The following is a 55,042-nucleotide window of genomic DNA, read 5'->3' on the forward strand; positions in this document are numbered from 1 at the left end:
GTGGCGTCGGTGGTTTCGTAGTTCTTGGCGTTGTCGCGGATGTTCACGGCGATCGCGCTCAGTGCCTCAGAAAGTCGCTTTTGAGCGTCGTCGTAGCGCAGCATGAGCTCGTCGAAGCTGCGCTGTGCGTTGCCCACCCAGTAGCCGCGGGTGGCTTCGGCGACTTGCTGGACGCGGTCGATTTCGCGGTTGACGTCGGCGTTGGTGTCGTCGGTGCGGTCTGCAGCGGCGCGCATGACCTCGGCTTCGGTTGCGAACTGCTCCATGGTTTCTTTCCCCCTCGTTGTGTGTTGGGACGGACAACCTCTGTGCTGTCCGTATATCTGACTGACGTTTGGCCCTTTCGGTTCCATCGGTCGCAAAACTTTTTTATGGCCCCACGTCAGCCCCCTTATATTCAGCGGTTTCCATGGCCATGCGGCAGGTGGCGCGTTGCACGACGGTGGGTTCGGCGCGCGTGTGGCAGCCCACGAACAGCTGCACCGTCCCGTTGGGCCAGGTTTTCCACAGCGATTGCGAGCCGTCCCCGGCGCGCTCGAGGTAGGTCACGGACACGCCGTCGGTGTCGACGAGTTCGACTTCCGGGTCGGCTTCGATATCAGCGAGCAGTTGTTCGGCCATGGTGCGCGCGGGCAGCTGGTAGAGGTGCTCGACGGCCATCTGCAGTCGGAAGTTTGGGTCGTCGCCTGTGGCGCGCCACATGCCGTCGTCGGCTTCGAGGGTGAAGCCTGCGGGAAGTTGGACGGTGAGGCCGTCGCGCTCAATGCTTATCGACGTCTGCTCCGCCCGCTCCTCATCCTGCACAGGAGACGGAGACTGCGCAGGAGCTTGCGGTTGCGGCTGCTCCGTTTCCTCCTGCGCAGGAGCCTGCGACTGCGCTCCCCCGCTGGTCAGCCCCCAGATCACGCCGGCGCAGGCCAGCGCGACCGCGGCGACGACGCCGACGATGATCCACGTGCCGGAGCGCGACTCCTGCTCGGGCGGCGGTGGCCGGTGGAAGGCTTCGGGCGCGTCGTCGGGCGGGGGCGCGGCGGGTTCGAGGGGTTCGGTGGTCAGGTCGATGTCGTAGTCGGCGAGCGCGTGGGTGAGTTCGCGCAGACGTTGCGGGTCGGCGGCGATGTGCACCGGCGCGCCGTGCGGCTCGGGGCCTAACACGCTGCGGACGGTGCCGGCGATTTCGCGGCTGGTGGGCGCGTCGAAGCGGTGGATGTTGGCCGCACCGGTGATCACGGTGGATGCGTCGGTGGCGGTGATGCGCAGCTCGGTCATTGTGCCTCCGGGAGTTGGACGGTGCCGCGCGCTTCCCCGATGATCCAGGTGGCGCGGCCGGGTTGTTGCGGGCTGGGTCGCACGCCGAAGATGGCGCCTTCGTCGCGGGTGCCGTCCATGAGCAGCACGTCGGGGTGCAGGTCTTTTACGGCGGTGAGGAACGGCCCGAACAACGCGCGCGAGACGCCGCCGAATTTGCGGGCCGCCACGACGTGCAGGCCGATGTCACGCGCGTGCGGCAAGAGTTCCGCGATTGGGCGTAAGGGTTCTTCGCCGACGAGTTCGTAGTCGTCGATGATCAGGTACAGCTCGGGCCCGGTCCACCAGGAACGCTCGCGCAGCTGCTCGGGTGTCACATCGGCCCCGGGCAGGCGCTCGGTGAGCGTGACGGCGAGCGATTTGGCGGCCTGCGTGATCGCGCTGGTGGAGGCAGCGTAGGCGGCGACCATCTCCTCGCTGGCCCGGCCCAGGTGCGCGCGCCTGGGGTCGAGCACCACCATGCGAGCGGCTTCGCGGCCCATGTGCTCCACCGCGGCGATGGTGCTGGCGATGAAGGTGGATTTACCGCAGCCTCCGGCGCCGATGACCAGGGCGTGCCCGGACGAGTACACGGGCTCGAGGGTGGGGCCGCCGATGCCGAGGGGGATCCTTTGGCCGTCGAGAAGCGAGTGCGTATCCACGCGCTCCGGCAGCACCCGCAGCCGCTCCACCGGCGCCTGGTCGGAGGTGGCGAGGTGGGCGATGTCCTCGCCGCTGGTGAAGGCGAGCTGGACGGTTTTGCCGTCCGGGGTCAGGCCGCGGCCGGGTGTGGCGGGCAGTTTTTCCTGGTGTTTGCGGTTGATCACGGAGTCCATCGGTTCGGTCAGCCGCAGCTCGAGGCGGGTGCCGATGAGGTCGCGCACGTTCGGGCGGATCGCGCTCCAGCGCTGGGTGGTCGCCACGAGGTGGATGCCGGCGTCGGGGCCTTCGGAGGCGATGCGGGCGAGCGGTTCGCGCAGGTCCTCGTCGAGGGCGTGCCAGCCGTCGACGACGAGCATCACGGGTCGCGGGTGGTCCAGGAACCCGGTGACCTCGTCGATGACGCGGCGGGTGCGCTCGGTGTCTTTCATGCTGGCCACGCCGGCGACGTGCGGCAGCGCCTCGAGCTCCGGCAGGTCGCCGATGATGTAGACGGCCAATCCTGCGCGCATTTGCGTGGCGACGATGCTGCGCACCGCCATCGTCTTGCCCGTCTGCGGCCCGCCCGCGATGGCGACGTGCCCGCCGGCAGCGTTCAGGTCCAGGTGGAAGGGTGTTTGGCGTTGCTTGTAGGGCTCGTCGATAAGCCCGAGCGCCCCGTCCGTGTGCGCCAGCTGCGCCAGCGGGATGCGATCTGGCAGCGGCGGCAGCCACACCTGGTGGGCGCGCATGCCGCGGGCGTCGGCAACGTCGCGGGCCTTGGCCACCACCGCGTCCAAAAGCGTGGTGGAGCGGTCCTCCTCGACGTAGGCGGTGGGCGCGAGCTCGATCTCGTCGCCGGTGAACAGCCGCACGTGCTGCTCGCCGGGGTGCTCCACCACGGTGCGGGTCAACGGGCCGGAGACGTACGCCGCCCGGAAGCGGGTCAGGTCCATGCCGGCTTTGAGGTAGCCGGAGCCGGGCTCGCCGGGCAGCTCGTAGGCGTCCGGCACGCCGAGGACTTGGCGGGACTCGCCGGCGGAAAACGTCTTGAGGCCGATGCGGTAGGACAGGTGCGAATCCAGCCCGCGCAGCTTGCCCTCCTCCAGCCGCTGCGAGGCAAGCAGCAGGTGCACGCCGAGTGAGCGGCCGAGCCTGCCCACCGCCACGAACAGGTCCGCGAAGTGCGGGTGCTGGGTGAGCAGCTCGGTGAACTCGTCGACCACGATCACCAGCGACGGCAACGTGTTGCCCGCCTTGGTGTAGTCCGTGATGTTGGCGAAATTGCCGGCGGCCCGCAGCAGTTCCTGGCGGCGGTGCATCTCGCCGGAAATTGCGTCGAACATGCGCTCCACCAGCACCGCCTCGTCCTCCAGGTTGGTGATCACCGCGGCGGTGTGCGGCAGCGACTCGCAGCCCAAAAACGTCGCGCCGCCTTTGAAGTCCACCAGCACGAAGTTCAGCTCGTCGGGCGAGTGCGTCGCTGCCAGCGCCACCACCAGGGTCCGCAAAAGCTCCGACTTGCCGGACCCGGTCGACCCGATGCACAGCCCGTGCGGGCCCATCCCGCCGAGCGCCGCCTCTTTCAAGTCCAGGTACACCGGCTGGCCGTCGGGCGTCGCGCCAATCGGCACGGTGAGCTTGTTGCGCACCCCGGGCCACATCGTGTGCGCGTCCAGCGCGTCGACGTCCGGCACGCCCAGCATGGACAGAAAATCCCCGCCGGCCTCCACCGCGCCGTCGGGGCGGCGGTAAAAGCCTAAGTGCCTTGCGACGAACTCCGCCTCCGCGTCCGTGAACCGATCCGGCACGCCAAGCTGCTCAATCCCCTGGGCCGTGGCGGCCTCGAGCACGTCGGTGCAGATCAGGTGGAACGCGTCCGGGTCGACGAAGAAGTCCGGGTCGTCGTGGATGGTCACCACCAGGTCGGCGTCGGTGGGGGCGGGCGAGGCGTGGCCGTCGATAAGCGCAATGCGAAACGCTCCCTCCGAGCGCGCGTGCGGAAGCCACTTCGCCCAAGCGAACGGCGCGTCGATGCGGACTTTTTCCGGGCCGTAGAAAAACGCCAGCTGGCACACGATGGAGCGCGCCACGTCGGCCGCCGTAGGACCTGCGAGCGTGATCGCGGGAAACGCGTCGAGCTGCACCATGATCGGCATGCCCGGCACGGTGCTCACCGCCGCGACGGTGCGGCGCAGGCTCACCGCGCACACCGGGTCCAAGTCCTCGGGGCTGCCCGGATCGTCCACGTCCACCGGGGTGCACAGCGCGCCCGCGCCGGTGCCCAGGCGCACCGTGGGGGCACCTGTGCGCTCCCAGACGCGCTCGACCGGCACCGCGGCCACCAGCTCGCCCGGCGCGGGGTGCAGTGCGGTGGCGTGCGTGCGCTGGGTCGCGGCGTTCGCGCGGGCCTTTTCCGCCAGCGCGTCGAGGTGGCGCAGGTAGACGCGCCGGGTCTCGTCGATGTCGCCCTGTTTCTCCTGCGGGTTGAACATACCCACCAGCCCGAAGAGCATCATCAACGGGAAGATCAGCATCATGGGGCTCACGGCGCGGCCGGAGGTGGCCATGAGCACCATCACCGCGCCGACTGCCACCACCATCACCACCGGCAGCAGGATCTTTATCACCGGCGGCGACTGCGGCTTTTGCGCCGCGGGCACGGGTTCAGCGCGCAAGTTTCCGGTCGGCGGCGGCGCGGCATCGATCGCCGCATCGTTGGTGCCGGTTGTTGGTGCGAGCACTTGGTCGTAGTCGAGGCCAAGCATCGTGGATTTCCCCCCTCGTGTTTTCTCACAGTTCCCCCGAACTGTGGACGCGCTGTGGATTGTAAGCCATACTGTTTCCCGTCGCGCGGCGAATGGGGGCCGCGCCTGATATTTCGGGGGTTTTGAAGTTGGTTGCAACGTCTGCGCACCACATTGTGCGCGTCACTGTCCGCATTTCGGTTGTCGCGTTCCACCGCGACATCGACGTCACTCTGCCGACATCGTCGACGCTTTCGGAGGTGCTGCCGGAGCTCGCCCGACTGGTGGAACTGCCTGAGGTGCACCGCCCGTGGCAAGCCACCACCGCGGGCGGGGCGGTGCTGGATATGCACACGCCGCTCTACGCGCTCAAGCTTCACGACGGCGCCACCGTCGCCCTCCGCCCCCAAGAGCCCACGCCCCCGCCGGTCGTGCGCGACGCGGCCGACGCCTTGGCCGGGGCGGCCGAGTCGGCGCGGCAAGTGCGCGGGCTGGACGCGGCGGCGACGTTCGCCGGTCTTGCGGCGGTGCTGCTTCTGGCGCGGGTGTTCGCCCCGTGGCCGGTCGCGCTGGGTGCGGTGGCGCTGTTGGCGCTGGCGGTGGCGTCGATAGGCAGGTCACGCGCGGCGTTCGCGGCCGTGCCGCTGCTGGCGGGGCTCGCCGCGGGCGCGTGGGTTGCGGGAGGTGGCGACGGCGACGTCGGTGCTGATGCTGCCTCGCTCGGCCTCGGAGCGTTGGCGGGCTTGCTCGCGGCGGCGGTGGCCGTCGGGATCGGCGTGGCGCTGGGTCTGGCCGGGGCGGGACAGGTGGCGTTTACCGCCGCGGTCTGCGTGCTCGGCGGCGCCGGGGCGGCCGGCGTGTGGCTGCCCGGCCCGCTCGCCCCACCGGCGCTGACGGTGCTCACCGGGGTACTCGGGGTGATGGCCACGCCCGGCACGGCCACGCGCGCGGCGGGGCTGACGGTGCCGCGGGTGCCCACCGCCGGCGAGGAGTTTGACCGCTCCGACGACTACCAGCACGACGTGGACGCCCGCAGCGCCGCCGCGTCCACCATCGCCTCCGCCATCTCGGCGGCGATCGCCGCGTGCTTCGTGCCGGCGCTTTTCTGGCTGGGCCGGGCCGGCGGGGCGTGGGTGTTCGTGTTCTGCCTGTGCGTGGCCGCGGCACTCGTGGTCTACGCCTCGCGCCAGCACTGGCCGGTGCCGCGGGCGTGCCTGACCGCGGTGGCGCTTTCCGCCGTGGTCGCCGCCGCGGCCGCCGCGGCAAAGACCGGGCACCCGGCGTGCATCGCCGTCGCCGCGCTCGCCGCCCTCGCTGCCGTGGCGACGGTCGCGTGGGCGCCGCGGGTGCCGGATGTGGAGCCGACCACCATCGTGTGGTTCGAGCGCGCCGAGATCGCCGCCACCATCGCCGTGATCCCGCTGGCGGTGCACTTAACCGGGCTGTTCGACATGATCCGGGGGCTCTAACATGCGCAAGTTCGTCGCCTCTGCCCTGCTCGCGCTCAGCCTCACGCCTGCGCCTGCCCAAGCCCAGGATGTGGCCTGCGCGGTGCCGGCGATCGTCGCAAAGCCTGCTGCCCCACCCGCAACCGAAGCGCTGCGGAAATTCGCCACCGGCGCCGGGGTGCGCGTGGCGGTGATCGACACCGGCGTCGCCCCGCACCCCGAGATCACCCACCTGCGCGCGGGCCGCGACTTCGTGGCCGCGGACGCGCTGCACGACTGCGACAACCACGGCACCGCCGTCGCCGGGATCATCGCCGGGCGCACCCTCGGCATCGCCCCGGACGCGGAAATCATCTCGGTGCGGCAGACCTCGGCGCACTACCGCGACGTCGACGCCGGCAACCTGCAAACGCTCACCAACGCGATCCACAACGCCCTCGACGAAGGCGCGAGCGTGCTCAACATCTCCGTCGTGTCCTGCCTGGAGCCCGGGTTCGCCTCGCGCATCGACACCTCCGGCATCGCCGCCGCCCTCCACCGCGCGGAGGCGCAAGGCGCGGTAGTCGTCGCCGCCGCGGGCAACGCCGGGCCGGACTGCGAACCCGGCTTCGAGGTCTTTCCCGCCCGCTTCCCCACCGTGCTGGCGGTCGCCGCGCGCGCCGACAACCACGCCATCGCCGACTACTCCCTGCCCGCCGGGTTGTCCGCGCCGGGGCATGTGCCGGCCGCCCTCGCCCCGGGCGGGTGGGCGGAAGGCACGCTGGTCAAAGACGGCGTGCACCCGTACGCGGGCACGAGCTTCGCCACCCCGGTGGTCAGCGGCACGGTGGCGCTGTTGCAGTCGCGCTACCCCGGCATCGCCCCGGAGCATGTGCGCTCGCTTCTCGACGCCTCCGCCCAACCCGGCGGCGGCGCCATCGACCCGCTGGCAGCGCTGACCCAACTGACGCCGCACGAGCTGGCGGACCGCCCGACCGCCCAAGTGAGACCCGTGGACCCGCGGCCCAACCCGGCCGTGGGCAGGCTCGGCGCGCTCGCCGGCGCGGCGCTCGCGCTGGCCGCGCTGGTGGTCGCGCTGCGCGCCGCGCGGCGAGGCTAGTACGTCGCCGTCATCGCCGCGTCGCGCGAAAGCTCCGCGCCCTCCGGCAAAAGCGCGACGATCTCCCACGGCACGTCCTCCACGTGCGCCGCACCCACGGTCGCCAGCGTCTCGGCGTCGGGGGCGCGGTGGCGCAGCCCGTTGGCGGAAACGACGTGGAACCCGTGGCCCGAGTCCACCCCGACGGAGCCGCCGTCCAACCCCGCGAAGTGCGTGGCCACGGACGTGCCGGACAGCTCGATGCCCTCCGGCACCTCGTCTACGGTGGCCCCGCCGCGGTTTTGATCCACGCACGCCAGGTGCGGCTCGAACCACCGCGGCCGCTGCCCCGGCAGGCGCAGTTCCTCCTCCGCGTCCGGGTACGACGCCAGGCTTTCACGACTCGCGACGGCGGCCTTTGCTCCGGCGTCCAAAAGCATGGTGCGCTGGGTGCCGGTGATCGGCTGGATGCGCCCGTCGGCGAGCGCCCAGGCTTGGTCGTCCGCGTCGATGATCTGCGGCAGCGGATCCGGCAACGCCGCCGGCGGCAGCTCCCGCAACGCGGAGATGACCTGCGTCGGCGGTGTCCACCGGGCCGTGTCCGGAGTAATCCCCAGCGCCCGGCGGATCACGCGGCCCTGCGGGGTGTGCGCCTCCGGCAGCAGGCGCCGCCCCTCAGCAGTAACCACCCACTCGCGGGTGGTGTCGGCGGCGAGGACGGCGGCGTCGATAGGCAACGGCTCCGGAGCCTTGCCCGCAACCACCGTAATCGCGTCCGCGCCGCACACCGACCAGCTAGCCGATGGCGCGTCCTCGGGCGCGAACATACCCGGTGCGGCGACGATGCCCACCGGCACACCGCGCGGCAACTCGGCGAGCTTCTCGTCGCCGATGCGTGCCGGATCAGCCGCCTGCCCCGCAATCAGGCGCGCCGACGCCAAGTTCGTCACCGGGTGCGCCGCCTCCCCCACGCGCACATACAGCGTGCCGTCCGCGGCGCGCACAATCGGCGCATCCCCCGGGTCCGCGTTCGGCCGCATCCACGCGAACAGCCCCATCACACCCGCAATCATCGCCACCGCCGCGGTGCCGAAAATGGTCGCGCGGCGCCTCGAGGCCAACGGATCGTGGATCATGCGGATATCCCCAAAGACCAGGCCGTGCTCCATACGACGGCGCATGAACTTGTGCCCCGACACCTGGGCACGCGTGGTTGGCAGAAGCTTCGCCATGACAATTCCCCTCCCCCGAGAAAAACACCTGGCGAAAAGCTTACTGCCTCGCGCCCACCTCCGCGAGCGCAAACAGCTCGTCCGAGCCGTGCTCCTTACCGTCTGCGATCATCTCCTCCAGCTCCGCCTCGCTGAACTGGCTGTTCACCGCGAAGATCGCCGTTTTCCCCTTGCGGTAGACGGGTGTCACACCCTCGGAGACCCAGAAGTCGCGCAGCATCTCGTACGGCGGGTACTGGTAGTTCCAGAACGCGCCGGGGCTGAGCAGGAAGAACTTCACGTTGAGGTTCTCCACGGTCTCGTCGACGAGGTTGTGTTCGCCCTCGCCGATGAAGTCGGCGTTCCAGTACATGATGTCGCCGTTGGTGCCGCGTCCGCCGTTGGGCCACAGGTAGTGGCGGTTCAGGGTGGGCACGCCGTTGTAGGCGTACATCCAGGAGTAGCCGTCGGCGGGGTCGCCCGCGGTCAGGCCCTCCCAGGCGGCGGGTTGGGTGGCCAGCCAGTCGAAGGCTTCGAGGTCCTCGGCGTCGACCATGCGGTCGGCGACGCGGGCGGCGGCGTAGGTTTTTTCGGCGCCGTGGTCGGTGTGCTCGCGGATCATCGGGACCGCGGCGGAGGCGACGATGCAGGCGACGACGATGCTCGCTACTGCAGAGGCTCGCTCGCCTTTCGCGTACCGCTTAGCGACGGGCGCTGCCGTGACCACGCGAATCCCCGCCGCCACGGCAATAGCGGCCGAGGCTGTGACAGCCATGACCACCGGCATGATCAGGCGGTGGCCGGTGCTGTAGTGCAGGTTGCCTACGTAGTCGAGCAGGTTGCCCAGCGGGTTGCCGAACGGCGCCAGGGCGTTGGCGGTAATGGCCAAAGACACCGCGTAGAAGAGCACCGGCCAGATCTGGCGGCGCCACAGCAGGCACACCACCGCGCCGGCGGCGGCGAGCCAGAGCAGCACGGTGGGGTCGTACGCCGGGAAGAACTGCAGCACGTGGCGCGTTTCCATCCGCAGCGCGGTGCCCCACGCGCCGCCGACGCCCAATGTTTCCTCGGGGCGCCAGGAGGCCACCTCGCCCGCCTGGGCGGAGCCGGCGAGCACCTGGGGAACGAACATGGCAACGCCGGCGACGGCGGGCATGGCGATCCACAGCGTGTCCGCCAGTCGCGTGCGTTCCGGGGAGATCAGGGTGGAGGTCAGCCAGTAGAACCCGACGGCGAGCACGACGATGGTGACTGCGGACGGGTGCACGCACAGCACCGCCACGAACGCGAGTGCGGCGGGCAGGGCGCTGGCGCGCCGGCGCGGCACGGTGATAAGCAGCCAGGTCACGGTGCCGGTGAGCGCCACGGCGAAGAGGTAGGGCCACATGCCCACGTAATCTGGGATCCAGAACAGCTGCGGGGCGGCATAGCCCATGATCGCGGCGAGCGCGGCGGCGATCTGCGCGGTGACACCCGTGGAGCGTAAGAACGCGAACACCAGGCACGCCAGCGTCGCCGGCAGCGCCAGCGCCGGCAGCACGGCGGAGGCGATGTTCAGCGCCGGGATCGGGTCCAGGCCCGCCGTTTCGCCGAACAGGGCGATGCCTGCGTGGTAGGCGGACGGGTAGAACAGCTTCAGCTGGGTTTCCACGTTTTGCAGCTCGCCCATGCGGGTGGCGGAGGCGATGCCCTCGTCCATGATGAAGCGCACCAGGTTGGCGTGCCACTGCACGTCCCACCCCTGGACGATGTTGTAGACGCCGTTGGGCATCCGTTCCAGCCAGTGCAGCCTCTCCGAGGCCGCCATGAACGCGCCCACGCCGACGCCTACGGCGGGCAGCGCCCAGTACGGGTCGGCGATACTTCCCTTGCGCACGTCGCCGGGAAACAGCGCCCGGCGCCAGCTCACGGCCCCGCCGCGGCGCGCGCGGCGCACGAACATGTACCGCCACGCTGCGGCCGCCATGAGTGCCACGACCATGCTCACGCCGAACGTCCACAGGTTGTAGGGCGCGCTGGTCAGCCCCCAGAACCAGGAGGTCACGCCGAACAGGCCGAAGGTCACCGGCAGCGCGGCCGCGCCTGCCGCCGGGGCTTTCATGCCGGCGACCCAGGAGAACACGAATCCGGGGAGGGTGAAGAACACCACGGCAAACCACGCGGCAGCGACTGTTGTCATGGCACCTCCCGGTTCTGATGTAACCCAAGCATGCTACATCTCGCGCATAGCTCTCGTCGCTTCGGCTCGCGCCGCCAAGTCGCTATCTGTCGGGTAGTCCACCCCCACCAGTGTGAGGCCGCGGGCGGGGGCGAGGGGGACGTCGGGCGCGCGGGCGTCGAGAAGCAAAAGCTCCTCCGGCCACTCGGGCGCGCGGCGGCCTTCGCCGACGGTGAGGCAGGTGGCCACGAGCGCGCGGACCATGTTCCAACAGAACGCGTCGGCGGTGATGCGCGCCTCGAAAAGCTGCGGTTCGACTTCGCGCCAGGTGAAGGAGTGCACGTCGCGGATGGTGGTGGCGTGCTCCTTCGGGCGGCAAAACGCCGCGAAGTTGTTCAGGCCCACCAGCGCGTCGGCGCAGGCCTGCACCGCGTCGAGGTCCACGGGTTTCGGCCACACGGCGGTGTCCCGCGCGCGGGTGGGTACCGCACCCGCGGGGTGGGTGGTCACCCGGTAGCAGTAGGTGCGGGTCAGGGCGGAAAAGCGCGCGTCGAAGCCCGCGGGGGCTTGAGTGACGTCGAACACGCGGACGTCCTCAGGGAGCAATTTTGCTAATCGACGCACCAGCCGCCCCGGATCCCCCTCAATCGAGCGCTGGTTGAGCGAGTCTTTAGGAATGTCGGCGTGCGCGACCTGGCCGGAGGCGTGCACGCCCGCGTCGGTGCGCCCGGCGACGGTCAGCGCCACGTCGGTGCGCAGCACGAGCGACAGCGCGTCCTCGATGGTCTGCTGGACGGTGCGCAGGTCCCCTTTTTGGCGGGCCCAGCCGTGGAAGTCGGTGCCGTCGTAGGCGATGTCCAGGCGCAGGCGCAGCGTGTCGTCCAGCGTGTCGTCCATGGTGAGGCATTCTATCGCCGGTGGTGCGCGGCAGCGAGCAGGCCGTTCGGGTCGAATTCCCCGATAGCCGGGTCATGGCAACCGGCGCCACGCACAGCGCTGAGGTCTGGTTACACCAGCGGGCAGGCGGGAGCAACGCAGGGCGCCTACAGCGCGGGCAGCACGCGCCAGACGACAAAGCGCCCGTCCACGCTGCAGTGCAGGTGGGCGGGCGCTTGTGCGGGGCGTAGCTGTGGGCTACTTCTCCTCTGCGGTCTCCTCAGCCGGAACCTCGGTGGACTCTGCGGCCTCAGCCGGAGCCTCCTCAGCCTTGGCCTCCTCGGCCTGGCGGGAAGCGGCGGCGCGTGCTGCGCGGGTTGCCTCGGAAGACACGGTCTCCTCGAGGACCAGAGAGATCTGGGTCATCGCAGCGTTGTCGCCGGCGCGGTTCTCCAGCTTGATGGAGCGGGTGTAGCCGCCATCGCGGTTGGCGAACTTCGGTGCGAGCTCGTTGAACAGGTAGGTCACAACCTCCTTGTTCGGCAGCTCGGCGAGCACGGCGCGGCGGTCAGCCACGGTGCCCTTCTTCGCCTTGGTGATCAGCTTCTCGGCGTACGGACGCAGCATACGTGCCTTCGCGTCCGTCGTCTTGATTGCGCCGTGCTCGAACAGGGCCAGGGCCAGGTTGGACAGAATGTGCTTCTGGTGGCCGGCCGAGCCTCCGAGACGGGCGCCCTTCTTCGGGGTAGGCATTTTCGTACTCCTCGTGTGCGGTTAATTGAGCGCGTGCTCTGTGGTGTTACTCGGTCTCGTCCGCGCTGGTGTCGACGTAGTCGCCAGTCTCGGCGTCGTAGCCTTCGATCTGGGTCGGGTCGAAATCTTCCGGAGCGTCCTTGAGGGTCAGGCCCAGGCTGGCAAGCTTGATCTTGACCTCGTTGATGGACTTCTGGCCGAAGTTGCGGATATCCAGCAGGTCAGACTCGGTGCACTCTGCGAGCTCACCGACGGTGTGGATGTCCTGGCGCTTCAGGCAGTTGTAGGAGCGCACGGAGAAGTTCAGCTCCTCGATCGGCGTGGAGTACGCGGCGATGTACTCGGTCTCCTGCGCCGACGGGCCGATCTCGATGCCCTCGGCCGCGGTGTTCAGCTCGCGCGCCAGGCCGAAGAGCTCCACGAGGGTGGAACCGGCCGACGCGAGGGCGTCACGTGCGGTCATGGAGTTCTTGGTCTCCACGTCGATGATCAGCTTGTCAAAGTCGGTGCGCTGCTCAACACGGGTCGCCTCAACCTTGTAGGCGACGCGGGTGACCGGCGAGTAGATCTGGTCGACCGGGATGCGGCCGGCCTCACCGCCGGAGTTGGGCATGGCCGGGACGTAGCCGCGGCCGCGCTCGACAACAAGCTCCATCTCGAGGCGAGCCTGCTCATTCAGCGACGCGATGTGCAGATCCGGGTTGTGGATCTCCACGCCAGCCGGCGGCTCGATGTCGCCTGCGGTGACGTCGCCGGGGCCCTCAACAGCAAGCTGCATGACAACCGGCTCGTCGGAGTCGGAAGACAGGACGATGTCCTTGATGTTGAGGATGATCTCAGAGACGTTCTCCTTGACGCCGGTGATCGTGGTGAACTCGTGGAGCACACCGTCGATCTTGATGGAGGTCACGGCTGCGCCCGGGATGGACGACAGCAGCGTGCGGCGCAAAGAGTTGCCCAGGGTGTAACCGAAACCAGGCTCGAGCGGCTCGATGATGAACTTCGAGCGGTTGGTGTCAATGTACTCCTCGGTCAGTTCAGGACGCTGAGAGATGAGCATGAACTTCTCCTTTGTCGGCTCCCGCTATTTGAAGCCGGTAGGAACGGATATGTGGAAGATTCCGGGCACCGTGCGAACGCGTCGACAGTGCGCGGGGTGAAGCAAACGAAAGTTTACTTCGAGTAGAGCTCGACGATGAGCTGCTCCTGCAGCGGCACGTCGATCTGAGCGCGCTCGGGCAGCTGGTGCACGAGAATGCGCAGGGTGTCCGGAACGACCTGCAGCCACGCCGGAACGACGGCCTCGAGCAGGTTGTCCTGAGCCTCTTCGAACCACAGCATGCTGCGGGACTTGTCGCGGACGTCGATGATGTCGTACTGCGTCACCGCAAACGACGGCACGTTGATGTGCTTGCCGTTGACGGTGAAGTGGCCGTGGGAGACCAGCTGACGTGCCTGACGGCGGGTCTTAGCCAGACCAGCGCGGTAGATCACGTTGTCCAGACGGGACTCCAGCAGGATCAGCAGGTTGTCGCCGGTCTTGCCCTGACGACGGTTCGCCTCTTCGTAGTAGCGGCGGAACTGCTTCTCCATCACGCCGTAGGTGAAGCGAGCCTTCTGCTTCTCCTGCAGCTGGAGCAGGTACTCGGACTCCTTGATGCGGGCGCGGCCTGCCTGCCCCGGGGGGTACGGGCGACGCTCGAAGGACATGTCGCCGCCGACGAGGTCGACGCGGAGGCGACGGGACTTACGGGTAGCAGGGCCGGTGTAACGAGCCATGTTTCTTTACCTCTTTTCCTTTCAGCCTTAAACGCGACGACGCTTCGGCGGACGGCAGCCGTTGAACGGCTGCGGCGTCACGTCGGAGATCGAGGACACCTCCAGGCCGGCAGCCTGGAGCGAACGGATTGCGGTCTCGCGGCCGGAGCCCGGACCCTTGACAAAGACGTCGACCTTCTTCATGCCGTGGTCCATCGCCTTGCGGGCGGCGTTCTCGGCAGCCATCTGCGCGGCGAACGGCGTGGACTTGCGGGAGCCCTTGAAGCCGACGTGGCCGGAGGATGCCCAGGAGATCACGTTGCCCTGCGGGTCCGTGATGGACACGATGGTGTTGTTGAAGGTGGACTTGATGTACGCGTGGCCAGCGGCCACGTTCTTCTTGACGGTGCGGCGTCCGCGACGCGCACCGGAACGAGTCTGAGGAGCCATAGGTTACTTCTTCTTTCCTGCGATGGTCTTCTTCGGGCCCTTGCGGGTGCGCGCGTTGGTCTTGGTGCGCTGGCCGCGGACGGGCAGGCCACGACGGTGGCGCATGCCCTGGTAGGAGCCGATTTCAATCTTGCGGCGGATATCTGCCTGCACCTCGCGGCGCAGATCGCCCTCTACGGTGTAGGAGGACTCGATCGCGTCGCGCAGAGCGGCGAGCTGATCGTCGGACAGATTGTCCGTACGCAGGTCCGGAGAAATGCCGGTCTTCTCGAGCAGTTCCTTGGCTCGGGTTGCACCGATGCCATAGATGTAGGTGAGTGCGATCTCCATGCGCTTGTTGCGCGGGAGATCCACACCAGCTAGACGTGCCATGAGGTACGTGCCTTTCGGGTTGTTACGGTGGTTTTCTCCCCACCCGTCCACGCCAAACAACGCTTTGTCCGGGCCGTGCCGGAGAGTGGGTTGTGGTTACACGCGGCTCCAGCCACCGTGGCCAGAGGTGCACGATCCGCCACTGGGACGGATCTGGGTGAGAAGGCTGAAATGCTTACTTGTAGCGGTAAGTGATACGCCCGCGGTCCAGGTCGTAGGGGGACAGTTCCACCACGACACGGTCCTCTGGGAGGATGCGGATGTAGTGCTGGCGCATCTTGCCACTGATGTGGGCGAGAACCTCGTGCCCGTTGTCCAGTTCGACCCGGAACATCGCGTTCTTCAGGGGCTCGACAATGCGGCCCTCAACCTCGATTGCGCCTTCTTTCGCCATACACTCCACTTCCTACGCCGCCTGAAAGTGCAGGCAGCAGACGTATTTACCGGTTACATGCGGGGCCTGCGCAAGGTTGCACAAACACCGCTGGACTACATTAGCCATTTACCTGCGAAAACGCAAAAAGCCCCAGCGCTAGCCGGGGCTCATCGCGGGCACGTGTTAGAACACGTAGACCTTGTCGCCGATCTGCAGGTCGTTGAAGTACCGCTGCGCGTCCGCGCGGTAGAGGTGGATGCAGCCCGCAGACGGCACGTACGGATCATCCTGGTGGAACGCGATGCCGTTGTTGGTGAAGTACACGGAGTACGGCATCGGAGCGTTGTTGAACTCGTAGGAGATCTCGTCCTTAACCTTCCGGTTGACGTAGTGAGTGCCCTTCGGGGTGTCCTGACCCGGGCGGCCGGAGCTGATCTGCACCGGGCCGTAGTAGATCTCGCCGTTGTTCTGCAGCCAGGACTTCTGATTGGTCAGGTCCACGCAGGCCTTCGCGTCCGCCGGGCACGGGGAGGTACGCGGCGCAGGTGCCGGGGCCGGTGCCGGAGCTGGCGCCGGCTCGGGCTTCGGTGCGGGGGCCGGTGCCGGCTTCGGGGTCTTCTCAGCGATCAGGCCTGGGAAGAACGTCTCGAGGATCTCATCGATGCGCTGCTTCGCCTTCGCCGGCAACTGCGGGTCGATGGCGGCCAGCGCGTCAGCCTGCTGGCGCAGGCCGTTGCGGATGTTCCACGCGGCGTCGCGCGCGGACTTATCCAGATTGCTGAAGGAGGTGGTCGCCTGGTTGGACAGCGAGTCCAAGCTGGACATGGCAACCGGGTTCTGCGCGGGCGCGGCCTGGGCGGAAACCGGTGCTGCCAGGGAGGCGACGACACCGAGGCCGGCAGCGAACGTGGTTGCGCGTCGCTTCAGCGGCGACTGCTTTGCGTGGCGGGGACGGTAAGACATGGCGGAAGTATAACCTCCCTGTCATCAAACGCACCACAACGCGCCAGAAAACTACACGCGCGGCGTAAGAATTCTCGGGCCGCCTGCGGTCGCCGCGACGGTGTGCTCCCAGTGGGCGGCGGGTGCGCGGTCTACGGACACCACGGTCCATTCGTCATCCAGCACCTCGGTGTCCACTTCCCCGCCGAGGATCAGCATCGGCTCGATGGCCAGCACGGATCCGTCCTGGATGACGGGACCGCGGTTCGGCTTGCCCTCGTTGGCCAGGTACGGCTCTTCGTGCATGGTGTGGCCGATGCCGTGGCCTCCGTAACCGTCGACGATGCCCAGCTCCACCCCGAAACGCTCCTCGGCAGCAAAGGTGGCCAGCTCGAGCGCGTGGGAGACGTCGGTGAGCTTGTTGCCCGGCACCATCGCCTTGAGGCCTTCCGCCAGTACCCACTCGGTCGCGCGGTTGAGGGCGTCCACCTCCGGCGCCAACTCGCCGATGCCGAACGACCAGGCACTGTCGCCCACCCAGCCGTCGAGGGTGGCACCGCAGTCGATGGAGACCAGGTCGCCTTCTTCGAGCACAATGCTTTTCGACGGAATCCCGTGCACGACCACCTCATTCACCGACGCGCAGATAGAGCCGGTGAAGCCCTGGTAGCCCAAAAACGTCGGGATGGCGCCGTGGTCGCGGATGACCGTCTCGGCGACCTTATCCAGGTCGAGCGTGGTGGTTCCTGGCTTGGCGGCTGCGCGGACCTCCTGCAGGGCGGTGCCGACGATGCGCCCGGCGGCCTCCATGGCGTCGAGTTCCTCCGGCGTCTTGGCCGCGATCTTGCGTTTCCTGAAAACCATTGCGTGGTGGTCCTTTGGTTCGTCGATAAGCGAAATGCGAAAGGCCGGTGCAAACACACCGGCCTTCACGCTACGTGGGCTACTTACCCAGCGCCTCCATGGCGCGCTGGTTGATCTCGTCGACGTCGCCCACGGCGTCGATGGAGATGATCTGGTCACCGTAGTGCTGGATCAGCGGGGCGGTCTCGTCGCGGTAGACGCCGAGACGGGTGCGGATGGTTTCCTCGTTGTCGTCCGCGCGGCCGCGGGCGAGCATGCGCTCGACCACCACGTCCTCGTCGACGACAAAGTTGAGTACGCCGTCGAGCTTCTCGCCCTTCTTGCTCAGCAGCTCGGTGAGGATCTCAGCCTGCTCCACAGTGCGCGGGAAGCCGTCCAGCAGGAAGCCGTCCTTCGCGTCGTCCTGGTTCAGGCGGTCTTCCACCATGCGCGCGGTGACGTCGGTGGGCACGAGCTTGCCGGCGTCGATGTAGCTTTTCGCCTCAACGCCGAGCGGGGTGCCCTCGCCGATGTTGGCGCGGAACAGATCGCCCGTGGAGATGTGCGGCACACCGAGCTTCTCGGAGAGAATCGCGGCTTGGGTGCCCTTGCCGGCACCGGGAGGGCCAAGGAGAACGAGACGCATTATCGCAGAAGTCCTTCGTAGTTGGATTGCAGGAGCTGGGATTCAATTTGCTTGACCGTGGTCAGGGCCACGGAAACCATAATCAGGATGGCGGTGCCGCCGAACGCGCTCATGCCCATACGGCCGGAGCCGGTGATGCCGGCGTCCATAGCCAGGTTCGGCAGAACAGCGATCGCGGCGAGGTAGATGGCGCCGACAAACAGCAAACGGTTCATCACAAACGCCAGGTACTCCGCGGTCGGGCGACCCGGACGGATACCGGGGATGAAACCGCCGTACTTCTTCATGTTCTCCGCCTGGTCCACCGGGTCGTACTGGATGGAGACGTAGAAGTAGGAGAAGAAGATGATCAGCACCACGTAGGTGAGGATGTACTGCCAGGAACCCGGGTTCTGCAGCCACGCCATCACGTGGTTCATCCACCAGTTGTCCGGCGGGGTCTGGTTGCTCATGGTGACGATCTGGGTGATCAGCACCGGCACGTACATCAGCGAGGAAGCGAAGATCACCGGGATCACGCCCGCCTGGTTCACCTTCAGCGGCAGGTAGGTGGAGGAGCCGCCGTACTGGCGGCGGCCCACCATGCGCTTGGCGTACTGCACCGGAATGCGGCGCTGGCCCTGCTCAATGAACACGATGCCGACGACGAGCGCAATCAGCGCCAGGACAACCAGGGTCAGGGTGACCGCGCCGGACTGCTGGAGAATGAACGCGCCCTCGGACGGGATCTGGGTGGCGATGCCCGCGAAGATGAGTAGGGACATGCCGTTGCCGACGCCCTTTTCGGTGATGATCTCGCCGAGCCACATAATGAGCACCGCACCGGAGGTCATGACGATGATCATCATCAGAAGCGTCCAGATGTTGCGGTCCTCGATCAGCACCGGCATGCCCTGGCCGAGCAGCTGTTCGCGGTCCGCCAGCGCGACGATGCCGGCGGACTGCAGCAGCGCCAGCGCCACCGTGAGGTAGCGGGTGTACTGCGTCATCTTCGCCTGGCCGGACTGGCCTTCCTTCTTCAGCTCCTCAAACTTCGGGATCACCACGGTGAGCAGCTGCACGATAATCGAGGCCGTAATGTACGGCATGATGCCGATGGCGAAGATGGAAAGCTGCAGCAGCGCACCACCGGAGAACAATCCGATGATGGAGAACATCGTCGCCTGGTCGCCCTGGGAGATCTCCTCCAGGCGGGAGTTAATCAGCCCGTAATCCACGCCCGGAGTGGGGATCTGGCAGCCGACGCGGTACAGAAACATCAGCGCAAGGGTGATCAGGATCTTCTTGCGTAGATCCGGGTCCTTGAACGCCTGAGCAATAGCGGACACAAAGCCTCCTGGCCCCCGCCGCGCCACGGACGGGAGGTAGTGGACATTCGACTCCTCGCCCAGGTTTCGCGGGCACGCGAAAACCGGCGGGGCGGTCTTTTGACCTAACCACCCTAACAGCACCCGGTGGAAAGTTGATATTTCAGGTTCGGTTCGGGCGCGACTCCCAGTCTCCTCCCAGGCGCTCGGGCTGACGCATCGTGGCGGAATCCGTCAGGCGGGCTCTATCGGCCCAGGTCGGCGCAAACAGCTTCCGTGATGTGTCAGAGGTGGCGGGCGGAGCCGGCTCCCCCACCCAAATTGATTCACCGGCCGGTGAACAGATCCGCCCGTCGATTTCTCCGACCTGGGCAAAATGAACACATTGCCCACCCAGCTAGGTACTTGTTCACTCGGACCGACTGCGCGAGTGAACAAATCCCCAGCGCCCCCAGACACTTCGGGGCGGAATCCGTCAGAGCGCCCCAAAACCCCAGGTCGGCGCGAACGGCCACCGCAATGTGTCAGGATGCCCTCCCCCCCACCAATGGCGAAACCCCCGCCCTGGACGGGAATGTCCGGGGCGGGGGCTCGTCGTAAAGCTAAGTGCTCTTACGCACGCTTGGAGAACTCAACGACGTTGGCGGAACCGCCAGCGGCCTTTATCTTCTCCTCAGCGGACTTGGAGAACTTGTTCGCGGTGACGTTGAGCGCGACGTTGATGTCGCCCTCTGCCAGCACCTTCACCGGCTGCTTCGGGCGAACAAGGCCCTTGGCAACGATGTCGGCGATGGCGATGTCGCCCCCCTGCGGGAAGGCCTCGGCCAGATCCGCGACGTTGACCACCTGGTACTCGACGCGGTTCGGGTTCTTGAAGCCCTTCAGCTTCGGCAGACGCATGTGCAGCGGCATCTGGCCACCCTCGAAAGCAGCGGAAACCTGCTTGCGAGCCTTGGTGCCCTTGGTACCGCGGCCGGCGGTCTTGCCCTTGGAGGCCTCACCGCGACCGACGCGGGTCTTGGCTTTGTTTGCGCCCTCTGCCGGGCGCAGATCATGGAGCTTGATGATGTCAGCCATGTTGTATCTACTCCCCTGCAACTTCTTCAACGGTGACGAGGTGGCGCACCTTGAGGATCTGGCCGCGGGTAGCCGCGTTGTCCTTCTTCACGACGGACTGGCCGATCTTGCGCAGGCCGAGAGCCTCGAGGTTCTTACGGGTGGTCGGCTTCTCGCCAACCTTGCCGTGGTGCAGCGTAATCTTCAGTGCCATGGTGCTTAGGCCTCCTGTCCTGCGCGTGCGCGCAGCATACGAGCCGGTGCAACTTCCTCGACGGACTTGCCGCGCTTGGCAGCCACCTCTTCGGGGCGGACAAGCTGCTTCAGGCCTGCGACGGTTGCCTGGACCACGTTCAGGGCGTTGTCCGAGCCAAGGGACTTGGCCAGGATGTCCTGAATACCAGCGCACTCGAGCACCGGACGGACAGCGCCGCCGGCGATGACACCGGTACCCGGAGCAGCCGGGCGGAGCATGACGATGCCCGCAGCCTCTTCTGCCTGGACCGGGTGAGGAATGGTGCCGCCGATCATCGGGACGCGGAAGAAGTTCTTGCGAGCTTCCTCTGCACCCTTCTGGATTGCGGCGGGAACTTCCTTTGCCTTGCCGTAGCCGACGCCGACCATGCCCTCACCGTCGCCGACGACGACGAGTGCGGTGAAGGACATGTTGCGGCCGCCCTTGACGGTCTTGGCAACGCGGTTGATGGTGATGACGCGCTCGATGTACTTGTCGCGCTCGTCGTTCTGGTTGTTGCGACGGTCGTCGCGGCGGCCGCGGCCACCACGGTTGCTACGATCGTTGCGGTCGTTGCGGTCGTTGTTGTTCTGGTTGTCGGCGGAGCGCCCGCCGTCACGCCGTTCACGTTCGGCCATTACGCGATCCTTCCGTTGATGGTGATGTTTGCGGTGATCATTAGAACTTCAGACCACCTTCACGAGCTGCTTCGGCCAGGGCCGCGACACGGCCGTGGTACTTGTAGCCGCCGCGGTCGAAGACGATTGCCTCGATGCCTGCAGCCTTGGCGCGCTCAGCGACGAGCTGGCCAACCTTGGCAGCCTTTTCCTTCTTGTCGCCCTCTAGGTTGCGCACGTCCGGCTCGATGGACGACGCGGAGACCAGGGTGTGGCCTGCGAGGTCGTCGATGACCTGGACGTGGATGTGACGCGAGGAGCGGTGCACAACGAGACGCGGGGTCTCCGGGGTGCCGCGCAGCGTCTTGCGGATGCGGTTGTGGCGACGTGCGCGTGCCTCGCGGCGGCGGGACGAGATGTCCTTGCCAACCGGGGTGCGCTTGGTGTTCTCTGCAGTATTGCTCATGATTACTTACCCGTCTTTCCGACCTTGCGGCGGACCTGCTCGCCGGCGTAACGGATGCCCTTACCCTTGTACGGGTCATCCTTACGCAGACGGCGGATGTTTGCCGCAATCTGGCCAACCTGCTGCTTATCGGAACCTTCGATGGCCAACTTGGTGTTGCCGTCGACGGAGAACGTGATGCCTTCCGGCGCCTCGATCAGGATCGGGTGCGAGTAGCCGAGGGAGAACTCGAGGTCCTTGCCCTTCTGCTGCACGCGGTAGCCGACGCCGAAGATCTCCATGTTGATCTTGTAGCCCTCGGTCACGCCCACGACCATGTTGTTGATCAGGGAGCGGGTCAGGCCATGCAGCGAACGGTTGTCACGGTGGTCGTCCGGACGAGCCACCAGGATCTGGTTGTCCTCGACGGAAGCGGTGATCGGTGCCGGCATATCCAGGTCCTTGGTGCCCTTCGGGCCCTTGACCTCGACGTGCTGGCCGTCGATCTTCACCTCGACGTTGTTCGGGATTGCGATGGGTGCATTACCTACACGAGACATAAGTCTTTCAACCTCCCTTTACCAGACGTAAGCGAGGACTTCCCCGCCTACACCCTTCTCTTGAGCCTGGCGGTCGGTGAGCAGACCGTGGGACGTGGAGATGATTGCCACGCCCAGGCCACCGAGCACCTGAGGCAGGTCGTTGGACTTCGCGTACACGCGCAGGCCCGGCTTGGACACGCGGCGCAGACCAGCGATGGAAGACTCGCGGGTCGGGCCGTACTTGAGGTTGAGCGTCAGCGACTTGCCGACCTTCTCGTCCTCAACTTTGTAATCTTCGATGTAGCCTTCCTGCTTCAAGATCTCGGCGATGTTCACCTTGATCTTGGACGAAGGCATAGACACGGCGTCGTGCTGCGCATTTGCTGCGTTGCGCACGCGCGACAGCATGTCCGCGATCGGATCAGTCATGGTCATTGTGGTGACCGTTACCTTTCTCGTTGCGGTTCCCATCCACCGGGTGACCTGTAACGCTGAGGCGTTTCGGGTCGCGTTTTCCGCATGGTCTGTCGGGGGCTACTCACGCTGCCCGCACTCAATAGCGCGGGCCGCTCGCCGCCTCCCTTGCACGCGGTCCGCATCATGGCGGGGGGCCTGCAACAAAGTTGGATGTTCAAATGTACTTCGGCTTGCGCACGCCGAAGCGTCGGCGCGCAAGTCCGAGGGGGTAACTTACCGCTTTCCTGCGCCAATGAGCAAATCGCTTATCGACGGGCACGTTCAGCGCCCCACCAACCCGCCAGAGATTCAAGACCCCATAGACTGCCCTGCATGGATACCGCCCTTGCACAGCTCGTCGGATCGCTGGCCGCCACGCGCGAGGCTCGCGAGGAACTTTACGTCTGGTTCCACCAGCATCCCGAGCTGTCGCTGCAAGAGCTGCAGACGGCCTCGAAGATCCGCTCCCGGCTGGACGCGCTGCAGCTGCCGCACACGCAGGTGGGCGAAACGGGCACGGTGTGCGTGCTGGACAACGGGCCCGGCCCGGTGGTGGCCATCCGCGCGGACATCGACGGGCTGCCGGTGCAGGAGCGCTCCGGCAAGCCGTACGCCTCCACCGCCACGCAGGTGGACGCTGTCAGCGGCCGCGAGGAGCACGTCGCCCACGCCTGCGGGCACGACTTTCACATCATGGGCGTGCTCGGAGCGCTGGAAGCTTTCGCCGCCAACCGCGACTGCTGGCGCGGCACCCTGGTCGCCGTGTTCCAGCCCGCGGAGGAGGCGTACGCCGGATCGCGGGTGATGCTGGCCAACGGCATCCGCGAGGCGATGCCGAAACCCGACGTGTATTTGGGTCAGCACGTGCTGCCGATGCTGCCCGCGGGTGTGGTCGGCACCCGCCCGGGGCCGTTCATGTCCCAGGCGTTTTCCGCCCAGATCACCGTGTGGGGCAAAGGCACCCACGGCTCCATGCCGGAAAAGGGCGTAGACCCGATTCTGCTGGCCTCTAACATTGTCACCCGCCTGCACACGGTGGTTTCCCGCGAGGTGCAGGCGAAAGACACCGCGGTGCTCACCGTCGGCGCGATCCACTCCGGTGTGAAGGCCAACGTCATCCCGGAAACTGCCGAGCTTCTGGTGAACACCCGCGCCTACACCCGGGAGGTCAGCGACACGCTGCGCAGCGCGATCACCCGCATTGTTGAGGGCGAGTGCGCCGCCGCCGGCAGCCCGCGGGAGCCGGAGATCACGTTCTACGACGAGTACCCGCTCACGGACAACGATCCGGCGATTACCTCCCGGGTGCGCGGCGCGTTCGACGCCCACTTCGGCAGCGACGCCACGGACTTGGGCCAGATCCCCGCCTCCGAGGATTTCTCCATCATCCCGGACGTGCTCGGCGTGCCTTACACGTACTGGGGCTTGGGCGGCTTCAAGGACTGGGAAAACGCCCCCAGCAACCACTCCCCGGCCTTCGCGCCCGACCTGCAGCCCACGCTCGACCGCGCGGCCGAGGCCATGATCGTGGCTGCTGCCGCGTGGCTGGTGGACTGAGAACAACAGAAGTTTCTCTTAGCCGTTGGTATCCATGCGCTGCCGAACGAGCTGGCAGCACAACGCGAGCGCTGCCACGGCCGCTGCTGAGCCACTAAGTACGGCCGGTGTCGCATGTGCAGCGACCAATAGCGACCCGGCGGCCGCGCCCAGCGCCGACCCCAGGTAGTTGGCCGAAGCGTTTGCAGCAACAGCCGTCGCGCCATCAGCAGGATTCGCTTGAATCAATACTTGTTGCTGGGGCGCGAGGGAAGCCCAACCGCACAACCCCCAGACAAACAGACTGACTACCACCAACACTGGAACCTGGCCTTGGGTCATGCCGAGCAACGCACAGGTGAGGCCCCCAAGGATCACAGCACTGAGCCGCAGCGGGTCATGTCTGTCCGCGAGCAACCCAATCCCCAGTGCTCCGACCGCGCCGCCCAGCCCCCACACCCAAATCGCTATGCTTTGATGCGCCGCAAGGTCTCCCCCGGACAGCACGACTGTGAGGTAGGTGTAAAGCCCCAGAGAAGCGACGCCGGTCAACAGCGTCACAGTGACCGTGAGGAGATTCTTAGGCCGTGTAATAGACCGCAGCCGGTCGGCGGGACTAGACGCTGGAATCGCTGGCAGGTCCCCTCCTCGAAGTGCAGTACCCGCGAGTGCTGTACCTCCGACGACCACGATCAGCAGTATCGCGGCACGCCAATCCCAATACTGTGCCAGCATCAGACCGATCGGCACGCCGAATACGGTGCCGACCGCTAAGCCAGCAAGGACTAACGCTAGTGCTCGCCCTCGGTGTTCTTGCCCCACGAGTTCCGCGGCGACCGCAGATGATAGCGGCGAATACACACCGGCTGCTGCGCCGGCCACCACGCGAGAGGCTAGGAAGACCCAGATTGTCGGCGACAGCGCCGTGGCTAAGTTCGCCAAAGTGAACACCAGCAACGCGATGATCAGGCTGCGCCGCGATTGCCGCCCTGCCTTCCCCGCCAGCAACGGCCCCACGACGGCATACGAACCTGTAAACGCCGCAACCCCCAGCCCAACCGTGGCTTCTGGCGTTCCAAGGGCGGCTGCGATGGCCGGCAGAAGTCCCGCCACCACGTATGCGTCTAAGCCGAGTGCCACGCTCCCCAGCACGAAAGGCCATAGCCGACGCATCATCCCTGTTCCCCCTCGGTGTTCGCGTTGGCGATCACTGCCGCAAGCACACCGGGAAATAGACGATCTAGATCGTCCCGCCGCAATCGGATCAAGCATGCGCGTCCCTCTCCCCGGGTCCACGTCACCCCCGCCTCTCGCAGCATGCGCGTGTGGTACGTGAGCGTCGACCGGGGCAAATCGTCTGCAAGCTCGAGACTGTCATGGTCCAACCCGTCGGCGAGCCGACGAATCATCTCCAGCCGGGTGGGGTCGCTCAAAGCACCAAGCACCCTGGTCAGGGTGATTTCGTCGGTTGTTGGATGGTGGTATTCGCGTGGTGTCATCGAACCTCCCGAAATCGTGCAACTTTTCTTGCAACAACACCGTACAAGAAAAGTTGCACGATCACGAAGATCCCCGAAACCGCTAGAACGGAAGCGCCGGCCGCGATCGCACCCGCGTCTGCCCGATGTCGGAGTGCTGCCCCGCCTCATGCCCCTGGTCGAACGCATCCGCATCGAAGGAACGCTTGGACGAGAAGCTGCCTAGAAAGAAACCCATCTCTGCGGCGAAGTTGTCGCGGGCTTCGGTGGCCTTCTGGAAGTCGTCGACAAGCACGAGCCCATACTCCCCGTCCGATTCCTCCACGGTCTTTTCGGCCTCAGCGAGGCGCGCGCCGATGCTGGCGGCGAAGCCGGACATGAAGCTGCGGCGGCACACAACTGCCGATTCTCCCCAGTGGGTGGCGCGCACCTTCTGCGCGTCCGCGAGCATGACGGGCAGAAGCAGCGCGTAGAGCATGTCCACCCGTTCCAGGTGGCGCGCGCAGCCGAAGATGACGGCGTCTTTCATGCGCGTGGAGTTGTACACGCGCTGCGAAAAGCCCGTGCAGTGCAGCGCGAATGCGATGGTCAGCAGCAGGTTCGCCTGCATCTCCGTGTAGGAACCGGCGAACTCGTAGGTGCGCTGGCCCATCTCGTCGCCGTCCTCGGTGTCCAGGTCGCGTTGTTCGTAGCCGTACTCCGCCATGAGCTCGAACGCCCTGGCGTAGAACGCGTCGCCCTCCGGCGTGCCCTCACGGTCGCGGGCCTGGTTGAGCAGTTTCTGCAGTCGTTGTTTGATCTTGTCTTCGGTACGCATCGGACGCACCCACCCCTTTCTGTGTTCGGATGTGTGGGTGCAGTTGTAGCGGGGCGTCAAGGCGGATGTTTTCGGGCTTGTGGAATTCGCGTTCGCACCCCTGTGGATAACCCGCGTTTTCGCACGCAGATTCGCCGCAAGTTCGCGAGTTAAGCATCCGGCGATACCATCGGTTCCCGTGAGCAGGACCAAACGCAGCTTCGCAGTCACCAAGATTTCCGCCGACGGCACCCGCGACACCCGCGCGGGCCAGGTCGCGGTTGAAGAGCCGTTGGAGATCCGGGCCGGTGGCGTGAGCGTCGCAACGCTGATGCGCACCCCGGGCCACGACATCGAGCTCGCCCACGGCCTGCTGCTGGCGCGCGGGATGATCACGCGTGTCGAGGACGTGGTCACCGCCCGCTATTGCGAGGGCGCGATCGGCGGCGAAAATACCTACAACCTGCTGGATGTCCAGCTCGCGCGCCCCGCGTCCCCGCAATTTATCGACCCGATCCCCGGCGACGCGTGCGGCATCTCCGCCGAGCAGCGGGTGCGCGAGCTCGCCGCGAATCTCGACGTGCGCGACGAGTTCATGGAGCTCGACCCGTCCGCGATCTTCGCGCTTCCCGGGGTGTTGTCGCAGCACCGCACGCGCGACCTGCCCACCGCCGTCGCGGGCGATGCGGGGCGCCAGGACCTCGATCCTTTGAATGCCGTGCACAAGCTTGCGGGGCACATGCTTCTCGACGCCCTCCCGTCCCCCACCCTCACCCTCGCCACCGATGCGCAGGTGGGCTTCGAAATCGTGCGCGCCGCCGCGGCCGCCGGGTTCGGCGCGGTGGCCACCACTGCCGGCGTGACGTCGATGGCCGTGGAGCTCGCCCGGGCCACCAACACTGTGCTCGTCGGCGAGGTGGGCGCCGAACGTTTCAGCGTCTACGCCGGGGCGTGAGGGTTTAGCCCGCGAACATCTGCGAGGCCTTCACCGCGGTCTCCCACAGCCCGTAGACGAGCAGCGCCGCGATAACCAGCGCAAGCACCGTCGCCACCAGGGCATGCACCGAGCCGGCGCCTCTGCCGGATGCCGTCGTTGCGGACTCTCTTGCAGCTGCACGGTCCGCCTCCACCTTGGCCTGCACCGTTTCTGGGTCCTCGAACCACTTCTCCGCAACGGGTCTGACCAGCACGTTGGCCACGAGGCCCACGGCAAGAAGCACGCACATGATGTAGAGCGAGAGCTGGTAGAGCTCCGGTCCTGAGTTGCCGCGGCTGGCCTGGCGCTCCACCACCATATTGATGATCAGTGGGCCCGCCACGCCCGCCGCGGACCAGGCGGTAAGCAGCCGGCCGTGGATCGCGCCGACCTGGTACACGCCGAACAGGTCGCGCAGGTACGCCGGGATGGTGGCGAACCCGCCGCCGTAGAAGGTGAGCAGTATCAGGGTGCTCACCACAAACAGCGCCAGGCTGGTGTGGCCGGCAGAAGCCACCACGAAGTAGAAAATCAGGCCGACGCCCAGGTAGACCATGTAAATGTTCTTACGGCCGATCACATCGGAGGCGGACGACCAGATGAAGCGACCGCCCATGTTGGCCAGCGACAGCAGGCCGACGAAGCCGGCGGCCGCCGCAGCGCTCAGCGCCGGGTAGTAGTCCTGCACCATCGGCGCGGCGTTTTCCAAGATGCCGATGCCGGCGGTGATGTTGCAGAACAGGATCACCCACAGGCACCAGAACTGCGGCGTGCGGACCGCGTTGTTCGCGCTGACGTTGGCTCCGACGATGGCGACCTTCGCCGGCTTCGCCTGGATCTTCGGCGCGCCCGACGGGGTCCAGTCCGGATGCGGCAGCCGGATGCAGTACGCACCCATCGCGATGACCAGCAAGTACACCTCCGCGAGAGTGATAAACGTCGGTTCGAGACCCGCGGCGCGATCCGCGAGCTCAGCCCCGCCGCCGAACGCCTCCATCAGCCGGTTCGAGGCCGGCGACGCGATGAGCGCGCCGCCACCGAAGCCCATGATCGCCAGCCCCGTGGCCAGGCCCGGCCGGTCCGGGAACCACTTCATCAGCGTGGACACCGGCGAGATGTAGCCGATGCCTAAGCCAATGCCGCCAATGAAGCCGTAGCCGAAGTACACCAGCCAGAGGTTCCCGGTGCCGATGCCCAGCGTGGCCACCAGGAACCCGGTCACCCACAGCACCCCAGCGACGGACATGGAGGCACGCGGCCCGACCTTTTCCACCCACGAGCCGAACAGCGCAGACGAGGTGCCCAACATGCCGATCGCCAGCGAGAAAATCCAGCCCACGGCGACCTCTCCCACCCCGAAGTGCTCCATCATCGGCTTTTTAAACACGGAGAACCCGTACACCTGCCCAATGGAGAGGTGGATCGCCAGCGCTGCCGGGACGATGAGCCAACGGTTGAATTCCTTGGGTGCGATAATCGCACCTCGGGAGAAGAATGACATGGACGCTTCCTGCCGTCTCACCTGCATAAATTACGAAGCGCATAATAACTCGCAAGTGCGAAGAAACAGAAAGCTTCCATTCACAGGAGGAGGTCAACGGCCGATGTTCTACGACGAAGCACTCCAACACGCCGGATCCACAACTGCCTCAGCGCTCGGTGCCCTACAAACCGCGAAGGCATTCCTCCACGGCTTCGCCCGCTCCTGCACGGCGAGGTGGCCGGAAGTCGCGGCCATCATCAACAGCATCGAGTTCGAAGAATCAACGAGGGACTTTTCGCTTAGCGACGACGCACGTGCCCGGATGGACACCTGCTACGACCAACTCGACCACGCAGCTGACGATGCCTGGCCCGAAGACCCAAACCCGCTGGACACCATCGCCATGAATGCGCTGGACGCCGTCGCGGACCTCACCTCGAACAGGGTGAAGTACTGGGAACAGTTGGGGGTCGCACTGTCCCCCAACAAAGATGACTACCTCAACTTCATCCGTCTGCTCGCTGCCGCACGCAGCCGGGTCACCGGCGAAACGCTCCACTTCGCCGAGATCGACGACGTCGGCAACGTGTTCGTATTCGAAGATTTCCTTCCACCCGCGCTCGCGGAGGACGAAACTGGCTTAGCAGACACCATGATCGAACGCGCGGACGTCGATAGGCACAGCGTCACCGTTGCAAACGAACCTGGAGTGGTGTCGATTGTTGGTCCCATAGAGACAGTGCGGAAGATCTACGACGCAAACGTGGAAGCCGAAGCCGCTGCAGCAGCCGCACGCACCACTTCCCCTGCCCGGCCGGCCGAGGACCGCGCTGGGTACGAGCCACTCGTCGACTTCACCACGGACTGCCCTGTGAGGTTCGACGAGGTACTGGCGGCGATGGGCAATCCCGAGCCGACCCCCATCATCGACCGCATGAATTGGAACGAGTTCCTCGGAAACGGGTACCAGGCGACCCTGTCATTGGATGGGCAAGCGTTCGCTGCCAGGGCGACCGAGAAGGACGGGGTGGTGACCGAGCTCGAGATCAGCCCGCACAACAACGCCAGTTTCCTGGGCATCCCGTTCCACATCCCGACGCCGAGATTCACCGAGAAGCTCGACGACCTCGGCATCCCCTGGGCCGACGATGGGCGCTCAGGAATTGTCCTCTACGAGCATTGGGTCACCCTTTACAACCACGGCAGCCGGATCGAAGCCGTCCTGTGGCACAACCCGGAAACCCTCTCCGATGTAGAGCTGCTCGACCTCGCGTTCCCGCCCGAAGCCGGCAATAGATAACAGGTGCGGCCGGGCAGTCGCACACCCTGGCGCACAGATTTCGAACGGAAGATTTCGAAACTACCCGTTTTAGCGCCGTTTTCGAAGTCCTTCGCTCGAAAAGTACGAATGGCAAGACGCCCGAGGCACCAAAGGCTCACCGGCACGCGAAACCCAAGCATCCTGAGCTTGAGGTCTGGTTTACCCCCCACACGCAAAACGCCCCCGGTCCAGAAAGAACCGGGGGCGCCAAACAGCCAAGCAAGCGAACGCTTATGCGCGCTTCATCTTGCCGTCCTTGTCGGCGAACGGGAAGCCGAGGTGCGTCAGCAGGGCGCGACCCTCGTCGTCGTTCGTGGCGGTGGTGACGAGCGTGATGTCCATGCCGCGGACGCGATCGATCTTGTCGATGTCGATCTCGTAGAACATGGTCTGCTCGGACAGGCCGAAGGTGTAGTTGCCGTTGCCGTCGAACTGCTTGTCGTTCAGGCCGCGGAAGTCGCGAATACGCGGCAGGGCCACGGTCAGCAGGCGGTCCAGGAACTCCCACATGCGGTCGCCGCGGAGGGTGACCTTCGCGCCGATCGGCATGCCTTCGCGGAGCTTGAAGTTAGCGATGGACTTCTTCGCGCGACGCAGCTGCGGCTTCTGGCCGGTGATCGCGGTGAGGTCCTCGAGCGCGCCGTTGATGACCTTGGAGTCGCGGGCGGCGTCGCCGACACCCATGTTCACGACGATCTTGGTCAGGCCCGGGATCTGCATGACGTTGTCGTAAGAGAACTGGTCGTTCAGCTTGGTGCGGATCTCGTCCTGGTAACGCGTCTTCAGGCGGGGGGTGTAGTTCTGAATGCTCTCAGTCATTAGATGTCCTTCCCGTTCGACTTGGCTACGCGGATCTTCTTGCCGTCCTCGTCGAAGCGGTAGCCGACGCGGGTCGGCTTGCCGTCGGAGTCCAGGATCATCACGTTGGACACGTGGATCGGGGCTTCCTGGGTGACAATGCCGCCGGACTCGGCGCCGCGCTCGGTGTAGGAGTTTGCGACGTGCTTCTTGATGCGGTTCACGCCCTCGACCAGGACCTTGTCACGCTGCGGGTACGCCTCGATGACGCGGCCCTGAGCGCCCTTGTCCTTGCCGGCGATGACCTGGACCATATCGCCCTTCTTGATCTTCATAAGTTAGATCACCTCCGGTGCGAGAGACACGATCTTCATGAAGCGCTTGTCGCGCAGCTCACGAGCGACCGGGCCGAAGATGCGGGTGCCGCGCGGCTCGGTGTCGTTCTTGATGATGACGGCAGCGTTCTCGTCGAAGGAGATGTAGGAGCCGTCCGGACGACGGGTTTCCTTCTTCGCGCGGACGATGACAGCCTTGACGACCTCACCCTCCTTGACGTTGCCGCCCGGGGCAGCTTCCTTCACGGTGGCGACGATCGTGTCGCCGATGCCGGCGAAGCGTCGAACAGAACCGCCGAGAACGTTGATGCACAGAATCTCGCGTGCACCAGTGTTGTCGGCGACCTTCAGACGCGATTCTTGCTGAATCACAGTTGGTCTCCTGACCTGGATCAATGTGCGCCAGATTTCCGTCCTGCACGCACGTGGTCAATGTTTGCGGTGCCCATTGCTTATCGACGAACCACCACGTGGTCGAAGGGTCTCGGATGCGCAGCTCGGAAACGCGCGTTGCACCCGACCAGCAGTAGACAACTGGAGTATTCAACCACGAGCTGGGCGATTCCCCAAATCCGTGCGCGTGCAGCTTCGTGCGCCACTGGCGTCGCCGTCCGGGAGCCTTACTTGCGTCTGTGAATCTAGACACACGAAACGCAACAAGCACCAACACGGCAGGTCAGCGGCTTCCCGGCGGTATCGCCAGGTTTCGCCATAAGATATTACCTCTTGTACGTTAAAACCCGTGAGTTTTTACGAAGCCGCCCCTACGGCGATTAAGAACAAGGTTGACCTCTTTTCCGAAGAGCCCGCCCGGTTTGCCACTCGTGCAGTACTGGCGGGCGTGTATCTGGGGATCATGACGGCGTTCGCCGCCTCCACTGCCCAGCTGACGGACACGTACGCCCCGGGGTGGGGCAAGTACGCGTTCGGCGGCATCTTCGCCTCCACGCTGTACATCATCATCGTGCTGCAAGGCGAACTCGCCACAGGCGACATGATGTTCATGACCTATGGCGCGATCCACAAAAAGAACACTGTGGTCAGGGGTCTGTTGCTGGTCCTGTTCGTCACCATCTTCAATCTCATCGGTGCAGTGGTGATCGCATGGCTGATTTCCCGCACCACCATGGGCCAGCTTGTGGAAGTGGACGGGTTCCTCCACGACTTGCTGGTGGCCAAGCTGCAAAAGTCCAGTTCAACACTTTTTGTCGAAGCAATCCTGGCCAACGTCGTGGTCAACATCGCCTTCATGCTGGCAACCCAGGCGGGCAAAGACTACAGCGCGAAGCTGTGGGGCGTCATCCTGATCATCCCGTCGTTTGCGACCATGAGCTACGAGCACTCCATCGCGAACTTCATCCTCACCAGCCTGGGCGGCTTCACGCTCGGCCCGGATGTGATCGAGGGCTTCACCAACTGGAACGTGATCCGCAACTGGGTCGTCGTGTGGCTGGGCAACTTCGTCGGCGGCGGCTTCATGATGGGCGGGCTCTACGGCTGGCTCAACCTGACCAAGACGGACTACAAGGACTAGTTCCCCGCCGTCTGCCAGAATGGGACGGGTGAATACACCTGTTTCCCACTCGGCTCCAGATGTCCTTCAGGCCGTGCGCGGCGTGCGCGATGCGGTGGCGGACACGGCACTGCCTGTCGATGTCGCTTCCGAAGCCCGCGCCATAGTCAATCAGCTCGACGACTATGTGCTGCCGCGCCTGGCCAACCTCGACGCACCCCTGCTCGCCGTCATCGGCGGCTCCACCGGCTCCGGCAAGTCCACCATTGTCAACGCGCTGCTGCGCGAGCGGGTGTCTAACCCGGGCGTGATCCGCCCCACCACCCGTCAGCCGGTGCTGGTGGCCAACCCGGGCGACGCGGACTGGTTCAACTCCCCGCAGGTGCTGCCCGGCCTGGCCCGCTCGCACGGCGCGGGCGACGAGCGCTCCACCACCCTGCGTGTCGTGGACACGCCCCGCATCCCGGAGGGCTTGGCGCTTCTCGACGCCCCCGATTTCGACTCCATCGACGACCAGAACCGGGCCCTGGCGTCCCAGCTCCTCGCCGCCGCGGACCTGTGGATCTTCGTCACCACCCCGGCGCGCTACGCGGACCAGCTGGTGTGGAACTTCCTCAACGACGCCGCCGGCCGCGGCATCGAGGTCGTGGTGGTGCTCAACCGCGTCGACGACAAGGCCGCGGAGACGGTGCCAGACGACTTGCGCCGCATGATGAACGACGCGGGACTTTCCAAGGCCACCGTATTTACCGTCCCGTTTGTGGCGGACCTTGGTGGCGAGCAGTCCGGCGAGTTCCTGGGCGAGGAGCTGGTCGCACCGCTTCGCGAGTACCTGACCACGCTCGCGGACGACACCGCCGCCCGGCGCGATGTGGCCGGCAAGACCGTCGCGGGTGCGGTGGAATCGGCGCTTACCCGCGTGGATGCCCTGGTGGGCCGCCGCGAGCGCCAGGAAAACTTCGCCAACCAGCTGGACGAGTCGATCCACGAGTTCTACACCGCCGCGAACCGCCATGTCATCGACGCCACCTCCGACGGCAAGTTGCTGCGCTCGGAGGTGATGGACCGTTGGCAGGACGTCGTCGGCACCTCGGATGTGTTCCGTGGTTTCGAGCGCTGGTTCTCCAGCGCCGTGGACAAGGTGGGCAGCTTCTTCACCGGCCAGCCCGCGCCGCTGCGCGAGGTGGAGACCGAGATCGAGTCCGGCCTGCATGCCGTGATCGTAGACGCGGCCGAGACCGCCGCGTCGCGCGCGTGGTCCCACACCGGTTCGGTGGCCCCGGAGCTGCGCGCGGACGCGGATCCGGCGCTCGCCCGCGCCAGCGCGGACATCTCCGACAAGGCCGCGCAGCTGGTGCGCGACTGGCAAAAGGACATGGTGCAGCACATCCAGGACACCGCCGGCGACAAGCGCCAGCGCGCCCGCCTCATGTCGTTCGGTCTGAACGTGGCCACCGTGGCGCTGATGCTGGTGGTCTTCGCCTCCACGGCGGGCATTACCGGCGGCGAGGTGGCCATCGCGGGCGGATCCGCCGTGGTGGGCCAGAAACTGCTTGAGACGATATTCGGCGAGGACACCGTGCGCCGCATGGTCGTCCAGGCCCGGGAGGACTTAAACCAGCGCCTGGGCGAGCTGTTCGCCGCGGAGCGCGACCGCTACCACGTCTTGACGGATCCGCTGCTCGAGGGCGCGACCGCCGAGCAGATGCGGGAAGCTTCCGCGGAGGCGAAGCGCGCTGTGGACGTGAGGCTCCTTGGGCTCGTCGATAGGCAAGAAGCCCCGCAGCTTCCCGCGAAGCAGGAGGATGTGGAGGAAAGCTTCGAGCGCGGCACGCTGCGCGGGCTGTTCGACCAGCTGCGCGGCAACTTTGGCAAGGGGGACGGCAATGTTTAGGAAGAAAGCTGGCCTGACCGAGCGGCTGGAGGCGCTGGATCAGGCCGCGCAGATCGGCGCGCCGTACCTTTCGCCGGGCAACCGCGAGGGCCTCGAGCGCGTGGCGAAAGCCGGCGCGGAACGCCGCGCGCTGTCCGGCGACCACACCGTGGTGGGCTTTTTCGGCGCCACCGGCTCCGGCAAGACCTCGCTGTTCAACGCTGTTGTTGGCGAGGACCTGGGCAAGGCCGCCGCGCGCCGCCCCACCACCTCCTCGCCGCTGGCCGCCATCTGGGAGCCGGACGGCTCCGAGGAGCTGCTGGACTGGCTGGGCGTGGAGGACCGCCGCGCCCGCCAGGGCGAGTTCGCCCGCGGCGCTGGCCCGCTGATCCTGTTAGATCTGCCCGATTTCGACTCGGTGGAGGCGTCTAACCGCGCCATCGCGGAGCGCCTTGCCGGCCAGGTGGACGTGCTGGTGTGGGTCTCCGATCCGGAAAAGTACGCGGATTCCGTCATCCACGACCAGTTCATCCGCCCGCACGCCAACCACTCGGCCGTGACGTTGGCGGTGCTGAACAAGTCCGATCTGCTCGCCGCGGGAGATGTCGGCACCGTCGCGGACTCGTACGCGGGGCTTTTGCGTGACGACGGCCTCACCAACGTCCAGGTCGTCCCCACCTCCACCCTGACGGGCGACGGCATCGACGACCTGCGCGCCGCGATCGCGAAGGTGGCCAAGGCGCACACGGCGCAGACCGCCCGCATCGAGGCGGACATCCGCTCGGTCGCCGAGGGGTATGCCGGGGTGAGGGGCGCCGGAGGCGTCGCAAAGAATGCGAAGCGCGACATGGACGCCGTACTGGCGCAAGCCGCCGGCGCGGACCGCATCGCGGAGACCACCGCCGCGGCTTACCGCAAGCGGCTGCGCGAGCGCACCGGGTGGCTGCTGACCTCCTGGATCACCCGCTTCAAACCCGACCCGCTGCGCCGGCTGGGACTGCGCGAAGCATCCGACGAGATCGGGGTGCACCGCAGCTCCATGCCGGAGCTCGACGCCGCGTCGAAGGCCGTGGCCAACCGGGGCGTGCGCGACTACGCGGGCGCCGTCGCCGACGGGCTGCCGCACGAGTGGTCCGCCGCCGTGGCTGACCGCGCCGAGGAGGTCTCCGCCGGCCTGCCCGCGGAGCTGGACCGCGCCGTGGCCCGCACCACGCTGCCCGCAGAGCCGTCCAAGGGCTGGTCGCTGCTCACCGTGATCCAGTGGCTGGCGCTGCTCGCCGCCCTGGTGGGTGTGCTGTGGTACCTGCTGGTCGCGTTTGTGCCGGGTGTGCTCACTCCCCTACTCGGCGGCGACCTCGTCCCCGACGTGGAAGGCTGGCCGATCCCGACGCTGCTGATCATGGCGGGGCTGCTCACCGGCCTGGTCATCGGCCTGATCTCCGCGGTGTTCGGCGGGATGCTCGGCTCCGGGGTGAAGCGGCGCACCCGCTCGGCGGTGCAGAAACAGGTCGCCGAGGTCTCCCAGACCGCGGTGGTGGAGCCGCTGCTGGCCATCCGGGAAGACTACTCCCGCTTCGCCGAGCGCATCGCCGTGGCCGCGGGGTAGTTTCCCGGTACGGTCGGCGAATATGGCACGAATTCCCAGAGTCTTTTCCATCGCCGGCACCGACCCCACCGGCGGCGCCGGCATCCAGGCCGACCTGAAATCCATCGCAGCCGCCGGCGGCTACGGCATGTGCGTGACCACCGCGCTGGTGGCCCAAAACACCCAGGGTGTGCGAGAGATCCACACTCCCCCGCAGTCGTTTCTGCGCGCGCAGCTCGACGCGGTGTTCGACGACATCGAAGTCGACGCCGTGAAGATCGGCATGCTCGGCGACGTTGAAACCACCCGCACCGTGGCCGACTACCTCGCCGCCCACCCGGTGCCGGTCGTGGTGGTGGACCCGGTGATGGTGGCAACCTCCGGCGACCGCCTGCTGTCCGCCGACGCGGAGGAGGCCCTGCGCCAGCTAGTCCGCGACCACGCCACGGTGGTCACCCCGAACCTGCCGGAGCTGGCGGTGCTCACCGGCCAGCCCGAGCCGGAATCCTTCGAGGCGGCGGTGGAGCTGGGAGAGCGCTACGCCCGCGAGGCAGACGTGCAGGTCCTAGTCAAAGGCGGCCACCTCAGCGGCGAGCGTGCCTCCAACGCGCTCGTTGCCCCCGACGGCACCACCCACGTCGCCGAAGTTGCCCGCGTAGCGACGAAAAACACCCACGGCACCGGCTGCTCCCTATCCTCCGCGCTGGCAACACGCATGGCACTCGGCAGCGCCACTGACGCCGTTACCTGGGCCTCCGAGTGGCTCCACGAGGCCATCGCCCACGCCGACGAACTCCACGTCGGCCGCGGGAACGGCCCCGTGCACCACTTCCACCGCCTCTACCGGCTGGCCGGCGGGGTCTGAGCCTCGGCCGCAGCCGGCTTCGGCTCCACGGAGAACAGCTTGTCGCCGGCGCTGACGCTGCCGGGCAGCAGCAGGCCCGGCAGGACCTCGCCGACCTTCTTCATGTTGGACACCACTACCGGGGTGGTTACCTCGTAGCCAGCGGCCTCGATGCCCTCGATGTCGAAGGTGGCTAGCAGATCGCCCGCGCGCACCTCGTCGCCCTTTTTCACCTGCGGAGTGAAGTGCTCGCCCTTGAGGTTGACGGTGTCGAAGCCGATGTGCATGAGCACGTCCACAGGCTTGCCATCGGAGCCGGTGCCGCGCACCGCGTAAGCGTGGGCGGAGGGGAAGGTGACCACCACTTTGCCGTCGAGGGGTGAGCGCAGCTCCCCCACCGACGGGCGGATCCCCACGCCCTCGCCGAGTTTGGCCTGGGCGAACATCGGGTCGGAGACGTCCGCAAGCGGCAGCGCCTCGCCGGTGAGCGGGGCCGCGATCGGCAGCGCGTCCGCCGATGCCTCGCGCAGCGTCGCCGCCGCGGCCGCGTCGGCCCGCGAATCCTCCGGGGCGTCCGGGTCGATGGTTCCCTGCTTGCGCACCAGGTAGAGGCCGTAACCGTACGCGGCCGCGAACGCGATGACGAACGTGACGGCTGCCAGCGCCAGGAACGTGGGCATATCGCCGGGGCGCATGGACACAACTCCGATGAAGCCGGCGGCACCGAGGGCGGTGGCCTTGACGTCGAAAAGCGCAATGAGCATCGCACCAATGGCCGCCGCGCCCATGCCGATGTAGAACGGCCAGCGCAGACGCAGGTTCACGCCGAAGATCGCCGGCTCGGTGATGCCGAAGACCGCCGAGACGCCCGAGGACCCCGCCAGGCCCTTGAGCTTGGCGTTGCGCGCCAGGAAGTACACGGCCAGCGCCACCGCGCCCTGCGCGATGTTGGCCATGGATGCCGTGGGGAAGATAAACGAGCCGCCCGTGTTGAACAGCTCCAGCTCGATCGGCGGGAAGGACTGGTGCAGGCCAGTGATCACGATCGGCGAGTACACCAGGCCGAACAGGAACCCGCCGACCGGGCCGCCGAGGTCGTACAGGCTGGCCAGGCCGTGAATGAGCAGGTCGCCCAGCCAGCGCACGAACGGGCCGACCGCGATGAACGTGATGAACCCGGTGATCAACAGCGTGGCCAGCGGGGTGATCAAGAAGTCAGCGGTGCCCTTCAGACGGCGGTGGAACCACTTCTCAATCGTGGCAAGGATCCACGCGACCACCAGCACCGGAAGCACCGCGCCCTGGTAGCCGCCCTGCGCCACCGGGAAGCCGAACAGGTCCCAGTACGGCATGGTGCCGTCCGCCATGGACGTGGCCACGTCGTAGCCGTTGACCAGCGCCGGGTGCACCATCGCCATGCCCATGCCGGCGCCTAAGTACTCGTTGCCGCCGAAGCGCTTCGTCGCGGAGAAGCCCACCAGCACCGGCAGGAAGGCGAACGGCGCGGACGACAGCACGTTGATGATCTCGGTCAGCCCCTGGATCTGCGGGAACATCCCCACCAGGGATTCGTCGCCGAACAGCCCCTCTGCGGTGAGCACGTTGTTCAGCGCCATGAGCAGGCCGCCGCCGACCAGGATCGGAATCAGCGGCACGAAGATGTCGGAAAACACCTTGATAAAGCGGGTGAACCAGTTGCCCTGGTCCGCCGCCACGCTTTTCAACTCCTCGGTGGAGACCGCAATGCTTCTCGACGTCATCGCGTCCATCGCCGCAAACACCCTGTCCACGTCGCCAGGGCCGACAATGATCTGGTACATCCCGCCGGTTTCGAACACGCCCTTGAGGTCTGGGTCGTTTTCCAGCGCGGCGGTGTCCGCCAGCGATGAATCCTTCAGCACCATCCGCAGGCGCGTGGCGCAGTGCGCCGCGCCGACGATGTTGTCCTCGCCGCCCACGGCGGCCAGCACTCGGCTGGCCACGTCCCTATGTTGCACAGTTGTTCCTTCCTATTGAGGTGTCAGCGCCGACCACTGCGCCCCACCGGGAGCAAAGACGGCAAAAGAAAACGCGACTTCCCCGTCGCCCGCGGTGCACTCCACCGCCGCGCCGTCCGCAGTAAGCACCAGCTCACCCGCGGCGCACTCGGCCCACCGGATGCGTCCTGCCACGTCAACCAACACTGTTCCGCGCCCTGTGCCGTCCGGCCTCCAGGTCACGGTGGCGCACGTGTGCTCCTCCTCTGCGACGAGGTCCGCTGCCCAGGGCGCGTCCCCCAGCGCTACCCGCTCGAGCAGCATGTCGTGTGCGTCCGGAATCTGCAGGGCGGTGGCCAGGTGGCCGTCGATAAGCGAAAGCTCCCTGACCAGCGTGAGCTGATGCACCCACCCCTCCGCGGGGAAGCTGGGGGTGTCGTCGCGCGCGGGCAGCCCCATCCAGCCGAGCATGAGCGCGCCGCCGTCGTTGTCGCTGATGAGCTGCGGCGCGTAGAACTCCGAGCCGTAATCCAGCGGCGTGAAATCCCGCTCAACTTCGAACCGCAGGCCTTCAAGCTTGCCGACGACGTACCCGCACTCGTCCGAATCCGGAAACTGCGGGCAAAACACGAACACGTCGCGCGTCTCGCCCGTGGCCTGATCCCGCATGCGCAGCAGGTTCGGGCACTCCCACATGTAGGCCGAGGCGACGTTGTAGTTCAGGCCCGCGAACTCGATCTCGCCGGCGAATTGCCACCTGTCCAGGTCGTCGGAGGTGTAGAGCACAGCTGCGCCGGTGCCGTTTTCGCGCTGGGCCCCCAGCACCATCCGCCACGTGCCGTCCAGCGCCTGGGTGACGTGCGGGTCGCGGTAGTGCGCGGTGTAGCCGTCCGCGGGGCCATCGATCGCGGGATTGGTGCCGCGGCGGCGGTAGGTTCCGCCCATGGGGCCTTCGATGTCGCCCACGTCCACGATGTTCTGGCTGGTCAGCCGCTTCCCGTCGCGCTTGACGTTGCCGGTGTAAAACAGGCGGATCTGGCCGTCGTGCACCACGCCCGAGCCGGAGTAGCAGCCGTTTTCGTCGTACGACACGCCCGGGTAGAGCGCGTCCGGGAAGTGCCGCCACACGCCCGAGCCCAGCGTGGTCACCGCATGCCCCCAGCCGGTGCGTTTGGGCTGGGCGGGAAAGGACGGGTCGTGCTGGTAGAACACATGCAGCTCATCGCCGAGCAACATCATCCCGTTAGGGTCGTTGAGCCTGCCCTGAGGCGCGGTGAGGTGGTGTTTCGGCCGGTACGACATGTGTTTATTCTATGACGCATGATCACCGTGTACGGCGAAGCCCTGGTCGACCTCGTGCCGTCCGCCCCCGGCCCGCTCGCGCCGCTCACCCCGGCGCTCGGCGGCGGCCCGTTCAACGTGGCCCGCGCGCTCGGGCGCTTCGGCTCTCCTGTGGCGTTCCAATCGCGCCTCTCCTCCGACGCGTATGGCGCGGCGCTGCGGCAATCACTCATCGACGAAGGCGTCGACCTCTCGAAATGCCCCAGCGGCAGCGAGCCCACCACCCTCGCAGTGACCGCATTGCGTGACGACGGCTCCGCCTCCTACACCTTCTACGTCAACGGCACCGCGGACCGGCTCGCCCAACCGGTGCCGGTGGAGAGCGGCTACGCAGTGTTCGGCACGTTGTCCCTGGCCCTGGAACCCGGCTCGCTGCGCTACGCAGAGGCCGCGCGAGTCAGCGCCGACAACGGCGCGATCGTGTGCCTGGATCCCAACCTACGGCCCGCGTTTTCCTCCGAGAAACACCGCCTGTTCCTGCGTGGCTTGCTCGAATCGGTCACGGTGCTGAAGCTTTCCGACGAGGAAGTCGAATTCCTTGGCGACACCTCACACGTGCCCGTCGTGGTGACCACCCTCGGCGGCGAAGGCATCCGTGTCCGTGCACCGTTCGGTGTTTGCGAAGTGCAGGCCCCCACTGTGGAGGTCGCGGACACCATCGGCGCCGGCGACACCATCATGGCCGCGCTGGTGCACCAGTTCGACGCCCGCGGCCTCGACCGTTCCGCGCTGTTGGCGCTGGGCGCGGACGAGTGGCGCGAGATCCTGGACTTCGCCGCCCGCGCCGCCGCCATCACCGTTTCCCGCACTGGCGCCGACACCCCGTACTTGCACGAGCTGGCGTAGGCGCGGATCTGCGCGGGTCTGTGGGGTTCCGGTCTGGCACCGTCTTCTCACCCCCGGCGCGCGGATCTGCTAGTTCCCCGCCCCGCCCTCTTCCAGGTAGCTAGCAGATCACGCTCTTACCAACAACGCCTTTCAACATCAACTGCATAAACAAAAACTTGGACAGTTGATCTGCTAGTGCCGTCCAAAGCGGAACTAGCAGATCCGCAGGGTTCCGCTTCTACTCCTGAACAGGTAAAATGCTGCACCATGACCGACCCGCGCAGTGAAGACCAAAAGGTTGCCGCCGTGAACGCTTCCATGGTCATGGCGGGGCAACCCCTATCAGCCGAAGCAGAAGCCGCCGGCCGCAAAATCATCCGCGGTGAGATTTCCGACGACGAGGCAGTGCTGGAGTACCTCGAAAGGAATGGCCTCGGAAATTCATCCCGCGCGGCAGAGCTTCGCCGACGTATCGCGGGCGCGGCGTAAATGGCCGAGAAGTCCGGCGCCGCACCGGACAACTATTTCGGCATTGACAATGCCGCCAAATTAGAAGTCATTGCAGGTGAGTTGGCTGCTCGTCGCCTATTCAAGCTCGAGCTCTGCGAAACCCTCACCGAGTTCACCCGCGAATCACTCCTGCGCACCCACCGCTACCTGATGCAAGACATCTACCCGTGGGCGGGCGAGATCCGCGCCGAGGAGGTCGGCGCAATGGGAATGGCCATGTGCCGGGCGCAGTACGTCGACACTGAGCTTGACCGGGTCATGGGCCGCATCGCGAAGATGCCGCCGTCATCTTCTGACATCGAGTCTGCGGTGCGGACCGTCGCAGATCACTGGAGCGAGCTCACAATCGTGCACCCGTTCCGCGACGGCAACTCCCGCACACAGCGGTACTTCTTCGATCAGATGCTGCGCGCCGCAGGGTGGGCGGTGGACTGGACGCGTATCGACGCCACCGAGGCGCACGCTGCCCGATACGTTGGCGCCGCAACTGCCGACCCCTCGTTTCTCGCGCAGGTACTGCGCCCCGGCGTATTCGCCCCGACAGATCTTCCCGACGGCAGTGGCTCGCTCAGCAAGACGCAAGGCCAAAGAGCTGGTGCAGCTGAGGTCTTCCACCGGATGATGGAGTTCCGTCGCGCAAATCCCGGAGCGGCGTGGTCTCCCGCTTCTCGCTAACTCGGGCCCGATCGGCGGATCGTCTAGCGGCTCACCACCGCTGCTATACGATCACGCTGCTAACGACAACTTTTTCCAACATCACCTGGGCAAACGCAACACCCGGTGCGTGATCGTCTAGCACTCTCCTACACACTGCTAGACAATCCGCGAAACCGGCACAAAAGAAGGCACCGGGCAGGGACGAAACCGCCCGAGAGCCCGGCGCTATAAACGCCCGAAGTTCCCCTACTCCACCGTCACGGACTTAGCCAGGTTGCGCGGCTGGTCCACGTTCAGGCCGCGGGCCTCCGCCACGGAGGAGGCGAAGATCTGCAGCGGGATGGTGGACAACAGCGGCTGCATCAGGCCGGCGGACTGCGGGATGCGGATGATGTGGTCTGCGTATGCCTCCACGTCCGTGTCGCCGTCTTCCGCGATCACGATGGTCACCGCACCGCGGGCGCGGACCTCCTGGATGTTGGAGACGACCTTGGCGTGCAGGTTATTGCGGGAGCGCTTGGACGGCACGATGATGAACACCGGCTGGCCTTCCTCCACGAGCGCGATCGGGCCATGCTTGAGCTCGCCAGCGGCGAAGCCCTCGGAGTGCAGGTAGGCCACCTCCTTGAGCTTCAGCGCGCCTTCGAGAGCGACTGGGAAGCCGACGTGGCGGCCTAGGAACAGCACGGACTTCGCGTCCGACATGTCCTGGCCCAGCTGCTTGACCTGGCCTTCGTTGTCCAGCACCTGCTGGATCTTGTCCGGCATTTCCTGCAGCTCGTCCACGATCTGGCGGATCTCGTCGGCGTACTTGTTGCCGCGCACCTGTGCCAGGTACAGGGCGAGCAGGTAGGCGGCCACGATCTGGGAGATGAACGCCTTCGTCGACGCCACGGCGATCTCCGGGCCGGCGTAGGTGTACAGCGACGCGTCCGCCTCGCGCGGGATGGAGGAGCCGACGGTGTTGCAGATCGCGATCACCTTCGCGCCCTGCTCGCGGGCGTGGCGCACGGCCATAAGCGTGTCCATGGTTTCGCCGGACTGGGACACGGCCACCACGAGGGTGCGTTCGTTGACGATCGGGTCGCGGTAGCGGAACTCGTGGGCGAGCTCCACCTCCGTCGGGATGCGGCACCAGTGCTCGATGGCGTAGCGCGCTACCTGGCCCGCGTAGGAGGCGGTGCCGCAGGCGACGATGATGATTTTGTTGATGGAGCGCAGCACGGATTCGTCGATGCGCAGCTCGTCGAGGATGAGCTTGCCCTGTTCGTCGAAGCGTCCGTAGAGGGTGTCGCGGACGGCGGTGGGCTGGTCGTGGATCTCCTTTTCCATGAAGGAGTTGAAGCCGCCCTTTTCCGCGGCGGTGACGTCCCATTCGACGGTGAACGGCTTGGCTTCGGCGGGGTTGCCGTCGAAGTCGCAGACCTCGTAGCCCTCGGCGGTCAGGGTGACAATCTGGCCGTTGTCCATCTCCACGGCGTCGCGGGTGAATTCGATGAAGCCAGCGACGTCGGAGCTGAGGAAGTTTTCGTTCTCGCCGACGCCGATGACCAGCGGGGAGTTCCAGCGCGCTGCGACGATGCGGTCCGGGTGGTCTGCGTGGATCGCCAGCAGGGTGAAGGCGCCTTCGAGGCGCTGCGCGGTCAGCTGCATCGCGCGGGTGAGGTCGCCGTCTGCTTCCTTGTCGTAGATGTCCAGCAGCAGGGTGCCAGCGACCTCGGTGTCGGTCTCGGAGACGAAGCGGTAGCCCTTATCGACGAGCTCCGCCTTCAACGCCGAAAAGTTCTCGATGATGCCGTTGTGGACCACAGCCATGCGGCCGTCGCCGACGACGTGCGGGTGGGCGTTCGCGTCGGTCGGGCCGCCGTGGGTTGCCCAGCGGGTGTGCCCGATGCCGAGCTTGGAAGCCGCAATGGGGTTGTCCGAGATTTCGGCTTCCAGGTCTGCAACTTTGCCGGCCTTCTTGCGGCACTCGATGACGCCGTTGTTGGCAACCGCGACACCGGCGGAGTCGTATCCGCGGTATTCGAGGCGGCGCAGTCCCTCGACAATGACATTTTTCGCGTCGCGCTCAGCGGTGCCGGCGCCTACGTATCCAACGATTCCACACATGGGGAAAAATTTTACTCCAGTTTAGTTGTCTGTAGAAAGTGGAAAACCCGCCACGGGCCACGAGTGTGGACAGCGGCGGGTTCGAGCAAACGGCACCTAGCGTTTAGGCCTTCTCCATGCCGATCTTCTGGCCGTCGGTGCGGAACACCTGTGCCACAGCCGGGCGCGGAACGGAGTTGCCGCCGTCTGGCCAGTGGGACGCGGGCTTTTCAAAGGTGGCGTCGTCCTCCTCGCCTGGGTGCTGGACGTTGACCAGGACCAGCTCGTCGGTGACGATCGGGCCGCAGGTCTCAGCGGCGTACGGCACGGTGAGGAAGCACAGCACCTGGCCGCGGTTCTCACCCTCGAGGCCCACGGCGTACAGGCCGTCGTTAGTGCCGAGCGCGTTGCCGTCGGTGGAGATCCACAGGTTGCCGTGGGAGTCGAACGCGACGTTGTCCGGGCAGGAAATCGGGGACACTTGCTCCTTGGGGAAGCCGCCGAAGTAGGTCGACGCGGCGTTCGGGTCGCCGCAGACGAGCAGCAGGTTCCACTTGAACTCGGTGCCTGCGTAGTCGTCCTCGATCTCCATGACCAGGCCGTTCTTGTTCTCGCGGATCGGCGCGTACTCGGTGACGTCTTCCTTGCTCTTCTTGGCGTTCTCGCCGGTGGCGCCGCGGTAGCTGTTGTTGGTCAGCGCGACGTAGAGCTTGCCGTTGACCGGGTTGACCTCGAAGTCCTCCGGGCGGTCCATCTTCGTGGCGCCGACCTCGTCTGCGGCGAGGCGGGTGTAGATGGCCACCTCTTCGCCGGTGAAGCCGTCCACGTGGGACTCGGCGGTGCCGTCGGCATGGGCGGTCAGCAGCGGGATCCACTTGCCGGTGCCGTCAAAGTCGCCGTCCTTGGGCAGGTCGCCGTCGCCGGTGATCTCGCCGGCCTCGGAGTTGCCTTCGAGGTTGGCGACGTAGAGGGTGCCCTCGTCGAGGATGGTCATGTTGTGGGCGACGTCGCCCTCCTTGACCTTCTTGGAGGAGACGAACTTGTAGATGTACTCGAAGCGCGCGTCGTCGCCGGAGTAGCACACCACGGTGCCGTCCTCGGTGACGTGGACGTTGCCGGCCTCGTGCTTGAAACGGCCCAGGGCGGTGTGCTTGACCGGGACGGACTCCGGATCGTACGGGTTGATCTCAACCAGGTAGCCGAAGCGGTTGAACTCGTTCGGCTCCTTCGCCAGGTCGAAGCGGTCGTGCAGGCGCTCCCACTTGCGCTGCGACGCGTCCTCGGACACGCCGAAGCGCTTCACGTCCGCGGCCGGGCGCTCACCGGTGACGGCGGCGGCGTTGGCCCAGTACTGGTCGATGTTCTCCTCGCCAGAAAGGAAGGTGCCCCACGGGGTCACACCGCCGGAGCAGTTGTTGAAGGTGCCGAAGACCGTGGTGCCGGTCGGATCGGCGGAGGTCTTGAGCAGGTCGTGGCCGGCAGCCGGCCCGACGATCTTGAACTCGGTCTCGCCGGTGATGCGGCGGTTCAGCGGGCCGAACTCGCGCTTGAGCTCACCGGTCTTGGGGTCCTTGGACACCTCGAGGACGGTGTGGCCGTGGCTGGCAATGCCGATATTGATCTGCTCGTCCGTCGGGTTCTCCGGATCGTAGTTCGGCAGCATCTGCGGTTCAGTGGAGTACTCGTGGGAGCAGACGTAGAGCATGCGGTTCTTGTCGGTCGGGTGCTCCATCAGGCCGGCGAAGTCGTTGTTGAAGCCGAACTGGCGGGCTGCAGCTGCGGCGGTCTGGTTGTTCGGGTCGAACTCAGGCGCGTCCTCGTACACCGGGTCGCCCCAGGCGATCAGCACAGAGGTGTCGTAGCCCGCCGGGACGACAACCTCGTCCTTCTCGTTCGGCTGCACGCCGTCGAAACGCATGCCAGCAGCCGGCTTGATCTCAGCCTTCGCGACCTCGGTGCTGGTGGAGGTGGCCGTCGCGGATTCGGTGGTTTCCGCCACATCCTCGTCGACGCCGCAGGCGGCGAGCAGTGCGCCGCCGCCGAGGGTCACGGTGCCAGCACCGAATGCCTTCAGCACGCCGCGGCGGGACATCAGGTCGCCGAAGTACGGGTTGTCGGAATCGTTGGTGCAATCGCCAGCACACGCGTTGCCGCACTTGTAGGTACAGGTCAAAGACGAGCGCTTGGACTGGAACATACCCTTGATAGGCATGAGTTCTCCCGGGAAACGTAAACAGAGTTTGGCCTGGAAGAAGTTACTCAACACGAGTAAATGAGCGCCGAAATCCAGATGAACAGTTGTCAAACACACGAAAAACCCGCCCAACACGAGGTTGGACGGGTACGACGTCGAAAAGCTAGGTGCTCTTAGCGAGCCTTCTCGATGATGTCGACGAGACGGAAGTGCTTGTCCTTGGACAGCGGACGCGTCTCCTCGATGAGGACGAGGTCGCCGATGCCGGCGGTGTTCTCCTCGTCGTGTGCCTTCACGCGGGTGGTGGTACGCACGATCTTGCCGTACAGGGCGTGGGACTTGCGGTCCTCAACCTCGACGACGATCGTCTTGTCCATCTTGTCGGACACAACGTAGCCACGACGACGCTTCTGCACTGCCTTGACCTTGGTGTTCTCAGTCACGTTTGCCTCACTCATGGTTATGCCTCAGCTCCCGTGGACTCCGGGACAACGGACAGGCCGAGCTCGCGCTCGCGCAGCACCGTGTAGATGCGAGCGATGTCGCGCTTCACGGTGGAGATGCGGCGGTTGTTGGTGAGCTGGCCGGTCGCGAGCTGGAAGCGCAGGTTGAACAGCTCCTCCTTCGCCTCGGTCAGACGGGTGCGCAGCTCATCGTCGTTGAGCTCGCGGAACTCAGATGCGGGGGTACCGGTTGCCATTAGAACTGGTCCTCCTTCTTAATCACGCGGACCTTGCACGGCAGCTTCGCGCCAGCGCGGCGCAGAGCCTCGATTGCAGTCTCCTCGTTCGGGTAGGACATTTCGAAAAGAATGCGGCCAGGCTTGACGTTGGCCACCCACTTCTCCACCGGGCCCTTACCGGAACCCATACGCACGCCGAGCGGCTTCTGGGTCAACGGGCGATCCGGGAAGATGTTGATCCACACCTTGCCACCACGCTTGACGTGGCGGTTGATGGCGATACGTGCGGACTCGATCTGGCGGTTGGTGATGTACGCCGGCTCGAGCGCCTGCAGGCCGTAGTCGCCGAAGGTGATCTTGTTGCCGCCCTTGGACACGCCCGTGCGGTGCGGACGGTGCTGACGGCGGTACTTCACGCGCTTAGGGATGAGCATGAATTAGCCCTCCTTCTTCTGCTCTGCACGCTGGCGACGCTGGCCGCCGCGGCGCGGGCGACGGTCGCCACGGCCACCGCGCTCGTTCTTCGGAGCGTTGAGCTCGGACTCGCGGACACCGCCCACGACGTCGCCCTTGTAGATCCACACCTTGACGCCGATGACGCCAAAGGTGGTGTGTGCTTCTGCCGTGCCGTAATCGATCTCTGCACGCAGGGTGTGCAGCGGAACGCGACCCTCGTGGTAGCGCTCGACACGGGACATTTCCGCGCCGCCGAGACGGCCGGACGTCATAACCTTGATGCCCTTGACCTGCGGGTTGCGCATCGCGGACTGGATGGCCTTACGCATGGCGCGACGGAACGCGACACGGTTGACCAGCTGCTCAGCGATGGACTGTGCAACCAGGGTTGCGTCGGCATCGATGTTCTTGACCTCGATGATGTTCAGCGCGACCATCTTGCCGGTGAGCTTCTCCAGCTCGCGGCGGATGCGGTCTGCCTCTGCGCCGCGACGGCCGATGACGATGCCCGGACGAGCGGTGTGGATGTCCACACGCACGCGGTCGCGGGTGCGCTCGATGACGATGTCGGAGATGCCGGCGCGCTCGAGGTTCTTCTCGAGGTACTCGCGGACCTTGATGTCCTCCGCAACGTAGTCAGCGTAGTTCTTGTCGGCGTACCAGTGGGACTTCCAGTCGGAAGTGATACCCAGGCGCAGGCCGTGCGGGTGAATCTTCTGGCCCATTACTTGGCCCCTTCCTTGGACTCGACAACAACGGTGATGTGGGAGGTGCGCTTCCGGATCTGGAAGGCGCGGCCCTGGGCGCGCGGCTGGTAGCGGCGCATGGTCGGGCCCTCGTTTGCGTAGCACTCGGAGATGACGAGCGTGCGCGGGTCCAGGCCGAAGTTGTTCTCAGCGTTGGCCGCTGCGGAGGCGACAACCTTCGCAACGTCCTTGGCAGCACCCTGCGGTGCGTACTTCAGGATCGCGAGGGCCTCGGCAACGTCCTTGCCGCGGACGAGTGCCAGCACGCGGCGGGCCTTCATCGGCGAGACGCGGACAAACTTGGCCGTCGCGGATGCAGTGGTGATGGTGTCAGCCATTGCTTATCGACGTCCCTTCTGTTCCTTGACGTGACCCTTGAAGGTCTTGGTCGGTGCAAACTCGCCGAGCTTGTGGCCGACCATGGACTCGTCGACGAACACCGGCACGTGCTTGCGGCCGTCGTGGACGGCGAAGGTGTGACCGATGAAATCGGGGAGAATGGTCGAACGGCGCGACCAGGTCTTGATGACCTGCTTGGTGCCAGCCTCGTTCTGAGCGTCCACCTTGTTGAGGAGGTGCTCGTCGACGAACGGGCCTTTCTTCAGGCTACGTGGCATGTCTGTTTACCTCCTCTTAGCGCTTCTTCGAGCGGCGGCGCCGCACGATCATGTTGTTGGAATAACGGTTCGGGTTGCGGGTGCGGCCTTCCTTCTGGCCCCACGGCGACACCGGGTGGCGGCCACCCGAGGTCTTGCCCTCGCCACCACCGTGCGGGTGGTCGACCGGGTTCATGACCACACCACGCACGGTCGGGCGCCAGCCCTTCCAGCGCATGCGGCCGGCCTTGCCCCAGCGGATGTTGATCTGGTCGGCGTTGCCGACTTCACCGATGGTGGCGCGGCAGCGGATGTCCACGCGACGGATCTCGGAAGACGGCATACGCAGGACTGCGTAGTTGCCTTCCTTACCCAGCAGCTGGATGGACGCACCGGCGGAGCGGGCGAGCTTGGCACCAGCGCCCGGCTTGAGCTCCACAGCGTGGATGGTCGTACCGGTCGGGATGTTGCGCAGCGGCAGGTTGTTGCCGACCTTGATGTCGGCGTTCGGACCAGCCTCGACGACGGTGCCCTGGGTCAGGCCCTTCGGAGCGATGATGTATCGCTTCTCGCCGTCGTAGTAGTGCAGCAGCGCAATATTTGCGGTGCGGTTCGGGTCGTACTCGATGTGAGCGACCTTTGCCAGCACGCCGTCCTTGTCGGAGCGGCGGAAGTCGATCACGCGGTAACGGCGCTTGTGGCCGCCGCCGCGGTGACGGGTGGTGATGTGGCCGTGAGAGTTACGGCCACCCTTCTTCGGGAGCGGGCGCAGCAACGACTTTTCCGGGGTCGAGCGAGTGATCTCCTCGAACGCGGAAACGGAGCTGGCACGGCGACCCGGAGTTGTCGGCTTGTACTTGCGAATAGCCATAATGGTTCCTTTTCTATCGTCCTCTTCGCTGTGCGATAGCCGTTAGGCCGTCGCACCTCCGAAGATGTCGATGGAGTCGCTGCCCTCGCGGAGCGTGACGTAGGCGCGCTTGGTGTCCTTGCGCTGGCCGTAGCCGGTGCGGGAGCGCTTGCGCTTGCCCTCGCGGTTAGCGGTGTTCACCGATGCGACGTCGACGCCGAAGATCTGCTCCACGGCAATCTTGATCTGGGTCTTGTTGGCCGACGGAGCGACGAAGAACGTGTAGGTGTTCTGCTCCATCAGGCCGTAGCTCTTCTCGGAGAGCACGGGCGCGATGATGATGTCGCGCGGGTTCGCGATCTTAGCCATTTACTTCTCCTCCTCCGCAGCGGCGGTAGCGAGCTCCTTGCCGCGGTTGACGAAGGTGTGCAGCGCCTCGACCGAGAACACGACATCGTCAGCGTTGAGTACGTCGTATGCGTTCAGCTGGGTCGGCTCAATGATGTGAACGCCCGGCAGGTTCCTTGCGGAAAGGCGGGAGTTCACGTCATCACGGCCGATCACCAGCAGAACCGACTTGCGGTCCGTGAGGCGCTCGATGAAAGCGCGGGCGGACTTGGTCGACGGGGTCTGGCCCGGAACCAGGTCCTCCACGATGTGGATGCGCTCGTTCTGTGCGCGGTTAGTCAAAGCGCCTGCGAGGGCAGCCTTGATCATCTTCTTCGGGGTGCGCTGCGCGTAGGAACGCGGCTGCGGACCGTGCACGGTGCCACCGCCGGTGAAGTGCGGCGCACGGGTGGAACCCTGGCGTGCGCGGCCGGTGCCCTTCTGGCGGAACGGCTTCTTGCCGCCGCCGGAAACCATGCCGCGGGTCTTCGTCGCGTGGGTGCCCTGGCGAGCTGCAGCAAGCTGTGCGTTCACAACCTGGTGCATCAGCGCCACGGAAGCCTCGCGGTCGAAGAACTCGGCCGGGAGATCGACAGAGCCCTTGGTGGCTCCGTCAGCGGTGTGGACGTCAAGCGTCAGGTTCGTCATGCGTGAGCACCGCCCTTCACTGCGGTCTTGACGGTGACAACGGAACCCTTTGCGCCCGGGATGGCGCCCTTGATCAGGATGAGGTTGTTGTCGCCGTCGATGCGTTGGATCTTCAGGTTCTGGGTGGTAACGCGGTTACCGCCCATGCGGCCTGCCATGCGCGTGCCCTTGAACACGCGGCCCGGGGTTGCGCAGGCGCCGATGGAGCCCACGCGGCGGTGCGCAGCCTGGTTACCGTGTGCGGCACCCTGGCCGGCAAAGCCGTGGCGCTTCATGGCGCCGGCGTAGCCGTGGCCCTTGGTGGTGCCGGCAACGTCCACGTAGGTGTCGCCCTCGAAGATGGTTGCGTTGAATTCCTGGCCGAGCTCGTAGCCCGAGGTGTCCTCCATGCGGATCTCGGCGACGAAACGGCGCGGGTTCACGCCGGCCTTCTTGAAGTGGCCGGCCTGCGGCTTCTTTGCCTTACGGGGATCGATGTCGCCGTAGGCGATCTGGATGGCGGAGTAGCCATCGGTCTCAGGGGTACGGATCTGGGTGACCACGCACGGCCCAGCTTCGACGACGGTAACCGGGATAACACGGTTGTCCTCGTCGAAGATCTGGGTCATGCCGAGCTTCTTGCCCAGAATGCCCTTGATCTGGTTCTCAGACATGTTGTTAGTTCTCCACTACTTACGTTGGGGATTGCTCTACTGGATGTTCACGTCGACGCTTGCTGGCAGGTCGATGCGCATGAGCGCGTCCACCGTCTTGGGCGTCGGGTCGAGAATGTCGATGAGGCGCTTGTGAGTGCGCATCTCGAAGTGCTCGCGAGAATCCTTGTACTTGTGGGGAGAACGAATAACGGCGTACACGTTCTTCTGGGTGGGCAACGGCACCGGGCCCACGACGCGGGCACCCGTGCGGGTGACCGTCTCGACGATCTTCTTCGCGGATGCGTCGATCGCCTCGTGGTCGTAAGCCTTGAGCCTGATGCGGATCTTCTGTCCCGCCACGCTTACCTCTTCCTCGCATCCCCACGTTCGTCCTTATTCTCTCCCGCTCATTTCGAACGGAGTGAGAAACGGGCGAAGCGGTGGGGTTTGTAGCTTCTAGTTTCTCTATAACGTTGTCCGGGCTGGGCCCTTGGCTCAACGCCAGTGTCGTTTCTGACTGCCATGACACGTCCGGAAGGTGACCGAGCAAATTCATGCTGTTTCAGTGCTTCCGCCAAGGCGTGCCCGTCCATAAGCACATGCCTGGGTGTCAGACTCGGAAGGGCGCGTGACCCTTGCGTACTGCCGCTGTGAATTTGCCATGGCCCTTCTCCGGTTTCTTCCGGTTGGAAGGTGTCATGCTTGCCTGGCCACCGGCCGGTTTCGCCCGGCCCATGTCAAGGCAACCCGGGTATTAAAACACAAGGTTGCAGGAAGCACAAGCCCCGCTTCACGACGAACCTCCGGCGAGCCCACGAATATTGCAACTTGGTATCACCTTCTCCTCACCCCAGCCCGAGCGATTAGATCTGTGTACCCTTTATTTCCAGACCGTGCGCCTCACATCCGGAGGTCACGGATGCACAGTATTTACAGATTGAAAGGACCGTCATGGCCGACAAGAACGTTAACGAGACCTCTGCAAACACCGCAAAGACCACCGGCGCTAACACCCCGGCTTCCTCCTCTACCGCAGTGGAGCCGGAGCAGGTCCGCCCGCGCAACGAGAACCTGGAGACCGAGCACGGCTCCACCGTCATCGACGACAACGTTGTGGGCAAGATCGCAGGCATCGCTGCCCGTGAGGTCTCCGGTGTGAACAACCTGGGCGGCGGCGCTGCCCGCATGTGGGGCGCTGTGCGCGAGTCCCTGACCTCCTCCACCAACGTCCAGCAGGGCGTCAACGTGGCGGTCGAGGACGGCCACGCTTCCGTCGCCGTCGCCATCATCGCCGAGTACGGCGTGGCCATCCACGAGCTGGCTAACGCTATCCGCGAGAACGTCACCGTCGCCATCACCCGCATGACCGGCCTGATCGTGGACCGCGTGGACGTCACCGTGCACGACGTGCACCTGCCGGAGCAGGAGGGCGCCGAGCAGCTCGAGGACACCAACGCGAACTACCAGGCTGTCAACCAGCCGATCAACCAGTAAGCCATGGCCTACACCCCCGTTAGCCGCGAGGTTGCGGAGGGCGTCCGCGATGCCGCCGTCGCTGTCGACGGGGTCGCCGCATTGCACGGCGGCCGCGTCGGCGAGATCGCGACCTACCTGCCCAACACCCGCATCGAAGGCGTGAAAGCCGTGACGCGGGACGGCCGAAACGGCTTCGAAGTGCACTTCGTCTTCGATGTCGCCTCCGGCCGGAAGGTGCAGGACGTAGCCGAGGATGTCCGCACTGCAGTGCTCGGCGCATCCGACGCGGAGTTCGTGGACGTTGTCGCAGGCGACGCGCAGTAGCGGTTCCCGCCGCTGCGCTGCCCGCCCCAACCTCATAACCCGAAACGTGGTTTTATTATGAATCTTTTTGCTAACAAGGCGCTGACCGGCATCGTGATCGGTATCGTTGTCGCCTTCTTTGTCACCTTCGGCGGCTGGCCGGGCCTGCTCTGGCTGCTGCTGTTCACCATCATCGGCGGGGTTGTCGGGGCCCAGCTCGACGGCCGTCTGGACCTGTCCGCGGCCCTGAGTAACGGCACCGGCAGAGGCCGAAGCTAATGGATAATTCCTTCTACCACGTCAGTGAGCGCACCATCGAGCGCGTCGCTGAGGTGGCAGCTGCGGCGGTGCCGGGATGCCGGACCATCGACGCAAAGCTGGCCGGGCTCGCGGGACGCAGCTTCCCGCGCATCCACGCCCGGCTGGACCAGGCGACGGGCACAGTGGCGGTGGACACCGAGATTGCCACCTCCTACCCCGCCCCGGTAGCTGCCATCACCGACGCTGTGCGCGCAACCATCATCGCGCACATCCGCACGATGGTGGGCCTGGACGTCTCGCGCGTGAAGGTCACAGTGGCCAATGTGGAAACCCTCCCCGACACCGGCCGCGTGACCTGGGACCAGGTGGCGGAGCACGAAGCCTTCGTGATCCCGACCCCCATCGAGGTCTCCCAGACCCGCGTGGAGCACCCCGTGACCAAGCCGCTCGAGCAGCTCATGCCGATCGAGGCGCGCTCGCTCGTCGAAGACATGCGGGATGTGGTCGTCCCCGCCCCCATCGAGGTGGAGCACCCGGATCAGCCGGAGCCGGTGCGCACGTTTACTCCGGAGACCCCGGAGCCAGTGCGCACGTTCTCTCCCGAGGTGCCGGAGCCGCAGCGCCTCGCTGCCATCCACACCTCTCCGACGGAGGCGCGGGTCCCGTTCCCGCCGGAACCGGTGCAGCCGTGGTCGCCGCAGGCGAACGAGCTTGTCGCCCGCCATCCGCAGCTGCCCCCACTGCAGGCGCTCAAGCCTGTGGACGTCCAGCGTTTCGCCCAGCCCCGCAAGGTGCCGCTGCCGCGCCGCGCTCCGCTGAAGGAGATCACGGTCAACCGCCCGCCGCTCAAGCCCATCGTGGTGGAGCCGGTGGCGCGCGCCCCGATTTCCTCCGCACCTGCGCCACAGCCGGTAGTGGTACCCACGGCGCCCGCGCCGAAGCCGCTTAAGCAGATCACGATTGAACCGGTGGTGAAGTACTATGACCGCTCCCGCTAACACCGCACCCCCAGCTCAAGCAGTGGGCCCGCACCCGGGCGACGAGCCGCTGGGCAACCCGGCCTCGCGCTGGTTCGCGGTGCTGATTAGCCTGCTGCTGCTCGCGCTGGCTGGCGTCGCGGCGCGCGACCTGTGGTACCACTTCTACGGCGACGAGGCCCCGTCGGACTCCTGGCTGGGCCGCACCTGGGACTTCCTCGGTTCCTTTGAGGCCGATGTGACGGCAGTTGTCGTGGGCATCATTCTCGTGCTGCTCGGCCTGATCCTGTTGTTCTTCACGTTCAAGCCGCGCCCGCACGGCTACGTGCGGGTGAACTCCCCCGCCTCCATTTGGACCCGCCCGGTGGACATCGCCCGCAAGGCCACGTTCACCACCCGCGGGGACCTCGGCGGCGAACAGGTGAGCACGAAGGCGAACCGCAAGTCTGTGAGGGTGCAAGTAGTCGACGACGGATCCGGCGCCGCCATGCAGGAGCGCATCACCCAATCCTTGAACGGTGAGTTCCATGCCCTGCAGACACCGCCGGCTGTGTCGGTGAAGTTGCTGCCCAGCCCTGCTACGCAGCAATCGACTGCCCAGCGTTCAGGCGCGCCCCAGACCACTACGGAGTCCGCGCCCACCACCAC

The 55,042-nt window shown here is 66.0% G+C and carries 59 protein-coding genes and 1 pseudogene (2 of these 60 cut by a window edge); 17 read left to right on the forward strand and 43 right to left on the reverse strand.

Annotated elements, in window-relative coordinates; genetic code table 11:
* The 3 genes from O5O53_RS01160 to eccCb form a co-directional block, all read right to left on the reverse strand.
* On the reverse strand, nt 1-266 hold the 5' portion of the coding sequence (locus O5O53_RS01160) for a WXG100 family type VII secretion target (protein ID WP_239217657.1). 46 nt of this gene lie to the left of the window's left edge; only the first 266 of its 312 coding nucleotides appear in the window; its start codon is at nt 264-266; its stop codon lies beyond the left edge, outside the window.
* A gap of 103 nt (nt 267-369) precedes the next feature.
* Nucleotides 370-1,269 carry a type VII secretion-associated protein gene (locus O5O53_RS01165; RefSeq protein WP_269508317.1) on the reverse strand — a complete coding sequence of 300 codons (900 nt, stop codon included), beginning with the start codon at nt 1,267-1,269 and terminating at the stop codon, nt 370-372.
* Entirely contained in the window at nt 1,266-4,694 is a 3,429-nt protein-coding gene (gene eccCb / locus O5O53_RS01170) for a type VII secretion protein EccCb (protein ID WP_269508320.1), read from the reverse strand. Before eccCb ends, O5O53_RS01165 begins: the two co-directional genes overlap by 4 nt.
* A gap of 128 nt (nt 4,695-4,822) precedes the next feature.
* Between eccCb and eccD the strand changes: the two genes are divergently transcribed.
* Together eccD and O5O53_RS01180 are read left to right on the forward strand one after the other, a co-directional pair.
* Nucleotides 4,823-6,142: a type VII secretion integral membrane protein EccD gene (eccD, locus tag O5O53_RS01175; RefSeq protein WP_269508322.1), complete on the forward strand. Its 1,320-nt coding sequence runs from the start codon at nt 4,823-4,825 to the stop codon at nt 6,140-6,142.
* 1 nt (nt 6,143) lies between these two features.
* Complete coding sequence (locus O5O53_RS01180; protein WP_269508325.1) at nt 6,144-7,220, forward strand: S8 family serine peptidase; 1,077 nt, start codon at nt 6,144-6,146, stop codon at nt 7,218-7,220.
* Here O5O53_RS01180 and eccB read toward each other — a convergent pair.
* The 19 genes from eccB to rpsH form a co-directional block, all read right to left on the reverse strand.
* Nucleotides 7,217-8,431 carry a type VII secretion protein EccB gene (eccB, locus tag O5O53_RS01185; protein ID WP_269508328.1) on the reverse strand — a complete coding sequence of 405 codons (1,215 nt, stop codon included), beginning with the start codon at nt 8,429-8,431 and terminating at the stop codon, nt 7,217-7,219. The two genes, O5O53_RS01180 and eccB, sit on opposite strands and share 4 nt — an antisense overlap.
* 40 nt (nt 8,432-8,471) lie before the next feature.
* Nucleotides 8,472-10,589: a DUF6541 family protein gene (locus O5O53_RS01190; RefSeq protein ID WP_269508330.1), complete on the reverse strand. Its 2,118-nt coding sequence runs from the start codon at nt 10,587-10,589 to the stop codon at nt 8,472-8,474.
* Between the two features lie 33 nt (nt 10,590-10,622).
* On the reverse strand, nt 10,623-11,465 hold the full coding sequence (truA, locus tag O5O53_RS01195; protein ID WP_269508332.1) for a tRNA pseudouridine(38-40) synthase TruA: 843 nt from the start codon (nt 11,463-11,465) through the stop codon (nt 10,623-10,625).
* A 237-nt stretch (nt 11,466-11,702) separates the two neighbouring features.
* Nucleotides 11,703-12,197: a 50S ribosomal protein L17 gene (rplQ, locus tag O5O53_RS01200; RefSeq protein WP_239306557.1), complete on the reverse strand. Its 495-nt coding sequence runs from the start codon at nt 12,195-12,197 to the stop codon at nt 11,703-11,705.
* 46 nt (nt 12,198-12,243) lie between these two features.
* On the reverse strand, nt 12,244-13,257 hold the full coding sequence (locus O5O53_RS01205; RefSeq protein WP_181889827.1) for a DNA-directed RNA polymerase subunit alpha: 1,014 nt from the start codon (nt 13,255-13,257) through the stop codon (nt 12,244-12,246).
* Nucleotides 13,258-13,370: 113 nt separating this feature from the next.
* Nucleotides 13,371-13,976, reverse strand: coding sequence for a 30S ribosomal protein S4 (gene rpsD, locus O5O53_RS01210; protein WP_181889826.1), 606 nt, complete (start codon nt 13,974-13,976; stop codon nt 13,371-13,373).
* 27 nt (nt 13,977-14,003) lie between these two features.
* Nucleotides 14,004-14,405, reverse strand: coding sequence for a 30S ribosomal protein S11 (gene rpsK / locus O5O53_RS01215; RefSeq protein WP_038609718.1), 402 nt, complete (start codon nt 14,403-14,405; stop codon nt 14,004-14,006).
* A 3-nt stretch (nt 14,406-14,408) separates the two neighbouring features.
* Entirely contained in the window at nt 14,409-14,777 is a 369-nt protein-coding gene (gene rpsM, locus O5O53_RS01220) for a 30S ribosomal protein S13 (RefSeq protein ID WP_034997293.1), read from the reverse strand.
* Nucleotides 14,778-14,952: 175 nt separating this feature from the next.
* Nucleotides 14,953-15,171: a translation initiation factor IF-1 gene (infA, locus tag O5O53_RS01225; RefSeq protein ID WP_019193979.1), complete on the reverse strand. Its 219-nt coding sequence runs from the start codon at nt 15,169-15,171 to the stop codon at nt 14,953-14,955.
* 165 nt (nt 15,172-15,336) lie between these two features.
* Nucleotides 15,337-16,116, reverse strand: coding sequence for a L,D-transpeptidase (locus O5O53_RS01230; protein WP_239306556.1), 780 nt, complete (start codon nt 16,114-16,116; stop codon nt 15,337-15,339).
* Between the two features lie 51 nt (nt 16,117-16,167).
* Nucleotides 16,168-16,959: a type I methionyl aminopeptidase gene (map, locus tag O5O53_RS01235; RefSeq protein WP_269508335.1), complete on the reverse strand. Its 792-nt coding sequence runs from the start codon at nt 16,957-16,959 to the stop codon at nt 16,168-16,170.
* Between the two features lie 79 nt (nt 16,960-17,038).
* Nucleotides 17,039-17,584, reverse strand: a complete 546-nt coding sequence (locus O5O53_RS01240; RefSeq protein WP_181889823.1) for an adenylate kinase — start codon at nt 17,582-17,584, stop codon at nt 17,039-17,041.
* Nucleotides 17,584-18,912 (reverse strand): preprotein translocase subunit SecY, encoded by a 1,329-nt coding sequence (gene secY, locus O5O53_RS01245; protein WP_239306554.1) that lies wholly within the window; start codon nt 18,910-18,912, stop codon nt 17,584-17,586. Before secY ends, O5O53_RS01240 begins: the two co-directional genes overlap by 1 nt.
* A 591-nt stretch (nt 18,913-19,503) precedes the next feature.
* Nucleotides 19,504-19,968 (reverse strand): 50S ribosomal protein L15, encoded by a 465-nt coding sequence (gene rplO, locus O5O53_RS01250; RefSeq protein WP_070474973.1) that lies wholly within the window; start codon nt 19,966-19,968, stop codon nt 19,504-19,506.
* A gap of 7 nt (nt 19,969-19,975) precedes the next feature.
* The gene (rpmD, locus tag O5O53_RS01255) at nt 19,976-20,161 is read right to left on the reverse strand and encodes a 50S ribosomal protein L30 (RefSeq protein WP_181889821.1); all 186 of its coding nucleotides are present in this window, start codon (nt 20,159-20,161) and stop codon (nt 19,976-19,978) included.
* 5 nt (nt 20,162-20,166) lie between these two features.
* Nucleotides 20,167-20,820 carry a 30S ribosomal protein S5 gene (gene rpsE / locus O5O53_RS01260; protein ID WP_269508337.1) on the reverse strand — a complete coding sequence of 218 codons (654 nt, stop codon included), beginning with the start codon at nt 20,818-20,820 and terminating at the stop codon, nt 20,167-20,169.
* A 40-nt stretch (nt 20,821-20,860) separates the two neighbouring features.
* Entirely contained in the window at nt 20,861-21,265 is a 405-nt protein-coding gene (gene rplR, locus O5O53_RS01265; protein WP_181889819.1) for a 50S ribosomal protein L18, read from the reverse strand.
* Between the two features lie 2 nt (nt 21,266-21,267).
* On the reverse strand, nt 21,268-21,804 hold the full coding sequence (gene rplF, locus O5O53_RS01270; RefSeq protein WP_070474977.1) for a 50S ribosomal protein L6: 537 nt from the start codon (nt 21,802-21,804) through the stop codon (nt 21,268-21,270).
* Between the two features lie 18 nt (nt 21,805-21,822).
* A complete protein-coding gene (gene rpsH, locus O5O53_RS01275) occupies nt 21,823-22,221 on the reverse strand; it encodes a 30S ribosomal protein S8 (protein ID WP_181889818.1) in 399 nt (132 codons plus the stop codon).
* Nucleotides 22,222-22,575: 354 nt separating this feature from the next.
* On the opposite strand from rpsH, the gene O5O53_RS01280 reads away from it, so the two are divergent.
* On the forward strand, nt 22,576-23,799 hold the full coding sequence (locus O5O53_RS01280; RefSeq protein WP_269508340.1) for an amidohydrolase: 1,224 nt from the start codon (nt 22,576-22,578) through the stop codon (nt 23,797-23,799).
* Between the two features lie 18 nt (nt 23,800-23,817).
* On the opposite strand, the gene O5O53_RS01285 is transcribed toward O5O53_RS01280, so the two are convergent.
* Both O5O53_RS01285 and O5O53_RS01295 read right to left on the reverse strand, forming a co-directional pair.
* Nucleotides 23,818-25,050, reverse strand: a complete 1,233-nt coding sequence (locus O5O53_RS01285) for an MFS transporter (RefSeq protein ID WP_269508343.1) — start codon at nt 25,048-25,050, stop codon at nt 23,818-23,820.
* A 309-nt stretch (nt 25,051-25,359) separates the two neighbouring features.
* A complete protein-coding gene (locus O5O53_RS01295) occupies nt 25,360-26,073 on the reverse strand; it encodes a DUF2786 domain-containing protein (RefSeq protein ID WP_269508348.1) in 714 nt (237 codons plus the stop codon).
* 178 nt (nt 26,074-26,251) lie between these two features.
* Between O5O53_RS01295 and O5O53_RS01300 the strand changes: the two genes are divergently transcribed.
* On the forward strand, nt 26,252-27,007 hold the full coding sequence (locus O5O53_RS01300; protein WP_269508351.1) for a formate dehydrogenase accessory sulfurtransferase FdhD: 756 nt from the start codon (nt 26,252-26,254) through the stop codon (nt 27,005-27,007).
* A 4-nt stretch (nt 27,008-27,011) separates the two neighbouring features.
* On the opposite strand, the gene O5O53_RS01305 is transcribed toward O5O53_RS01300, so the two are convergent.
* Nucleotides 27,012-28,529: an OFA family MFS transporter gene (locus tag O5O53_RS01305; protein ID WP_269508354.1), complete on the reverse strand. Its 1,518-nt coding sequence runs from the start codon at nt 28,527-28,529 to the stop codon at nt 27,012-27,014.
* 103 nt (nt 28,530-28,632) lie between these two features.
* On the opposite strand from O5O53_RS01305, the gene O5O53_RS01310 reads away from it, so the two are divergent.
* A complete protein-coding gene (locus O5O53_RS01310; RefSeq protein ID WP_269508356.1) occupies nt 28,633-29,811 on the forward strand; it encodes a hypothetical protein in 1,179 nt (392 codons plus the stop codon).
* 252 nt (nt 29,812-30,063) lie between these two features.
* On the opposite strand, the gene rplE is transcribed toward O5O53_RS01310, so the two are convergent.
* Genes rplE through rplN form a run of 3 tightly spaced genes read right to left on the reverse strand, consistent with a single transcriptional unit; the run spans nt 30,064 to nt 31,337 of the window.
* Nucleotides 30,064-30,651, reverse strand: coding sequence for a 50S ribosomal protein L5 (gene rplE, locus O5O53_RS01315; RefSeq protein ID WP_181889811.1), 588 nt, complete (start codon nt 30,649-30,651; stop codon nt 30,064-30,066).
* On the reverse strand, nt 30,651-30,965 hold the full coding sequence (gene rplX, locus O5O53_RS01320) for a 50S ribosomal protein L24 (protein WP_181889810.1): 315 nt from the start codon (nt 30,963-30,965) through the stop codon (nt 30,651-30,653). Before rplX ends, rplE begins: the two co-directional genes overlap by 1 nt.
* Before the next feature lie 3 nt (nt 30,966-30,968).
* Complete coding sequence (gene rplN, locus O5O53_RS01325; protein ID WP_038609661.1) at nt 30,969-31,337, reverse strand: 50S ribosomal protein L14; 369 nt, start codon at nt 31,335-31,337, stop codon at nt 30,969-30,971.
* 370 nt (nt 31,338-31,707) lie between these two features.
* On the opposite strand from rplN, the gene O5O53_RS01330 reads away from it, so the two are divergent.
* The 4 genes and pseudogenes from O5O53_RS01330 to thiD all read left to right on the forward strand — a co-directional run.
* On the forward strand, nt 31,708-32,499 hold the full coding sequence (locus tag O5O53_RS01330) for a formate/nitrite transporter family protein (protein WP_181889808.1): 792 nt from the start codon (nt 31,708-31,710) through the stop codon (nt 32,497-32,499).
* A 28-nt stretch (nt 32,500-32,527) separates the two neighbouring features.
* On the forward strand, nt 32,528-34,372 hold the full coding sequence (locus tag O5O53_RS01335) for a GTPase (protein WP_269508358.1): 1,845 nt from the start codon (nt 32,528-32,530) through the stop codon (nt 34,370-34,372).
* A complete protein-coding gene (locus O5O53_RS01340) occupies nt 34,365-35,957 on the forward strand; it encodes a GTPase (protein ID WP_269508361.1) in 1,593 nt (530 codons plus the stop codon). The genes O5O53_RS01335 and O5O53_RS01340 overlap by 8 nt, the downstream gene beginning before the upstream one ends.
* A gap of 22 nt (nt 35,958-35,979) precedes the next feature.
* A pseudogene (gene thiD / locus O5O53_RS01345) lies at nt 35,980-36,789 on the forward strand (bifunctional hydroxymethylpyrimidine kinase/phosphomethylpyrimidine kinase); the annotation flags it as partial.
* Here the strand turns inward: thiD and O5O53_RS01350 are convergent.
* Complete coding sequence (locus O5O53_RS01350; RefSeq protein ID WP_269508363.1) at nt 36,777-38,777, reverse strand: sucrose-specific PTS transporter subunit IIBC; 2,001 nt, start codon at nt 38,775-38,777, stop codon at nt 36,777-36,779. The pseudogene thiD and the gene O5O53_RS01350 overlap by 13 nt on opposite strands.
* 12 nt (nt 38,778-38,789) lie before the next feature.
* Nucleotides 38,790-40,058: a glycoside hydrolase family 32 protein gene (locus tag O5O53_RS01355; protein ID WP_269508365.1), complete on the reverse strand. Its 1,269-nt coding sequence runs from the start codon at nt 40,056-40,058 to the stop codon at nt 38,790-38,792.
* Nucleotides 40,059-40,076: 18 nt separating this feature from the next.
* On the opposite strand from O5O53_RS01355, the gene O5O53_RS01360 reads away from it, so the two are divergent.
* From O5O53_RS01360 to O5O53_RS01370, 3 genes are all read left to right on the forward strand, one after another.
* Nucleotides 40,077-40,943, forward strand: a complete 867-nt coding sequence (locus tag O5O53_RS01360; protein WP_269508368.1) for a carbohydrate kinase family protein — start codon at nt 40,077-40,079, stop codon at nt 40,941-40,943.
* Nucleotides 40,944-41,192: 249 nt separating this feature from the next.
* A complete protein-coding gene (locus O5O53_RS01365; protein ID WP_269508370.1) occupies nt 41,193-41,414 on the forward strand; it encodes an antitoxin VbhA family protein in 222 nt (73 codons plus the stop codon).
* Nucleotides 41,415-42,110: a Fic/DOC family protein gene (locus tag O5O53_RS01370; protein ID WP_269508373.1), complete on the forward strand. Its 696-nt coding sequence runs from the start codon at nt 41,415-41,417 to the stop codon at nt 42,108-42,110.
* Nucleotides 42,111-42,338: 228 nt separating this feature from the next.
* On the opposite strand, the gene glmS is transcribed toward O5O53_RS01370, so the two are convergent.
* The 13 genes from glmS to rpsJ all read right to left on the reverse strand — a co-directional run bounded on the left by glmS (nt 42,339) and on the right by rpsJ (nt 51,737).
* Nucleotides 42,339-44,204 (reverse strand): glutamine--fructose-6-phosphate transaminase (isomerizing), encoded by a 1,866-nt coding sequence (gene glmS / locus O5O53_RS01375; RefSeq protein WP_181889800.1) that lies wholly within the window; start codon nt 44,202-44,204, stop codon nt 42,339-42,341.
* Between the two features lie 103 nt (nt 44,205-44,307).
* The gene (locus O5O53_RS01380; RefSeq protein ID WP_269508375.1) at nt 44,308-46,395 is read right to left on the reverse strand and encodes a PhoX family protein; all 2,088 of its coding nucleotides are present in this window, start codon (nt 46,393-46,395) and stop codon (nt 44,308-44,310) included.
* 155 nt (nt 46,396-46,550) lie between these two features.
* Nucleotides 46,551-46,835, reverse strand: a complete 285-nt coding sequence (gene rpsQ / locus O5O53_RS01385; RefSeq protein ID WP_181889797.1) for a 30S ribosomal protein S17 — start codon at nt 46,833-46,835, stop codon at nt 46,551-46,553.
* Nucleotides 46,836-46,837: 2 nt separating this feature from the next.
* Nucleotides 46,838-47,077 (reverse strand): 50S ribosomal protein L29, encoded by a 240-nt coding sequence (rpmC, locus tag O5O53_RS01390; RefSeq protein ID WP_085956803.1) that lies wholly within the window; start codon nt 47,075-47,077, stop codon nt 46,838-46,840.
* A complete protein-coding gene (rplP, locus tag O5O53_RS01395) occupies nt 47,077-47,493 on the reverse strand; it encodes a 50S ribosomal protein L16 (protein WP_181889796.1) in 417 nt (138 codons plus the stop codon). The genes rpmC and rplP overlap by 1 nt, the downstream gene beginning before the upstream one ends.
* 3 nt (nt 47,494-47,496) lie before the next feature.
* Complete coding sequence (gene rpsC, locus O5O53_RS01400; protein WP_181889795.1) at nt 47,497-48,240, reverse strand: 30S ribosomal protein S3; 744 nt, start codon at nt 48,238-48,240, stop codon at nt 47,497-47,499.
* The gene (gene rplV / locus O5O53_RS01405) at nt 48,240-48,599 is read right to left on the reverse strand and encodes a 50S ribosomal protein L22 (RefSeq protein WP_070475001.1); all 360 of its coding nucleotides are present in this window, start codon (nt 48,597-48,599) and stop codon (nt 48,240-48,242) included. Before rplV ends, rpsC begins: the two co-directional genes overlap by 1 nt.
* 3 nt (nt 48,600-48,602) lie before the next feature.
* A complete protein-coding gene (rpsS, locus tag O5O53_RS01410; RefSeq protein ID WP_018017481.1) occupies nt 48,603-48,878 on the reverse strand; it encodes a 30S ribosomal protein S19 in 276 nt (91 codons plus the stop codon).
* A gap of 16 nt (nt 48,879-48,894) precedes the next feature.
* On the reverse strand, nt 48,895-49,728 hold the full coding sequence (rplB, locus tag O5O53_RS01415; protein WP_181889794.1) for a 50S ribosomal protein L2: 834 nt from the start codon (nt 49,726-49,728) through the stop codon (nt 48,895-48,897).
* 42 nt (nt 49,729-49,770) lie between these two features.
* Nucleotides 49,771-50,076, reverse strand: coding sequence for a 50S ribosomal protein L23 (gene rplW, locus O5O53_RS01420; protein ID WP_070475003.1), 306 nt, complete (start codon nt 50,074-50,076; stop codon nt 49,771-49,773).
* The gene (gene rplD / locus O5O53_RS01425; RefSeq protein WP_181889793.1) at nt 50,077-50,742 is read right to left on the reverse strand and encodes a 50S ribosomal protein L4; all 666 of its coding nucleotides are present in this window, start codon (nt 50,740-50,742) and stop codon (nt 50,077-50,079) included.
* Nucleotides 50,739-51,395: a 50S ribosomal protein L3 gene (rplC, locus tag O5O53_RS01430; protein WP_181889792.1), complete on the reverse strand. Its 657-nt coding sequence runs from the start codon at nt 51,393-51,395 to the stop codon at nt 50,739-50,741. Before rplC ends, rplD begins: the two co-directional genes overlap by 4 nt.
* Nucleotides 51,396-51,431: 36 nt before the next feature.
* Entirely contained in the window at nt 51,432-51,737 is a 306-nt protein-coding gene (gene rpsJ, locus O5O53_RS01435; RefSeq protein WP_034997227.1) for a 30S ribosomal protein S10, read from the reverse strand.
* A gap of 591 nt (nt 51,738-52,328) precedes the next feature.
* Here rpsJ and O5O53_RS01440 point away from each other — a divergent pair.
* The 5 genes in view from O5O53_RS01440 to O5O53_RS01460 are tightly spaced (at most 57 nt apart) and all read left to right on the forward strand, a layout consistent with a single transcriptional unit that may run on beyond the window.
* Nucleotides 52,329-52,871: an Asp23/Gls24 family envelope stress response protein gene (locus O5O53_RS01440; RefSeq protein WP_181889791.1), complete on the forward strand. Its 543-nt coding sequence runs from the start codon at nt 52,329-52,331 to the stop codon at nt 52,869-52,871.
* A gap of 3 nt (nt 52,872-52,874) precedes the next feature.
* On the forward strand, nt 52,875-53,177 hold the full coding sequence (locus O5O53_RS01445) for a hypothetical protein (protein WP_269508380.1): 303 nt from the start codon (nt 52,875-52,877) through the stop codon (nt 53,175-53,177).
* Between the two features lie 57 nt (nt 53,178-53,234).
* Nucleotides 53,235-53,435: a hypothetical protein gene (locus tag O5O53_RS01450; protein ID WP_194989439.1), complete on the forward strand. Its 201-nt coding sequence runs from the start codon at nt 53,235-53,237 to the stop codon at nt 53,433-53,435.
* On the forward strand, nt 53,435-54,415 hold the full coding sequence (locus tag O5O53_RS01455; RefSeq protein ID WP_269508383.1) for an Asp23/Gls24 family envelope stress response protein: 981 nt from the start codon (nt 53,435-53,437) through the stop codon (nt 54,413-54,415). Before O5O53_RS01450 ends, O5O53_RS01455 begins: the two co-directional genes overlap by 1 nt.
* On the forward strand, nt 54,399-55,042 hold the 5' portion of the coding sequence (locus O5O53_RS01460; protein WP_269508387.1) for a hypothetical protein. The gene runs 25 nt beyond the window's last position; the window shows 644 of its 669 coding nt (coding positions 1-644); its start codon is at nt 54,399-54,401; the stop codon falls past the right edge of the window. Before O5O53_RS01455 ends, O5O53_RS01460 begins: the two co-directional genes overlap by 17 nt.

It is taken from the genome of Corynebacterium faecium (genome assembly GCF_027257105.1).
Lineage (GTDB): Bacteria > Actinomycetota > Actinomycetes > Mycobacteriales > Mycobacteriaceae > Corynebacterium > Corynebacterium lehmanniae.

Bases quoted from the DNA above. Each gene is read 5' to 3' on its own strand.
- O5O53_RS01165 (WP_269508317.1), bottom strand. From the start codon at position 1,269: ATGACCGAGCTGCGCATCACCGCCACCGACGCATCCACCGTGATCACC.
- eccCb (WP_269508320.1), bottom strand. From the start codon at position 4,694: ATGCTTGGCCTCGACTACGACCAAGTGCTCGCACCAACAACCGGCACC.
- O5O53_RS01180 (WP_269508325.1), top strand. From the start codon at position 6,144: ATGCGCAAGTTCGTCGCCTCTGCCCTGCTCGCGCTCAGCCTCACGCCT.
- eccB (WP_269508328.1), bottom strand. From the start codon at position 8,431: ATGGCGAAGCTTCTGCCAACCACGCGTGCCCAGGTGTCGGGGCACAAG.
- O5O53_RS01190 (WP_269508330.1), bottom strand. From the start codon at position 10,589: ATGACAACAGTCGCTGCCGCGTGGTTTGCCGTGGTGTTCTTCACCCTC.
- truA (WP_269508332.1), bottom strand. From the start codon at position 11,465: ATGGACGACACGCTGGACGACACGCTGCGCCTGCGCCTGGACATCGCC.
- rplQ (WP_239306557.1), bottom strand. From the start codon at position 12,197: ATGCCTACCCCGAAGAAGGGCGCCCGTCTCGGAGGCTCGGCCGGCCAC.
- O5O53_RS01205 (WP_181889827.1), bottom strand. From the start codon at position 13,257: ATGCTCATCTCTCAGCGTCCTGAACTGACCGAGGAGTACATTGACACC.
- rpsD (WP_181889826.1), bottom strand. From the start codon at position 13,976: ATGGCTCGTTACACCGGCCCTGCTACCCGTAAGTCCCGTCGCCTCCGC.
- rpsK (WP_038609718.1), bottom strand. From the start codon at position 14,405: ATGGCTCCTCAGACTCGTTCCGGTGCGCGTCGCGGACGCCGCACCGTC.
- rpsM (WP_034997293.1), bottom strand. From the start codon at position 14,777: ATGGCACGTCTAGCTGGTGTGGATCTCCCGCGCAACAAGCGCATGGAG.
- infA (WP_019193979.1), bottom strand. From the start codon at position 15,171: ATGGCGAAAGAAGGCGCAATCGAGGTTGAGGGCCGCATTGTCGAGCCC.
- O5O53_RS01230 (WP_239306556.1), bottom strand. From the start codon at position 16,116: ATGTCTTACCGTCCCCGCCACGCAAAGCAGTCGCCGCTGAAGCGACGC.
- map (WP_269508335.1), bottom strand. From the start codon at position 16,959: ATGGTTTTCAGGAAACGCAAGATCGCGGCCAAGACGCCGGAGGAACTC.
- O5O53_RS01240 (WP_181889823.1), bottom strand. From the start codon at position 17,584: ATGCGTCTCGTTCTCCTTGGCCCTCCCGGTGCCGGCAAGGGCACCCAA.
- rplO (WP_070474973.1), bottom strand. From the start codon at position 19,968: ATGGCTGACATCATCAAGCTCCATGATCTGCGCCCGGCAGAGGGCGCA.
- rpmD (WP_181889821.1), bottom strand. From the start codon at position 20,161: ATGGCACTGAAGATTACGCTGCACCACGGCAAGGTTGGCGAGAAGCCG.
- rpsE (WP_269508337.1), bottom strand. From the start codon at position 20,820: ATGGCCGAACGTGAACGGCGTGACGGCGGGCGCTCCGCCGACAACCAG.
- rplR (WP_181889819.1), bottom strand. From the start codon at position 21,265: ATGAGCAATACTGCAGAGAACACCAAGCGCACCCCGGTTGGCAAGGAC.
- rplF (WP_070474977.1), bottom strand. From the start codon at position 21,804: ATGTCTCGTGTAGGTAATGCACCCATCGCAATCCCGAACAACGTCGAG.
- rpsH (WP_181889818.1), bottom strand. From the start codon at position 22,221: ATGACCATGACTGATCCGATCGCGGACATGCTGTCGCGCGTGCGCAAC.
- O5O53_RS01280 (WP_269508340.1), top strand. From the start codon at position 22,576: ATGGATACCGCCCTTGCACAGCTCGTCGGATCGCTGGCCGCCACGCGC.
- O5O53_RS01285 (WP_269508343.1), bottom strand. From the start codon at position 25,050: ATGCTTGATCCGATTGCGGCGGGACGATCTAGATCGTCTATTTCCCGG.
- O5O53_RS01295 (WP_269508348.1), bottom strand. From the start codon at position 26,073: ATGCGTACCGAAGACAAGATCAAACAACGACTGCAGAAACTGCTCAAC.
- O5O53_RS01305 (WP_269508354.1), bottom strand. From the start codon at position 28,529: ATGTCATTCTTCTCCCGAGGTGCGATTATCGCACCCAAGGAATTCAAC.
- O5O53_RS01310 (WP_269508356.1), top strand. From the start codon at position 28,633: ATGTTCTACGACGAAGCACTCCAACACGCCGGATCCACAACTGCCTCA.
- rplE (WP_181889811.1), bottom strand. From the start codon at position 30,651: ATGACTGAGAGCATTCAGAACTACACCCCCCGCCTGAAGACGCGTTAC.
- rplX (WP_181889810.1), bottom strand. From the start codon at position 30,965: ATGAAGATCAAGAAGGGCGATATGGTCCAGGTCATCGCCGGCAAGGAC.
- O5O53_RS01340 (WP_269508361.1), top strand. From the start codon at position 34,365: ATGTTTAGGAAGAAAGCTGGCCTGACCGAGCGGCTGGAGGCGCTGGAT.
- O5O53_RS01355 (WP_269508365.1), bottom strand. From the start codon at position 40,058: ATGTCGTACCGGCCGAAACACCACCTCACCGCGCCTCAGGGCAGGCTC.
- O5O53_RS01360 (WP_269508368.1), top strand. From the start codon at position 40,077: ATGATCACCGTGTACGGCGAAGCCCTGGTCGACCTCGTGCCGTCCGCC.
- O5O53_RS01365 (WP_269508370.1), top strand. From the start codon at position 41,193: ATGACCGACCCGCGCAGTGAAGACCAAAAGGTTGCCGCCGTGAACGCT.
- O5O53_RS01370 (WP_269508373.1), top strand. From the start codon at position 41,415: ATGGCCGAGAAGTCCGGCGCCGCACCGGACAACTATTTCGGCATTGAC.
- glmS (WP_181889800.1), bottom strand. From the start codon at position 44,204: ATGTGTGGAATCGTTGGATACGTAGGCGCCGGCACCGCTGAGCGCGAC.
- O5O53_RS01380 (WP_269508375.1), bottom strand. From the start codon at position 46,395: ATGCCTATCAAGGGTATGTTCCAGTCCAAGCGCTCGTCTTTGACCTGT.
- rpsQ (WP_181889797.1), bottom strand. From the start codon at position 46,835: ATGAGTGAGGCAAACGTGACTGAGAACACCAAGGTCAAGGCAGTGCAG.
- rpmC (WP_085956803.1), bottom strand. From the start codon at position 47,077: ATGGCAACCGGTACCCCCGCATCTGAGTTCCGCGAGCTCAACGACGAT.
- rplP (WP_181889796.1), bottom strand. From the start codon at position 47,493: ATGCTCATCCCTAAGCGCGTGAAGTACCGCCGTCAGCACCGTCCGCAC.
- rpsC (WP_181889795.1), bottom strand. From the start codon at position 48,240: ATGGGCCAGAAGATTCACCCGCACGGCCTGCGCCTGGGTATCACTTCC.
- rplV (WP_070475001.1), bottom strand. From the start codon at position 48,599: ATGGCTGACACCATCACCACTGCATCCGCGACGGCCAAGTTTGTCCGC.
- rpsS (WP_018017481.1), bottom strand. From the start codon at position 48,878: ATGCCACGTAGCCTGAAGAAAGGCCCGTTCGTCGACGAGCACCTCCTC.
- rplB (WP_181889794.1), bottom strand. From the start codon at position 49,728: ATGGCTATTCGCAAGTACAAGCCGACAACTCCGGGTCGCCGTGCCAGC.
- rplW (WP_070475003.1), bottom strand. From the start codon at position 50,076: ATGGCTAAGATCGCGAACCCGCGCGACATCATCATCGCGCCCGTGCTC.
- rplD (WP_181889793.1), bottom strand. From the start codon at position 50,742: ATGACGAACCTGACGCTTGACGTCCACACCGCTGACGGAGCCACCAAG.
- rplC (WP_181889792.1), bottom strand. From the start codon at position 51,395: ATGTCTGAGAACCAGATCAAGGGCATTCTGGGCAAGAAGCTCGGCATG.
- O5O53_RS01440 (WP_181889791.1), top strand. From the start codon at position 52,329: ATGGCCGACAAGAACGTTAACGAGACCTCTGCAAACACCGCAAAGACC.
- O5O53_RS01445 (WP_269508380.1), top strand. From the start codon at position 52,875: ATGGCCTACACCCCCGTTAGCCGCGAGGTTGCGGAGGGCGTCCGCGAT.
- O5O53_RS01450 (WP_194989439.1), top strand. From the start codon at position 53,235: ATGAATCTTTTTGCTAACAAGGCGCTGACCGGCATCGTGATCGGTATC.
- O5O53_RS01455 (WP_269508383.1), top strand. From the start codon at position 53,435: ATGGATAATTCCTTCTACCACGTCAGTGAGCGCACCATCGAGCGCGTC.